The organism is Marinobacter sp. W-8 (genome assembly GCF_044342215.1).
GTDB classification, from domain to species: domain Bacteria; phylum Pseudomonadota; class Gammaproteobacteria; order Pseudomonadales; family Oleiphilaceae; genus Marinobacter; species Marinobacter nauticus.
In genome coordinates this window covers 2,695,156-2,752,826 of record NZ_CP172297.1, presented here as the reverse complement: position 1 = coordinate 2,752,826, position 57,671 = coordinate 2,695,156, and the positions used below count along the sequence as shown (strand labels likewise).

The window sequence follows — 57,671 nt, the reverse complement described above, 5'->3', positions numbered from 1 at the left end:
GGCCAGAATTCTCATGGTGTCCCGAAGAAACAACGGCCGTGCGGGGCTGGTTGGTGGTTTGTACTATGGCGATAACCGGTTTTTCCAGTACCTTGAAGGCGAGGAAGAATATGTCCGGGAAACTTTCGAGCGTATCCGCCAGGACTCTCGCCACCGCAATATCCGCATGCTGATTGAAGAGCCGCTGGACTTCCCGACGTTCTCCAACTGGTCGATGAAGTATGTACCCCTGTCATCCGACGTGCAGGCCTTTCTGGACAAGCACCAGTTACCGGACTTCAACCCGGCGGCGTTCTCCAGCCACCAGTGTGAGGAAATGATTGACCTGATACGGCGCTCCAGCGAAGACCAGAAACTGGTCAATCACGACGAAGACAGCCCATCCCGGGTTCCACATTCACACACCCTGTCTCCCGGTGTCAGGTATGGGCTTCTGGCCGCTGGCGTGATGATCATCGTCGCCGTGGTAGCGGGCGCTGTACTGTTCTGAATCCGCCGGCTTATTAGCCGGGCTTATTGCCATGAATAAGCAGCCTTGATTTGCTTCACGGGCTCTGTGGGTTTAGCTTGATCCGGATCAATTACAACATCAAATCAGACCCGCCCTGACGCCATCAGGGTAAGAGAGACAGCCCAGGAGCAACCATGAAAGCCATTCAGTGCAAAGAATATGGCCCGGCAGAGAATCTGGTCATCGAAGACATTGCCAGTCCGGATGTGAAAGGCAGCGGCGTAAAAATCCGGGTCAAGGCTGCAGGCCTTAACTTCCCGGACACCCTGATCATTCAGGGCAAATACCAGTTCCAGCCGCCCATGCCGTTTTCCCCCGGTGGCGAATTGTCCGGTGAAGTGCTTGAAGTGGGCGAAAAAGTCAGACGCTTCAAACCCGGAGACCGGGTAGCCGCTCTGACCGGCTGGGGTGCGTTCGCCGAAGAAGTGGTTGCTCCCGAATCCAACCTGTTGCCAATTCCGGATTCTATGTCCGATGAGAAAGCCGCGGCTTTCATGATGGTTTACGGCACCTCCTATTACGCGCTCAAGCAGCGTGGCAACCTGCAGCCCGGCGAAACCTTGCTGGTACTCGGCGCCAGCGGCGGCGTCGGCCTGGCGGCCGTGGAGCTGGGCAAGGCCATGGGAGCGAAAGTGATCGCGGCGGCCAGCTCTGCTGAAAAACTCGCGGTGGCGAAAGAAGCCGGCGCTGATGAACTGGTGAACTACACCGAGGAATCGCTGAAAGATGCGGTGAAGAAACTGACGAAGGGCAAAGGTGTGGATGTCATTTATGACCCGGTCGGCGGAGATTTCACCGAACAGGCCCTGCGCACCATGGGCTGGAACGGCCGCCATCTGGTGATCGGCTTTGCCGCAGGGGATATCCCCAAGATTCCCGCGAACCTGACGCTGCTCAAGGGCTGTTCCGTCGTAGGCGTGTTCTGGGGCAGCTTCACCCAGCGTGAGCCGCAGACCAGTGCCCAGAACATGATGGAGCTGTTGCAGATGTATGCCGACGGCAAGATCGATCCCAAGGTTAGTGAGGTTTTCCCGTTCGAGGAATATGCGGCGGCGCTTGGGGCACTCACGGGGCGTCGGGCCACTGGCAAGATCGTTTTGCGGGTTGAAGAATAGTTCTTGGAGCCTGAGGGGTAGCCTCCCTCCTAGCCTTTAGGTTTCGGTGTGGGCCGCGCTGGGGAACGCTTCCAAAAAACCGCTACAAGCACATCCATGTGCGCTTATTTCGGGCCATCCGTGGCCCTCAAAATTTTTTGGAAGCGTTCCCCATCACGGCCGGTCAGCTTCACAGTAATAGTCCGGGAGAAAAGCTAGGTTTTTCAGTAAACTGACTATCACTCCTTGGCTCGGAAGTGAGTGCGGGGTGCCCCTCCCAAAAATGTCGGAGGCCATGGATGGCCGGAGAGAAGCGCACATGGATGTGCTTGTAGCGGTTTTTGGGAGGGGCACCCCGTACTCACTGTCACCAAGCGTTGCAGGCTAGGTTCCGAGGCCCCTCTCCAAAAGTCAGGATCAAAACCGAACACCCCCCGAATCAATATCCGAGACCAACTCCGGAGTCAGCAACGTATAACCGGACGAACCGGGCAGCCAGGCGTACACATCGTCTTCCGACCGCTCCAGAGAATAGCCGAGCTTCTGGATATCCACCTTCCGGTACTTGAACGTCCCCGTCTTCTCGATGGCATTGGTCACCCGCACAAACACCGGCACCGCATAGGCCGGCAGATTCTCCTGCAGATAGTCAAACAGCTTGTTGATATCGAACGCCGAACCATTGGACTGAGGCACCAGCGTTACCATGCCCGCCTTGCCGTTGGTTTTGGGAATCTCGACACCGTACACAATGGCTTCTTCCACCATGCCGGAGCCATCAATGATATTTTCCACCTCCGTCGTCGATACGTTCTCCCCTTTCCAGCGGAAGGTGTCGCCCATGCGATCGACAAATTGCAGGTGACGACAGCCGATTTCTTTTAATACATCACCGGTGTTGAACCAGGCATCGCCTTTCTTGAAGCCATCGCGCAGGATGGATTTCTCAGTGGCTTCCTTCTGGGTGTAGCCCTCGAACGCCCACTTCTTGTTGATCTCACCTATTAGCAGACCAGGCTGGCCTTTTTCCACTTCCTCCAGACGGCCCTTGTCGTTGCGGATCGGGTCCCGGGTGCCTTCGTGGTACTTGACCAGCTTGTAGGGCGCGGTGGAGAAGCCCACGGTGTTGTCCATGTTGAAAAAGTTGCTGAAGCCGATATTGCCTTCTGATGAGGCATACAGTTCAGCCACCTTGTCGATGCCAAAACGTTCCTTGAATTCTTTCCAGATGGAGGGGCGCAGGCCGTTGCCGATCATTTTGGTCAGGCCGTGGTTGCGGTCCTGGCTGCCGGGAGGTTGATTCAGCAGGTAGCGGCACAGTTCGCCCACGTAGCCGAAGGTGGTGGCGTTGTAGCGTCGGACGTCGTCCCAGAAGGCGCTGGCGGAGAATTTTCGGCGCAGGGCGATGGCAGAGCCACCGGCGAGGACCGATCCCCAGCACACCAGCAGGGCGGTGCCATGATACAGCGGCAGCGTACAGTACAGGACGTCTTCCGGTTCCATGGCCAGGGAGAGCATGCCAAAGCCGCCGTAGGCTTTGATAAATTTGCGATGTGAACCGGGCGCCGCCTTGGGCAGGCCGGTGGTGCCTGAGGTGTAAAGATACACGGCGGTATCGCCCATGGTTACCGGGTTGCTCAGGACCGGTCGGGTTGAGGGCCGGCGGCTGACTTCCAGGGCCAGGTTGACGTAGCCCTCCGGCGCGTCACCAAAGGTGTTCAGAGTGTTGCCGTCGTGCAGGTAGAGCAGGGGATGTGTGTGCCGGAGCTGAACCTCTCCACGAACCGACTCGGCATTGCCGATCAGTTCGCTACCAACCACCAGCAGTCGTGGCTCGATCAGGTTGATACTGTGGGCCAGCACTTTGCCTTTCTGGGAGGTGTTCAGCATGGCGCAGGCCACGCCGACCTTGGCTGCGCCAACCACGGTCGCCAGTAGTTCCGGTCGGTTTTCCAGCAGTACCGCAATGGCATCGCCCTTTACCAGCCCCTGATCTTTCAGGTAATGGGCAATTCGATTGCTCCAGGCATCCAGTTCTGCCCAGGTAATGCTGCGATCATCGAAGAGAATGGCAGGGCGCGTGGGGTGTTTGTCAGCGTTGCGCTCTACCAGCTTGCCAAGGGTCAGCTCTTTTTTGTCGTCCTTTACCCGGTAGTAGTAAAGCCCTTTTGCCACGAAGGGAAATTTTTTCAGAACCGTGGGCAGGCTGCGCATGATGTCGCGTGCGGTTACGATGTCTTGGCTCATGGTGCGTCCGTTTCAGTCGTCATTGTCTTTGTAGGTTTTGAACCGCGGACCAACCCATTGCTCCGCGGCTAATCCAGGAACAGATCCGGCAGCAGTGGCTTGTCGCCTGCGGCATACCGGTAGTGTTCGAAGTCCTTCACGCCATCCTGACGAAGTACATCCTCGTCAATCAGCGCTTGCCCGGTCAGTTCGTCCGCACTGCGGGACAGTATGCTGACCGCAGCATCGGCCATGATTTCCGGCTTTCGTCCCTGCGCCATCAATTGAGGTCCGCCCACTTCGTGTTCTATGGCGGCAGTGGCAATCAGAGTCTTTGGCCACAGGCAGTTCACGGCAATGCCATAGCGTCGGAACTCCTCGGCCATGCCCATGCTGAGCATGGTCATTCCGTATTTTGTGGTGGTGTATGGCCCGTACTGGGAAAACCACCGGGTATTCAGGTTCAGCGGCGGCGACAGGCTGAGAATGTGGCCACCGGATTCCTTCAGCCAGGGCAGGGCCGCCTGACTGCAGGTGAATACGGCCCGGGCGTTGACCTGATGCATCAGGTCGTATCGGCTCACTTTCAGGTTTTCGACACCGGTCAGGCGTATCGCCCCGGCGTTGTTCACCAGGGCATCGATACCGCCAAAATAACCGGCGGCTTCGTCTATTCGCTGGCGGACCTGTCGTTCATCCCGCACGTCCAGTACCAGCGGTAGCGCCTGGCTTCCGGCGTTGCGAATTTCCTCAGCGACCGTGTGGATGGTGCCGGGTAGTTTCGGATGCGGGGTATCGGTTTTTGCTGCAGTGACCACGTTGGCGCCTTCCCGGGCACAGGCCAGGGCAATGGCCCGGCCGATTCCCCGGCTGCCGCCGGTTATAAACACTGTGCGCTGCTGTAGCCGGCTCATGATGCTGCCTCCTCAGTGGACTGCACGTCTGCCAGAAGTTGGCCACGCTTGACCTGGTCTCCTTTGCGGGCGAGCAACTGGCCAACGGTGCCCCTGCGATCCGCCTTAACCGGATGCTCCATTTTCATGGCTTCCAGAATCACCAGGGTCTGGCCCTGTTCCACCTGATCTCCCTCTGCCACCAGTACATCAATAATGGCACCGTCCATAGTGGCCTGGACCTTGCCGCTGCCGGTGCCCAGGGCACCTTGGGCGGGTTGGTGCGTAATATCCCGAACGCACCAGGAACGGCCGAACGCCTGCAAATATAGGGAATCTCCGCTCCGGTAGTATTGGCACCGCTGACGAACCCCGTTGTCGATAATGCACAGCAGGCCTGGTTCCTGGCTTTGCAGTTGCAATTCATAGTGTTCTTCGCCGTGGGCCACCAGCAGTTTGTGGCCACTGTGCCGAACCAGCAGTTCCACGGTTTCGTCCCGGGCCTCAAGCTTCATCGGCATGACGGTGGCGGAGGCGTTACTCCAGCCTTTCTGGGCGGATTGGCCGAGGCTCAATGCGCAGGCGCTCAGGGCCAGCTCGCGGATGGTGAGCGGCTGGGGCGCCAGTGACGGATCATCCTTGAAGGCCTGCTGCAGGAAGGCCGTGGTGGCTTCACCGGCACCAAAGGTGTCATCGGCGATGATGCGGCTGAGGAAATGGCGGTTGGTGGTCACACCAAAGACTGTGGTGTCTTCCAGCGCCCGGATCAGGCGGCGACGGGCTTCGTCCCGGTTCTGGCCCCAGGCGATGACTTTCGCAAGCATGGGATCGTAGTGGGGGCTGACCACGTCACCGGAGCGCACGCCGGTATCAAACCGCAGTCCTTCGCCTTCGGCCGGAGTGAACTGGTGCAGGGTGCCGGTTTGCGGGGTGAAACCGCTGGCCGGGTCTTCGGCGTAAAGTCGTACTTCGATGGCGTGGCCATTGAGTTGGATGTCATCCTGGGCCAGAGGTAGTGGGCGGCCTTCAGAGACCATCAACTGCCAGGCCACCAGATCCTGGCCGGTAATCAGTTCGGTGACCGGATGCTCTACCTGCAGGCGCGTGTTCATTTCCAGGAAGTAGAAACTGCGGTCTTTGTCGACCAGAAATTCCACGGTACCGGCGCCCTCGTAACCGCAGGCCAGGGCTGCTTTGACAGCAGCTTCGCCCATGGCCTTACGCAGTTCCGGGGTAACAAAAGGTGAGGGCGCTTCCTCGACCACTTTCTGGTGCCGGCGCTGGACGGAGCAGTCCCGCTCGCCCAGGTAAACGGCGTTGCCATGGCGGTCTGCAAAAACCTGGATTTCTACGTGCCGGGGTTCGATGACCGCTTTTTCGATGATCAGCTCGTCGTCACCAAAGGCTTGTTTGGCTTCTGAGCGGGCCCTTTTAATGTTGTCGGCCAGCGCGCTTTCGCTTTCCACCAGGCGCATGCCTCGGCCACCGCCACCTGCGGAGGCTTTGAGCATGAGGGGGTAGCCGATGTCCTGAGCGGCGGCGATGAGTTCATCATCACTAGCGTTGTTGCCTTCGTAGCCCGGGACTACGGGCACGCCGGCTTCCTGCATGGCGATTTTCGAGCGGCGTTTGCTGCCCATGAGTTCGATGGCGTTCTCGGGCGGGCCTACAAAGGTGAGGCCGGCCTGTTTGACGGCTTTGGCGAAGCCGGAGTTTTCAGAGAGGAAGCCGTAGCCCGGGTGGATGCAGTCGGCGCCGGTTTTCCTTGCGGCATCGAGGATGGCGTCGGCGTTGAGGTAGGAGGCGGCAACCTGTGCCGGGCCGATGCAGACGGCTTCGTCGGCTTGTTCAACGTGCAGGGCGTTGGCGTCGGCTTCGGAGTAGACGGCAACGGTTCGGTAGCCCAGCGCCTTGGCTGTACGGATGACCCTGACGGCGATTTCGCCTCGGTTAGCGATGAGTAGTTTTTTTAGCATTTGTATGTCACCTGCCTTGATGCGCGACTGCGCATTTGGGTGCTCGTGCGCACCACTGGCGGGGAGGGCCTCCGGAAAAACGCTACGAGCACATCCGTGTGCGCTTCGCTCCGGCCATCCATGGCCTCCGAGATTTTCCGGAGGCCCTCCCCGCCAGCGGCGCTCCCGCTGACTTTGTTAGTGCCTGCAGACATGCTTTGTAAACGGTCTGCTGCTTGTGGTTGTTGATTAGCTGTCGTTGCCTGCCCACTTTGGCTCACGCTTTTGCATGAACGCCATAGTGCCTTCCATACCCTCCGGCCCCCGGATGGCGGCCGCGAATTTTTCAGCGGCGTCATCGAGTAAACCGGCCATGGCTTCGTGGCCGACTCGGTGCAGCAAGGCCTTGGTTTCTGCCGTGGCATCGGGGGCGCACAGGCGTACCCGTTCCAGAGCCTGGTTCAGCATGTCGCTTAGCTGCTCTTCGGATTCCGCAACCTGGTGAACGATGCCGAGTGTGCAGGCTTCCGTTGCATCAATTCTCAAACCTAGCAGCGCCAATCGACGGGCCTGGGTCAGGCCGATACGTTCGACAACGAACGGGGCGATCTGGGCCGGGATGACGCCGAGGCTGGTTTCCGGCATGCCGAATCTGGCAGTCGGGCCGGCGATGGCCAGGTCGGAGACGCAGGCCAGGCCGAAGCCGCCGCCCATGACGGCACCTTCGGTGATGGCAATAACGACTTTGGAGGATTCGTTGACTTGCTGGATCATCTGGCCGAAGGCGCGGTTGAGTTTGTAGAACGGGTCGTCGCGGCCTTCGCCGGCTTTCTGGCTCCGGGCGCCGGCCATGTCTTTGATATCGCCGCCGGCGCAGAAGTGTCCACCTGCGCCGCGGATGACGGCGGCGCGGATGCTGGTGTCGTTTTCGATCTCGCTGAAGATGGTGGACAGTTCAGCGACCATCTGCAGACTCATAGCGTTGCGGACGTCCGGGCGGTTGATGGTGATGAACAGGGTAGGGCCCTGTTTTTCGAGAATCAGGGTTTCGCAATGTGGTAGCTGCTGTTCCATAAAAGGACTCCACGTAAAATGTTCGGGGCCATGAGGCGGGGATCCCTTTTCGGGACCGTTGAGGGCCATGGACGGCCCGAAACGAGCCCACATGGATGTGCTTGTAGGCGTGTCCCGAAAAGGGATCCCCGCCTCATGGCCCTCCACCAAGCCCTGCCTGCCCATAAGGCCTTGCACAGCGTCAGTCGCGTTTCTTTCCAGGCAAGGTGCCCATCAGCTTGCAGATGATGCCCAGCATGATTTCGTCGGCACCGCCGCCGATGGAGACCAACCGCACATCGCGGTAAGCCCGAGACAGGGGGTTGTCCCACATGTAACCGTTGCCGCCCCAGAACTGCAGGCAAGCATCGGTCACTTCGCGACCCAGACGCCCGGCCTTCAGTTTCGCCATCGACGCCAGCTTGGTGACATCTTTGCCCTCAACGTGCAGCTCACAGGCCTGATAAGTCAGCGCGCGCAGCGCTTCGATTTCGGTCTGTAACTCCGCCAGGCGGAAATGAATGTACTGGTTGTCGATCAGCGGCTGGCCAAAGGTCTTGCGCTCGCGGCAGTATTCAATGGTCTGCGTGACACAGTTTTCCAGGGCCTTGATTACGTTGGCGGCCCCCCACATGCGCTCCTCCTGGAACTGCAGCATCTGCATCATAAAGCCGGTGCCTTCTGCGCCGATGCGGTTGCGTTGGGGAATTCGCACGTCGTCCAGAAACACCTGGGCGGTTTCTGACGAACGCATGCCCAGCTTGTTCAGATGCGGGCTGAAAGTGATGCCCGGTGTGTTCATGGGCACGATCATCAGGGTTTTATTCTTGTGGGGTTTGTCGTCGCTGGTGTTGGCCAGCAGACACATGAAATCCGCTTTCGGGGAGTTGGTGATCCACATCTTGGAGCCGTTGATGACGTAGTCATCGCCGTCTTTCTTAGCCGTGGTTTTCAGGCCGGCCACATCGGAGCCTGCGCCCACTTCACTCACACCGATACAGCCCACCATATCGCCGGCAATAGCCGGGGCCAGGAAATCCCGTTTCAGTTCATCGGAACCGAAGCGCGCAATCGCAGGGGTACACATGTCGGTTTGCACGCCCACGGCCAGCGGAACACCGCCGCACTTGGCCATGCCCAGTTCTTCAGCAGCCACGAGGTTGTAGCTGTAATCCAGACCCATGCCGCCGTATTCCTCCGGCTTCTGAATGCCCAGCAGGCCCAGGTTGCCGAGTTTCTTGAACAGGTCGTGAATGGGAAACTCGCCGGCTTCCTCCCATTCATCGCAGTGCGGATTGATTTCCTTTTCGACGAAATCGCGGACGGTTTTTCTGAGGGCTTCGTGTTCGGCTGTGAATTTCATTGTTGTTCTCCCGATAAATCAGTGTGGAAATCAGAAACGGGCGACGCCGTAAACGTTGGGTCGCAGTGGTCGTTGTTCGGCTTCACGGCAAACGGAAAGCACCATGGCCAGAACACGGCGGGTATCCCGAGGATCGATCAGGCCGTCGTCCCAGAGCCTGGCAGTTCCGTAAAGGGCGGTGGAGCCGTCTTCCAGCTTTTTGGCGGTGGCCTGTTCCAGGAACGACAGAGTCTTTTCGTCCGGCTCGATACCACTTTTGCGTTGTTTTCCTTCAGCCACGATGCGCATGACTTTCCCGGCCTGCGCGGGGCCCATGACGGCGGTGCGGCTGTTGGGCCAGGCGAAGATGAACCTTGGGTCCAGCCCCCGGCCGCACATGGCGTAGTTGCCGGCGCCGTAGGAACCGCCCACCACCACGGCGAGTTTTGGTACCCGGCAGTTGGCCACGGCCTGAATCATCTTGGACCCGTGTTTGATGATGCCATTCTGTTCGGAATGGGTGCCGACCATGAATCCGGTGGTGTTATGCAAAAACAGGATAGGGGTGCCTGCCTGATCGCATAGCTGGATGAACTGCGCCGCCTTGGTGGAGCCGGCCGGCGTGATTGGGCCATTGTTGCCGATGACGCCAACGCTGTGACCTTGAATCCGGATGGTGCCGCACACCGTCTGGCTGTCGTAGTCATTCTTGAAATCCAGGAATCGGGAGCCATCGGCGATCCGGGCGAGGATTTCTCGCACGTCGTAAGGCTTTTTCGCATCGGAGGGAATCACGCCCAGCAGCTCCTCTGCCGGATAGAGAGGTTCATCCCATTGGGGTTCCTGACGCAGCGGCAGGTTTTCGTTCCAGGGCAGGGCACCGAGGATTTCCCTTGCCTGGCGGATGCCATCGGCGTCGTCTTCGGCCAGATATTCAGCAGTGCCGGCCACGGTGGCATGCATTTCTGCGCCGCCGAGTTCTTCATCGGTGGCGACTTCGCCGGTGGCGGCTTTCAGCAGCGGCGGGCCGGCCAGGAACATCTTGGCCTGCTCACGCACAGTAATCACATAATCCGACAGCCCCGGCTGATAGGCACCACCAGCGGTGGCGTTACCGTGAACGACCGTCACCTGCGGAATGCCTGCGGCGGACATGCGGGCCTGGTTGGCAAAGCCCCGGGCGCCCAGCACGAAAATATCGGTGGCATAGTTGAGGTTGGCACCACCGGATTCCGACAGCGACACCACCGGCAATTTGTTCTCCATGGCGATCTGCTGCAGGCGCAGGGTCTTGTCCAGACCGGCGGGGGTAATGGTGCCACCCTTGATGGCGCTGTTGCTGGCAACCACCAGACAACGAACACCCGCTACCCGGCCAATGCCGGCAATAATCCCGCCACCGGCCATGGAACCGTCTTTGTCATCGTGCATCTTGTAACCGGCCAGGGAGCACAGCTCCAGAAACTCACTGCCGCGGTCCAGCAACCGGTTGATGCGATCCCTCGGCAGCAGCTTGCCCCGCCTGGTAAACTTCTCCCGAGCCGATTCCGCCAGGTCCAGCACCTTCTGCTCTACATCCCGGAAGGTGGCGATGTGCGCTTCCATGGCCTCGACATTGGCCCGGAACTCGTCGGACTGGGGGCTTATTGTTGTTTCCAGTACCTGCATGGGAAATCCTCAGTCGTCACTCAATACTTTCGGCGTTACCGCCCGATGAAAACCGTTATAGGGCTCGTTATTCATCGCCTTCGGCATCGGCCACACACGCCCACCCTGGGACGCCGCGCCGTCAATCCGCAGACAATCACCACTGATAAACGCCGCGCCCGGGCTAAGCAGGAAACAGATCGCCGAACTCACCTCTGATTCTGTACCCATCCGCTTGATCGGCACCGCATCCGCCAGACTGCGAATCCACGACTTCATATGGGCCGGGTAGTTATCCATCCCACTGGACGCAATCCACCCCGGCGCCACCGCATTCACCCGAACCCCGGACGGCGCCCATTCAACTGCCGCCGTCTGGGTAAAATTCACCATCCCGGCCCGGGCTGCGCCAGAGTGCCCCATGCCGGGCATGCCACCCCACATATCTGCCACGATATTTACAATCGCACCGCCGGACTTGCTCAAGGCCTGGGTATAGGCCTCCCTGGCCATCAGGAAACCCCCGGTCAGATTCGTCCGAACCACGGTTTCCCAACCCTTCTGGTTAATGCCCGTTAACGGAGACGCAAACTGCCCGCCGGCGTTGTTCACCACCCCGTTCAGCCCACCGTGGGTCTCGATAATGGCCTTCACCGTGGCCTTGACCGACTCCTCCTCACGAATGTCACAGGCATGGGCACTCGCGATACCACCGTCTTCCTCGATCTCGGCCTTAACCGCATCCACCTTCTCCTGCTTACGCCCGACCAGCGCAACTCGAGCACCGAGCGCCGCCAGTTCATGGGCCGTGCAGCGGCCAATCCCCGAACCGCCACCGGTGACAATAAAAACCTGGCCTTCAAACAAGCCCGGGCGAAGAACAGACTGATAACTCATACAAAATTCCCTATTCCAATCCAAAGAATCCACGAAAAACGTTCGGGCGCTCCGCCGGGGTACAGCCTTCCGGGACTGTGCGCAGCAGGGAAGCTGCGCTCAAGCCTACACGGACGTATTTACGGCGTGTCCCGGAAGGCTGTACCCCGGTGGGGCGCTTGCACCCAAGCTCAGGGAAGCAATGCCCTGTCGGGGCTCTTGCCCCAGAATCGGGTTAATAAAGTCATTGAGGCACCAGATTCGAAGGCACCGGCACAGGAAACTCCAATAGCTGCTGTGCAAACGCCTTACCCTGCGGATCAATCCGAAGCGACGCCACACCGCCGCCACCTAGACTGTGCTCCAGCAAGAAATTGAACGCATGCAACCCAGGCATAGACCAGCGAGTCACCTTGCCGGACTCCGGGTTCAGCGTATGAGCCATCCACTCGGCCACCGCCTGCTCCGTTAACGCCGCCTCAATGTAAGGAACATACTCCGGATCCCGCGCAATCACCCCGATATTACTGTGATCGCCCTTATCCCCGGACCGCGCCCAAGCCAGCTTGATCAGCGGCACTGTGGTATCCGTTGCCACCTCCATCCGGGACTCCGGCTCAGCCGCGAGATCGCCCGGATTGAAACCACCTTCGGTCGCTACCTCCACCTCAGACTTCTCACCAGCCAGATCCACCGAAACCGCCACCTCCGATTTCGGTACCAGACAGGAATACAAACGAATCTTCGGCCACACGGTTGGCCGACCGCCGACAATACCGGTGATGCCAGGCGCCATACCGGTAGCGGCCTGGGCAATTTCCCTGGAAAACAGCACCAGGGCTTCTTTCTTCGGATGGGCGGTGGCAATCTTCACCACCACTTCCCGGCATTGGTCGCCCTTGCCATGGGGGCCATAGGTAGTCTCGGTGCCCAGCAATTCGATACTGGTTTCGGAATAATCCGGCAGGCCACGATCGGCAAACATCGCTGACGTCCTGGCCAGAATAGCCTGCGCCACTCGTTGTGCTTTGGCGCGGGCATCAAGGCCGGCCAGCAGGAACGTCACTGTGCACTTGAATCCATCTGGCCCGGTGCCTGACACCTTGTAGCTGTCTGTCGGCGGCAGTCCCCTGGCACCGGACACCCGGACCTGGTCCTTGCCGATTTCCTCCAGTGTCACCTGAGTGAAATCGCAGGTTACATCTGGCAGCAGGTAAGCCCGTGGGTCGCCAATCTCATACACCAGCTGCTCGCCCACAGTGCCCCGGCTGACCATGCCGCCGGTACCCTCGGGCTTGGTCAGCACAAAATCGCCAGAGGCGCTGACCTCGGCGATGGGAAAGCCCATATTGGCGTAGCCATCAGCCACCTGTTCCCAGTCGGTGAAATTACCGCCGGTAGACTGGGCGCCGCATTCCAGCAAATGCCCGGCCAGGCTGCCCTGGGCCAGTTTGTCGTAGTCGTTCCAGCGCCAGCCGAATTCATGCACCAGCGGCGCCAGCACCAGCGCACTGTCTGCGACACGGCCGGTGATAATGATGTCGGCACCCTGTTCCAGGGCCGCCACCAGGCCGGGCGCACCCAGATAGGCGTTCAGGCTCACCATCATGGCGGGGAAGGGCTGTCCGGTGGTCATTTCAGTAATGCCGGCATCGCCCAGCTTTTTCTTTTTCATCAACAGATCATCGCCGAGCACCAGCGCAATCTTCAGATCGACGCCGGCCTTTTCACACAGGGCCTGCAGAGCATCCCGGCAGGCCACAGGGTTTACTCCACCGGCATTGGCCAGAACCCGGATGCCTTTATCCTTTATCTCGCCGAGCAGAGGCGCCATCACCGTCTGCACAAAATCCCGGGCGTAGCCCTGAGTCGGGTCTTTCATCTTCTGGCCGGCCATGATCGACATGGTGATCTCGGCCAGGTAATCGGCGACCAGGTAATCAATATTGCCCTGGCGTACCAGTTGGGCAGCGGCGGTTTCGGTATCGCCCCAGAAAGCGGCGGAGCAACCGATACGGATGGTTTTGTTGGCGTCTGACATGTTCTTGGCCTTGTTCTGATACCCGCACTGGCGAGAGGTTATCCAACGATCGAAACGACAATACCAAGCAAGCGCTTGGTTTGTAAACGGGCAAATCTCGGGTAGAATAAAAAGTCCCAGCAAGACAACCGGATGGCCTTTGTGAACCAGAACCCAATCCTGCAATCCCTCATTGCCGAGCAACTTGTATCTGATCCCGCCAGCGCCCGCGGGCGCCTGTTAAACGAAGCAGCAAGACTGTTCAGGGATAAAGGCTACGAGCGCACGACGGTGCGGGATCTGGCGGCGGCTGTGGGTATTCAGTCAGGGAGCTTGTTCCACCATTTCCGCACCAAGGAGGAAATTCTCAAGGCGGTGATGGTCGAGACCATTCGGCTGAATACCGCCTTGATGCAGGCCGCTGCCGACCAGGCGGATTCAACGAGAGAAAAACTGCGGGCACTGATCAGGGCAGAACTGGAGTCGATTAACGGCCAGACCGGAGAGGCCATGGCGGTGTTGGTGTACGAGTGGCGCAGTCTTTCGGAAAGCTCCCAGGCTGAAGTGCTGGAGTTGCGGGATATCTATGAAGACCTGTGGTTGTCTACGCTCCAACAGCTGTCGAAGGAACACCAGCTTGGAGCGGACCCTTTCATTACTCGAAGAATGTTGACCGGCGCCCTGAGCTGGACGGTCACCTGGTATCGCCCGGAACGGGGTGGTCTGACCCTCGATGGACTGACCGATCAGGTGATGGCGATGCTGGGTCTTGATCAATGTTAATGTGCACAAGTCACAAAGTGGCACGCTTGTTCCGAAATGCGCTACATATTTAACCCCTTGTTATAAATCAATAAAACAAAAAATTATTTGATTCATCCCGGGCCATTGGCCTGATCGGCATGTCGGTTTCGGCAATAAAGCCATTTCTGTCTGACAATATTCCTCGCATTCTTGCTCTCGTTCGAGCTCTGGCCAGAGGTATCCGGAGCTGGTTCACGGATTGACGAGAATCAAATGTGATAAAAATCTCTCGCACTCCCTTACATACAAAAACAATGTCAGACAGGTCGAATTATGATCTCCTCAATGGTCTCTCAAGCGCGCCGGTTATCGGCTCGTGTACGCCAGGCAATGCTGGGAAGTTCGGTACTGCTGCTGGCCGGATGTTCTGCCAACCCTATCTACACCACGACCGGCATCGTGCTGTCCAATTACTCGGAATCCGAGGCAACTCCCTACGTTATGCAGATGTCCGATCCGGGCATGGCCTGTGCGCTGGGTGAGGGCACGGATCCGCTGGTTTACTCGTTTTCGAGAGTCACGGATGCACCGGATTCAACCGGTTCCCTGCTCATGCTGCTGGCGGCGAATTGCATGGAATACCGGGCCTGGGAGGCTGAACTGGCTTATCTGCGGGCGGAATACCGTGGTGATGTCCCCGCCGCCAAAGATGCCCGGGAAGTCTCCAAAAGACTCTACGCGCGCACCGCTGAACGTCGCTACGAAGCCTTCAAGCGTGCTATGGCCGCCTACGATTTTGACCCGGCTGCTGAACCCATGGAATGCCCGTTCCTTTTCAGCGATCAGGATGAACTGACGTTCCTGCTCGGGCTGCTAACCGGCATGCAGGCCATTGTGAACGACTCCAACTCCGGCGCCCTGGCCGGTGTTCCCCGCAACATTGCGCCCCAGGCCGAGCGTGCAGCCCAGTGTGTGGATAACGAAAAATGGGGCGGTTTGCCCAATGCCGTTCGCGCACTGGTCTGGCTGTTGTTGCCGGACACCCGCCCGGATCTGTCGCCAGACCCCTGGCAGGTGCTGGAAAACAGTGCGGAGCTGGGTGTTGAGTCCGGTATTCGAGCCTCGTATGCCGTTCAGGTGGTTGCTGCCGAAACCTTTGGCCGACCGCAGGTACTGTCCCAAGCTATTGCGGAATTCGCCGAGGCGGAAGAACGCATTGAGGTGTGGGAGGAGTACCAGCTGGTGGACGAAGTGGCCCGCGGGGTTGTCCAGTTCGCGTCGGACAAGCACTGGAGCGCCAACTACGGTCACCGCACACCACGAAGCTTCTTCGGCAAGATGAGCCCGGAGCGCAATACCGAGAACGTTGAAACCATGGATCTGGAAGGCCTGCTCTGAGGCTGGCCTTTCATTTATCTATGACTTAAAGATCAAAAACACAAGAATGACCCGGAGGTCGTCATGTTTCGCAAATCCCTTGCAGCCTTGTCTCTTGCAATCGCCGCCCCGCTGGCCTCTGCCCAGTCGGTTTCCATGTGTGTGTTCGATGTAATCGGCGCCAACGGCGACGTATACAACATGGTCAAGGACTACGCTCTGGAAATGAAAGCCCATGGGGTAGATTTCCAGCTCAAGCCCTACACCGATGAGGGCGTGGCCATTGGCGACTTCAACGCCGGCCAGTGCGATGCCGTCGCCGCGACCGACATCCGTATTCGCCCATTCAACCGTTTCACCGGAAGCATCAGTGCGGTCGGTGCCCTGCCAAGTTATGACGACCTGAAAACGCTGCTGGCCACCCTGGCACAGCCGAAGGCTGCGTCACTTATGAAGGACGGTGACTATGAGGTGCTGGGCATCGTACCGGCGGGTGCCGGCTATCTGTTCGTGAACGATCGCAGTATAGATACAGCGGGCGAGCTGGCCGGAAAGCGCATTGCCACCCTGGACTACCAGAAAGACGCCATCCACATGGTGAACTATGTAAAGGCGACGGTGGTTCCCTCGGATATCACCAACTTTGCCGGTAAGTTCAATAATGGGTCGGTTGATACCGCCTATGCGCCAGCGTTCGCCTACCAGGCTCTGGAGCTGTACAAGGGGATCGGTGACAAGGGCGGCATTGTCGACTACCCGCTGGCCCAGCTGACCATTCAGATCATTGCCCGGGACGGCGTGATCGAAGATGACACCGCCCAGAAAGCCCGGGAAGTGGCCTGGGGCATGTACCCGCAGGCGATGAATCTGATCGAGAGCCAGGAGAGCGGGATTCCGGAAGAGCAGTGGATACGGATTCCTGAGAAAGACATCGTTGGGTACCAGGAGATGTTCCGCCAGAACCGCCTGGAGATGCGCGATGGAGTTGACGGAGCCCCCAGCGTTTATCACCCGAAAATGCTGAGCCTGCTCAGCAAGATACGGTGCGCCAGCAACCCCGGCGCCTCCGAGTGTACCGCGGAAAACCGGGAATAAACGGAGAGCCTGACCATGAACTGGCGCGCAATGACTGCAACCGGCGTAAGAACGTTGTATCCCATGCACAGGTTGCATGGGGTGATTCTGCTACTGCTGCTTCTGGCCACCCTGCTGCTGGGTATGGGCAATTCGCTGCATTCCCGGTTGCTGTGGGTTGGCGAGCAGGTATGGCCGAACTATTACCTGCTTAATCCGGATGCAACCGAGCCCACCTGTAACCTGTTCATGGATATTGATAAAGAGGTGGAGCGCCGGGTCCAGGCCTGCAAGCCAGACCCGGACGACCTGTTCAGTTCACCGCCGGATCCCCAGGCTATCCGGCAGTCCCTGCAGAGTAACCTCGCGCTGTGTGAGCAGCGCCACCTGCAGTTTGCCGAGAACCAGAAGCACGCCACCTGGGCGCTTGGTGTCTACAAGGCGGTGGAGCAGGGCCTGGCCGACTTCCTGCTCGACAACATTGATCTGACCAAATTCCTGTTTATCGGCATGTTTGCCCTGGCTGCGGCCATTGCGGCCCTGGATGCCGACCATATTGCCTTGCGGCTGCCCCGCAACCGGGCGGAGTGGCGTTTGAGCCAGGGCGTACAGTTCACAGTAAATGGTTTGATGGTGCTCTCGCTGAATGCCTACATGGGTCGGCTGGCTCAGTCTCCGGGGTCTGAGGGCACTATTGTCCTGCAGTACGCCTGGGCTGGCGTGTTCGGGCTGTTCATGATCATCAATGCCGTCCGCTTCGTCTATGTGCCGGAGCGGATGAGGGCGGGTAGCCTGGCGTTGTCGTCCGGTCTTGTGGTGCCGCTCTATTGCACCATGGGCCTGATTGCCATGAGCTACTTCTTCTTTGTGGATGGCTACTCCTCCGGGCTGGCGATCTACTTCGGCATGATGTCGAACCTCTCGTCCATGTTCATCAACATCGGTCTGTACGTGCTGGTGGGCATGATGCTCAAACAGACTCGCGTTCCGGAGCTGCTGCTGAATCTGGTGAAGCCTTTCAACCTGCCCGCACCCTTGCTGGCTTCGGTGATTATCTTTGCCACTGCCTTCCCGACCGCATTTACCGGGGCCTCAGGTATTTTCATTCTGGCCGTGGGCGGAGTTGTCTATGATGAGCTGCGGCGGGCCGGGGCAGGGCGTCAGTTGTCGCTGGCCACCACTGCCATGTCGGGCAGCCTTGGGGTGGTGCTCAATCCCTGCCTGCTGATCGTGGTCGTTGCCGCGCTCAACAAAGAAGTGACCACCACCGAAATGTACGGCTGGGGTTTCTGGGTGTTCATCATGTCTGCCTCCCTGTTCTCCTTTGTGGTGTGCAAGACCGAAGGCAACTGGAAGCCACGGCCGGCTCCAGGCGCATTCCGCGCGGCCGTCATGGAGCTGCGCCCACTGCTGCCCTACGCACTGACGGCGGCGGTAGTGATCCTGGCCATCTGGGGGATCCTGGGGCTTAAGTTCAACGAGTACAGTGCGCCCCTGATCTTGCCGCTGGTTATGCTGGCGCTGGTTGCCCTGGACGCCGGCCGGAATAGCCGTGATGAAGGCCAGAGCCGTACCAGTGCGTTTTTCTCCCGAAGCACGGCGGCAGCCAGCGATTCTGCCGTGCATATTGGTGCACTGCTGGCGCTGATTGGTTTCTCTATCTGCCTGGGCGGTATTCTTGAGCGTTCTGATATTGTTCATGCCCTGTTCCCGGAGGATCTGACCAGCCCCTGGATTGCCATGCTGGTCATCGTGGTCATGCTGACGGTGATCGGGATGGTGATGGATCCGTTCGGTGCCGTCATACTGGTTTCCGCCACTATTGCCCAACCGGCCCTGCAGATTGGCATTGATCCACTGCATTTCTGGATCGTCTGCCTGGTGGCATTTGAACTTGGCTATCTCAGCCCGCCGGTTGCCCTGAATCACCTGCTGACCCGGCAGGTGGTGGGTGAAACCGAAGTGCTGGCAGCGGAACGTACCGGCACCTTCTGGCATCGCTATGAGAGACTGTTGCTGCCGCTGGTTGTGATGATTCCCACGCTTCTGCTGGTGGCCTTTGTGCCCATGCTTTTCTACGCTTTGTAAGGCCAGGAGAAGCGAAGTACTATGAAAGAACCCGCGATGCCAAGGCCCGCGGGTTTTTTCATTGGGCCCTTGAAGGTCTGACACCGGTCGATCAGGGATGTCTGGCCGTATACTCTGTGAACAGTTTCAACAAAGAATAAGAGAGACGCCGTGAGATTGTCGATTCTTGCTTTTGTTCTGGTGCCAGGGATGGCATTGCTCACCGGTTGTGGCGGTGGTTCGGGCGGTTCCGATGCCGTTGCACCGATAGCGCCGCCCAGTCCGCTTTCCGGGGTTATCAGTATTGAAGCCAACAGCCGGGTTGATCAGGACACGATGGACCAGTTGGGGCTGGATGGGGCGAGACCTGCGACCGTTTCACTGGGACTGCCGGACAACTTTGTGCTGGCCGGTTACCTGGCGGGCAGTGGTGGGAGCTATCCGACGCTCACGGATCAAGGCGTTATTTTTAGCTACGAGAGCGATGCTGAGGACCTCTACAACGTACCTATGGCAAAAGGCCAGTCGATTGTACTCGAGGCTTTTGGTAGTCGGGCAGGTAATCCGGCACTAAGGATTGAACTGACGGATAACGGAAGAATAGTCGATAGCGCGAAGACTGGAAGTGCCGGGTCTCGTGTTGTTGTCGAGTTGGGGGATGAAGCGGAAGGGGAATACAGCCTGACAGTGCGTACTCTCGGTAGTGGGCCTGCCCGTTACGTTATATCCAAGAACTCCGTCGGAACCGCAACACAACTGAATTTTGATTGGCCTGACTATGACTTTGTTCAGGGCGAGGCGTTGGTCTCCATGGCGGAGGGAAAGACCAGTAGTTTCGCCGTAAATGCTGGAGTCTCAGGGCGGCATTTGGGCGGTGCGGACTGGCTGGTATCAATGCCTGTAGTGGCGACTTCATCAGCGGCAAATAGTGGGATTGCTGGCCAACAGATCACGCTTGAATGGATCAGAGAGCTGAGAAAGCGGCCGGAATACAAGTCGGTGGTTCCTAATTATTTCTTTCGCACCCTGGCTACGCCGATTGATGAACCAGATTATTCCCTGAACTGGCACTACGACCTCGTTAATGCGCCGATCGCCTGGCAGATCGGTAACGCTGGCTTGACGCCCGTTCACGTTGCTGTGTTGGATAGCGGCCTTCTGCAAGACAGTGAAGGTCATTGGCATCCGGATCTTCAGCAGAATGTCGCCCCGGAAGGTCGAGATTTTATCGATGGTGGTGAGCCGGTTGATCCCGGAAGTAGCGTTGGCGGAGATGTTTATCATGGCACCCACGTAGCAGGCACTATCGGGGCCGCCCTCAACAATGAGGGGATTGGCGGAATTGCTTTTGAAAGCAAGATTGTTCCGGTGCGTGTGCTTGGTGAGGGTGGCGTTGGTACGTCGGATCAGCTCATAGCCGGGATTCGCTGGGTAACAGGTGAAACCAGCGGTGGATCGCCAAAAGCTCAGGTCGTTAATATGAGTCTGGGTGGGCTGCCCCAGATTAAAGCGCTGGAAAGCGCGCTGCGATATGGAGTGGGTGAAGGTCTGCTATTTGTGGCAGCCGCCGGAAATTCGGCTACGTCAGTACCGTCGTATCCGGCGGCATCCAGTCATGTGCTTTCAGTCAGTGCCGTTGACGCTGGAGGCCGCCCCGCCTCTTATTCCAATTTCGGTAGCTGGATTGACCTTGCGGCTCCTGGGGGCGATGCGAGCCGGGATGGCAATCTTGATGGCCTGGCCGACGTGGTCTGGTCGACCAGCGGAGAGCGTCGTGGAAGTGTTTCTGTGCCAGGTTATCGTGGGCTGCAGGGCACCTCCATGGCATCGCCGCATGTAGCTGGTGTTTTGGCCTTGATGAAGTCGGAAATGCCGAACTTGAACACAGTAACCGTTAGGGGGTGGTTAGAATCGGGACTGCTAACACAGCCTCAGGATGGCAGAACTGATCGCCTAGGGTGGGGGATTATCGATGCAGGCAAAGCTGTGGCCAAGGCTATCGACGGTGAACCTGTCACTGTCCTTTCTGCTTCACCCGCCGTGGTTAGCCTTAGCAATGAAGGTATATCAACACAGTTGGTTGAGATTCAGAAATTCGGAGACGCCTCGGTTTCCGCCGAAATGGTCGCGAGTCAGCCGGAATGGCTGGGCGCTGAACTATCCGGGAGTGCAGAAAGTGGTGATCTGGAATTAATGCTGACACTCAAACCAGATCTCCTGGACCCCGATGAGCCAGCCAGAGGGGTCGTTGATATTGCATACGAGGTCGATCTATCCCCGAACACATTGAGCATCCCCGTCATCGGGCAGCTGCTCAGCGATGAGCGTGCTCGAGATGCCGGGCGACATTTCGTCTTGCTTGTAAGCAAAGAGCCGACTGATGGCGGCTTTTATCTTGCGCAGTCTCAGGTCGTTGCAGATGTCGAGAACGGTCAGTATCGCTTCAGGTTTGAGCCGGACGATGGAGAAGAACCGAGACGGCTTTCTGAAGTTACCCCTGGTGAGTACTTTCTGGTTGCTGGAACAGATCTAGATGGAGATGGATTGATTTGTCAGGCGGGTGAAGCCTGTGCGGAGTATCCTGTTTCAGGCTTGCGAGAAGTGATCACCATAGAAGACGGCCAAAGCCTGTCTGATATCCGCATGACCACCAGTTTCTCGCGTCCAACCATTTCTACCTCCAACCCTGATATCCTTCCCAGGCCCGGGTTTAAAGGTTACAGATTACTGGAGCCTGACCAGGCGCCCTCGACCAACGATGGAGCAAAAGCAGTTCAATGAAAAGGACTCTGGTTCGATCATTTATCACCTCCGCTGCGATGCTGCTTCTGGCGGCGTGCAGCGCCACGGGCGGTCCCGGCGAGGGTGAGGGCGTCATGGTGCGGCAGATTACCCAGTCTGCGTATTGCGGCCTGACGGGGCCGGGGGTGGCGTTTGTGCGTTCGGAGGCCGATCGCGAAGCACTCCTGGATGTGAGTGGCCAGAATATGGCCACGGATGTGGTGCGCAAGGTTGATCTGAGCCGGGAGGCACTGGTGATGGTCACGCTCGGCCAGAAACCAACCGCCGGTTACAGCGTCGGGCTCCAGTCTGCGCTGGCGCAAGGTGAGAGTCTGGTGCTCGACATGCGGGTGAATGAACCGGCGCCGGACATGATGGTGGCCCAGGTGATCACCTCGCCCTGTGCGGTACTTGCGGTTGAGTCTCGGGGCTGGCAGCAGATTCGTGTGCAGGGCCTGACAGAGCAGCCACTGGTTCGGACGCTGGAAAACTGAAACCACTTGGCGCCGCCACAAAACAACCGTTGATCTTTCAGCCTGAATCCCTAAGCTATGGCGCAACGATCATTTGCGGAGCCATGCCATTCCTATGAGCGAGCAACAGTACAACGCCGATGCCATTGAAGTCCTGAGCGGTCTTGATCCGGTGCGCAAGCGCCCGGGGATGTATACCGACACGTCGCGGCCCAACCACCTGGCCCAGGAAGTCATTGATAACAGCGTTGACGAGGCCCTCGCCGGCCACGCCCGGCGGATTGATGTGGTGCTGCACAGCGACAATTCCCTGAGTGTGGAGGACGACGGCCGAGGCATGCCGGTCGATCTGCACAAGGAAGAAGGACTGCCCGGGGTGGAGCTTATCCTTTCCCGGTTGCACGCCGGTGGTAAATTCTCCCAGGGCAACTACAACTTCTCCGGTGGTCTGCACGGTGTGGGTGTTTCCGTGGTCAATGCCCTGTCCACGCATCTGGAAGTGACCATCAAGCGGGATGGTCAGGTGCATCGGATGACGTTCGCCAACGGTGACAAAGCCTCCGAGCTGGAAGTGGTTGATACCGTAGGCAAGCGCAACACCGGTACCCGCCTGAAGTTCACGCCCGACCCCAAGTATTTTGACAGTCCCAATTTTTCGGTCAGCCGCTTGCGCCACAACCTTCGTGCCAAGGCGGTTCTTTGCCCGGGACTGACGGTGACCTTCCTGCAGGAGAAGACCGGCGAGAAAGACGAGTGGTTCTACGAGGACGGTCTTCGGGATTATCTGCGAACGGCCCTGGCTGATATTGAAGCGGTGCCGCTGGAACCCTTCACCGGCAGTTTCTCCGGCAACAAGGAAGCCGTGGATTGGGCTATCCAGTGGCTGCCGGAGGGCGGTGATGCGGTGCTGGAAAGTTATGTCAACCTGATTCCCACTGCCCAGGGTGGTACCCACGTCAATGGTTTGCGCACCGGCCTGCTGGAAGCCATGCGGGAGTTTTGTGAATTCAGAAACCTGCTGCCCCGGGGGGTAAAGTTGTCGCCCGAGGATATCTGGGAACGGGTGGCCTATGTGCTGTCGTTCAAGATGCAGGAGCCCCAGTTTTCCGGCCAGACCAAGGAGAGGCTGTCTTCAAGGGAAGCCGCTGCCTTCGTCTCCGGGGTGGTGAAAGATGCTTTCAGTCTGTGGCTGAACCAGCACACCGACATTGCCGAAGCTCTGGCGGAACTGTTTATCAGTAATGCCCAGCGCCGGTTGAGGGCGAGCAAAAAAGTAGCCAGAAAGAAGGTGACCTCTGGCCCGGCGTTGCCCGGCAAGCTGGCGGACTGTTCCGGCGGTGATACCGCGAGATCGGAGTTGTTCCTGGTGGAAGGTGATTCCGCCGGAGGTTCCGCCAAGCAGGCCAGGGATCGGGAATTCCAGGCAGTCATGCCGTTGCGGGGTAAAATTCTGAACACCTGGGAAGTGGACTCGGGTGAAATCCTGGCGTCCCAGGAAGTACACGATATTGCTGTTGCTATTGGTGTGGATCCGAGCTCTGACGACCTTGCCGGCCTGCGCTATAACAAGATCTGTATCCTGGCCGATGCGGATTCGGACGGCCTGCACATCGCCACGCTGCTGTGCGCTTTGTTTGTGAAACACTTCCGGCCGCTGGTGGCGGCCGGGCACGTGTTCGTGGCGATGCCCCCGCTGTACCGCGTGGATCTCGGCAAGGAAACCTTCTATGCCCTCGACGAACACGAGAAACAGGGCATCATCGACCGCCTGGCCGCGGAAAATCGCAAAGGCAAGATTCAGGTAACGCGCTTCAAGGGACTGGGCGAGATGAACCCGTTGCAGTTGAGAGAAACCACCATGGCACCGGACACCCGCCGCCTGGTTATGCTCACTCTGGAAGAAGGGGATGACACCGACGAGCGGATGGACATGCTGCTGGGCAAGAAGCGCGCGTCGGATCGCCGGGCCTGGCTGGAAGCTTACGGAAACATGGCCGACGTGGCGGTTTGATATTCCATAATCAGCTATAAAAATCGATAGTTATTCTTTCTCAGAATTGCTCTGCCTCGCTATCCTGCCAGTTTTCAAACCGGAAAAGACCGAGTTATGGACTGGCAAGGATGGTTTTCCCTGGGGTTGGCGTTCACCGCCCTGTTATTGATGAGCTCAGGCCGCTTTGCGCCGCATCTGGTGATGATGGCGGTGCTTGTGGTGCTCAGTGCCGGTGGCATTATCTCCGCCGACCAGGCACTGGCCGGGTTCAGTAACAGCGGTCTGATCACCGTGGTGGCCATGTTTGTGGTGGCCGCCGGTATTCATCATTCCGGCGGTGTAGATCTGCTGGTCAACCACCTGCTTCGCAACCCGAAATCGGTCCGTTCCGCGCAGGCCCGCATTGCCCTTCCGGTTTCCCTGCTGAGTGGCTTCCTCAACAATACGCCGGTGGTTGCCACCATGATTCCCGCCGTCCATGCCTGGTCCCGGAAGATCGGTATTTCACCCTCCAAGTTGATGATTCCGCTGAGTTACTCAGCGATTCTGGGCGGCACACTGACACTGATTGGCACCAGCACCAATCTGGTTGTTAATGGTCAGTATCAGCAACTGACCGGTGAGGCCGGGTTCTCGATCTTTTCCATTACGGCGGTTGGTTTACCGGTGGCCATTATCGGGCTGGCGGTCATGCTTCTGGTTATGCCTCGGGTGTTGCCCGACCGTAAAGACCAGCAGAAGTTTGGCTCCATGAGGGAGTTCACGCTGGAAGTGGCGGTGTCCTTTGAAGGTCCGCTGGTGGGCCGGACCGTGGGTGAAGCCGGCTTACGGGAACTGGAGCGATTGTATCTGGTGGAAATCGAGCGGGATGGCAGTGTGGTCACTGCCGTCCCCTCGGAAGAACGGCTGCGTGGCGGTGATCGGCTGGTGTTTGCGGGCGATACCCAGGCGATCTCAGACCTGTTGCGCATCAATGGCATCGTGCCGTCGGTTCACGACGATGAGCCCAGTCTCAGTCAGGATCGTGCCGAGCGGCGGTTGGTGGAAGCCGCTTTGTCTCCGCAATCGGATGTGCTGGGCCTGACCATCCGGGACGCGAGGTTCCGGGACCGATACGGCGCCGTGGTGCTGGCGGTGGCCCGGGGTGGTGAGCGGGTGTCGGGCAACCTCGGCAACATTCGCCTGAAGCCTGGCGACGTCTTGCTGCTTGAGGCGCGTCCGGCCTTCGTCAGCCGTCAGCGCTACAACAAGGATTTTCTACTCATCAACGACCTGGAAACGGAAACGCCCCGACATGACCGGGCCTGGCTTTCCTGGGTTATCCTGCTTGTGTTGGTGAGCCTGGCGGCCTGCGGGGTGATGAGTATGCTCAACGCTGCCTTGCTGGGAGCCGCTCTGATGATCCTGTCCGGCTGCTGCTCGGTGGGGCAGGCTCAGAAATCGGTGGATGTGCCAGTCATCCTCACCATCGCAGCGTCCTTTGCGCTGGGAGCGGCATTGGAAGAAACCGGAGCAGCGGCGTTTATGGCTGAGGCTATTCTGGCTTTCAGTGCAGGCCAGGTGCTGCTAACACTGTTTCTCGTATACTGCGCTGTGTCGTTTCTGACCGAGGTCATCACGAACAATGCCGCAGCTGTACTGGTGATTCCCGTTGTGCTGTCGATGACCGGCAGCATGGGGGTGCCTGCAGAACCCTTTGTTATTGCCGTGATGATGGCAGCCTCCGCCAGCTTCGCCACGCCATTGGGGTATCAGACCAATATGATGGTGTTTGGTCCTGGTGGCTACCGGTTTTCCGATTTCGTGAAAGTGGGGTTGCCCATGAATGTGCTGGTGGGGTTGGTAACGGTCGCGGTGATTGCCGTGGTTTACGGGTTGTGATCCGCGTTGGCAAGAATATCGCAGCAGAGTACCCGGAGGTTGCCGTCCTGACGGAAGGCCAGTGACAGGGTTACGCACATGTAGGCGCCAGTGACGCACAGGTAGGGAGTGGTCACATGAATGTTCTCTGGCTGGGCCAGCGCCTGGCGGAGATACTGCTGGCGAAACCAGTCTGCACTGCTGGTATTTTCCAGTGGTCGGAATCTTGGATCCTGCTTTTTAACGGCGGACTCGGAAACCAGAGTGTCTTCCAACTGAACGCCCTGGTCGTCCACCAGATAGCAGCGGGAAACCGTGTGGTGGCTGAGCAGCTCAAAGCAAGCCTGATCCATGGACAGGCCCTGCTGCAGGCGCTCGATCACCCGTCGGAAAGGCCCGCTGAAATGGTTGACGACCAGCTGGGTCGGATCATGACTAATCTGCTTGCTGCTTTTGTACTCTTCGAGCAAATCCGCGAAATTCATTGTGCTTTGGGGCAGTTCGTCCAGTTCCAGGCAGGGTCGGCGAAAGTAGAAGCCCTGTACAAAGTCGACACCGGCATCAATGGCAATCATGGCCTGATCCCGGGTTTCCACCCCTTCCAGCAACACCAGGCAGCCAGATTGATGCAGCAGGGATACCATGCCGTTCAGTATCTGCCTGGCGCGGCGATCTTCGGTTGCCCGGGTCAGCAGGGTACGGTCCAGCTTGACGATGTCCGGTGACAGATTCCAGATGCGCTCGAAATTGGAGTGCCCGGCACCAAAATCGTCAATGGCGGTCAGACACCCCAGTTTGCGGTAGTAGGCAACGGTATCCCGCAGCCGCTCGGCATCGTCGGTTGGCTGTTCAACGATCTCCATCACGATTCGGTGTGGCGGCAGCCCGGTTTTCTCAAGCAGTTGTCCGAAAAAGGAATCGGATTGGGAGCCGGAGGTGACCACCCTGGGGGAGACGTTCAGGAACAGCCAGTTGACCTGATCCTTGATCTCGCTGTAATTGCGAATGTGCAGGTATCGGCAGAGTCTGTCCAGCAACAGATTTTCGGCTTCGGAAGCGGGCAGCTCGAACAGGTGCAACGGCAGGACAGCTGAATTGTCGTTGTCGAAGGCCCGGATCAGGGCTTCGTAACCGACAGTACGTTTGTGGGAAATGCTGTAAATCGGCTGAAGGGCAGTGCGTAATTTGAGCCCGCGAAAATCCGCTGTCCACACCTGACCCTGCTGATTAAGCATGGGGGAAAGCAGGTCTACTTCCGGCGCGGGTAGCGAATCGGGAAGATTGTGGGACATAGGCAGGTCTGTACCCTTCAACGAATACATTGGCGCAGTACTGAAGTACACGCCAATCTGTTAGCCACTGTGCCTGTGTCCCTGGCACGGACGCCTGAAATTCAGGCGTTACCTCATCAATTCGTCGAAGGTTGCCAAAAAACAAGAACCATTACCACTACTTAATGCATAAAAGACGAAACAGTTTGTATCTTTCAGGCATTAAAACGGTGGTAAAGAAAACCCGGCAGTAGCCGGGTCTGTATCAAATCAGTTGTTGCTGGGTACTACCACAGACTCGTCAAATTCAAGTTCCATGTCGTTTCCTCTCGGTCACTGAGGCCCCGGACGGGGCGGATTAAAAGTATGGTTAAAGTTTATCGCTGTCATAATTTTCAACAATCCGTAAAACCGCATACGACCAAAGTGGTTGCTGTCAAGTGTTTGCGGATCGTGGATGCTATGGTCAGAAAATCTGATGCAGGCCAGCAAAACATTTTGATTTTGGTCAGCTCTCTGTCCTTCTAGACTATGCTGATCTTATCTGGAGGACGTGGAAAAGCCGTTTGGGTCCACATCAGCAACGGAGGCGATTGTTTTTATGCAGGCAAAGAATTCAGAAGACGCATACGGGTGGGTGGCAATCCTGCTGCATTGGCTGGTGGCCGCCACCATTATCGGGCTGTTTGCCCTGGGCTTCTGGATGGTCGATCTCTCTTATTATGATCCCTGGTACCGACAGGGGCCGGACATCCACCGCAGCGTGGGTATTCTCCTGTTCATGGCGATGGTGCTCAGACTGGTCTGGCGGCTGTTAAGCCCGCCGCCCAGGCCTTTGCCCAATCACCAGCGCTGGGAGGTGGTTTCTGCTCACCTGGCGCATGTGGCGCTGTATCTGTTGATCTTTGTCGCCATGATCAGTGGCTATCTGATTTCAACGGCTGACGGCTCTGCGATCCATGTGTTCGGCTGGTTTCAGGTGCCATCAGTGACAGGCCAGGTGAAAGGCCTCGAAGATACGGCGGGAGTCATCCATTACTGGAGCACCTGGGCGATTGCCGTGCTGGCCGGCGTTCATGCGCTGGGGGCGTTGAAGCATCACTTGATCGACCGGGACAGTACGCTTCGCAGAATGCTTGGGTTGGCCTGACAGTTCCGGGACAGCTAACTCTCTTAACGCAACGCAAAACAGACTCAAAAGGAGTGAATAATGAAAAAGATTCTTCTGGCTTCAGCCATTTCAGCCGCGATGGTTGCCTCTGTGCAGGCAAACGAGCACAGCGGTACTTACGCCTTCGATACCCAGGGCACGCACCAGTTCGTAACCTTCAAGATTTCTCATCTGGGCTACAGCTGGCTGTACGGTCGATTCAACGATTTTGATGGTGAGTTCACCTACGATGCGGACAATCCCGAAAACAGCTCTGTATCAGTAACGATCGATACCTCCAGCGTCGACAGCAACCATGCCGAGCGCGACAAGCATTTGCGCAGCGAAGACTTCCTGTATGTGAGTGAGTTCCCGGAAGCGACGTTCAAAAGCAAGCGTGTGGTGGTTGACGAGGCCGGTGAGGCGGACATCATTGGTGATCTGACTCTGCGTGGCGTTACCCGGGAAATCACCCTGGACGCCGAGCTGGTTGGCCACGGTGAAGACCCCTGGGGAGGCTATCGCATGGGTTTTGAGGCTGAAACCGAGTTGCGCCTGAAGGATTTTGCCATTCCCATGGATCTTGGCAAAGCCTCCGAAACCGTGGAAATCGAAATCTCGGTAGAAGGCATCCGGCAGTAATCGGATCCTTCCGGCGATGACGCGGCGGTCCGGTTAAACCCGGAACCGCCCTGTCTGTTGTTCCAGCTCCCTGACATAGCTCTCGACGAGTTGCGGATGATCTGGGCGCTGTTGTTTCCCTTGGTTTCCGCTTCGCGAGTGATCTCTGCGGCGCGGGAGGCGTTCCCGGCTACTTCTTCAATCGCACTCTGCATTTCGTTGATAGCGGTGGCCACCATGGAAATGGAGTCGGTCTGGCGGGTCACACCATCGTTGTTGTCCCGGGCGGCAGTGGCCAGCTCGGTGGCACCCGCACCGAGATCGCGACTCAGATTCTGAATGGACCCGATCATGCCCTGCAGGTTTTCCAGTTCCCGGTTGAAACTTCTGGCCAGTTTGCCGAGATCATCCTCGACCGTTACCGGAACCCGCTGAGTCAGGTCGCCTTCGCCCTGGGCAATGTTGTCGAGCTGATCCCGGAGAGCACTGATCGAGGAGATGATCAGTTTCATGAACACCGTGAACAGTGCGATGGCGATAATGATGGCAATCACGGTGATAGCGAGGACGGTGGCTGAGCTGGAGGTGCCTTCTGAGGAAGCCTCGGCCGAGCGTTGCTGGGCCTGATCGTCAGCGTGGGAACCGGCGCTGTCGTAATAATTCCGGAGTTGATCGAACAGTGGCGCTGTTTCTCGTGCGGCGAGATCCCGGGCCTGTTGTGGGTTGCCGTTGGCCTCCAGTTCCATGACCGGGCGAGCGGATTGTTGCCAGCGATCAAAGGCGGTATTGAAACCCTGGGTGACATCGGAGATGCCAGTTCCTGCCAGACGTTGCGCGCTGTCCTGGAAGCGTTGCCTGGCCTTTTCGGCATTTTCATTGAAATCCGCAAGAGCTCCGGAGGTGTCCTCGTTGTTGAAGGCCTGGTCCAGCAGAGTCATCTAACCCCCCAGACTTCGACGTTAATGTCTTATCCAAAGCGTAGCAGGGGGGGCGATTTGTCACATTTGAGGTGCCAGGCCCTTGATATGGGTCAGGATTTGCCGACGGTCTCGGCGGATGAAGGTTCTTCGGTCTGTTCACAGGCACGGCAAAGATGCCGTTGACGGAGGAACTGGGCGGCGAAAATAACGGCCCATATCAGTACCCCCGCCCATATATAGGGCTCGGGAACCTGGAAGGTACCACTGATGGCAAACTCCACCAGGAGCATCAGGGCAACGGCCAGAACCGCATTGACCATGGCTGTAACCATGGCTTGCCCGCAGGCTTTGAGATTGGGTTTCATAGGTTTCCGCTTGTTCAGAGAGTAAACGGCTTTCTAATCACTGTGGCGAGAATACGGCTCACCTTACAGAGTCTCCATGCGGGAATTCCGCTATTGGAAATTGGTGTATCGGGGCTGGCGTCCATATAATGTGCGCCACAACATTGATAGGCATCCAAGGCAAAGAGGCGTCCATGCCAGAGTTTCAGACAACGGATGAAGGTTTCGAGCGGGTATCACTCCGGGACTACACCGAGAAGGCGTACCTGGACTATTCCATGTATGTCATTCTGGACCGGGCTCTGCCCAACGTAGGGGACGGGCTCAAGCCCGTACAGCGGCGGATTGTATACGCCATGTCGGAGCTGGGGCTGAAGTCCACCTCCAAATACAAGAAATCGGCTCGTACCGTGGGTGATGTGCTTGGTAAGTTCCACCCGCACGGCGACAGTGCCTGTTACGAGGCCATGGTGCTCATGGCCCAGCCGTTTTCCTACCGCTACCCGCTGGTAGACGGGCAGGGTAACTGGGGTTCTCCGGATGATCCCAAATCCTTTGCCGCAATGCGATATACCGAATCGCGGCTGGCTCCGTTCGCGGAAGTCCTGCTCAGTGAGCTGGGGCAGGGAACCGTGGACTGGGTGCCCAATTTTGACGGTACCATGGAAGAACCCTCGGTACTTCCGGCCCGGTTGCCGCACGTGCTGCTCAACGGCACCACGGGTATTGCTGTTGGTATGGCAACCGATATTCCGCCCCACAACGTGCGGGAGGTGACGGCAGCCTGTATTCGTCTGCTGGATCAGCCTGATGCGTCCGTGGATGAGCTGTGCGAACACATCAAGGGGCCGGATTTCCCAACCAGGGCTGAAATCATCACCCCTCGCAAAGACCTGCGCCAGATGTACGAGACCGGTCGGGGGTCGCTGCGGATGCGCGCACGCTGGATTCGCGAGAATGGCGAAGTGGTGATCACTGATCTGCCCCACCAGGTCTCCGGAAACCGGGTGCTGGAGCAGATTGCCCAGCAGATGCAGACCAAGAAGCTGCCCATGGTGGCAGACCTGCGCGATGAATCGGATCATGAAAATCCGACCCGTCTGGTGATTGTGCCCCGCTCCAATCGGGTTGATCTGGACGGGCTGATGGCTCACTTGTTTGCCAGTACCGATCTGGAGAAGACCTATCGGGTCAACATCAACGTGATTGGCAACGATGGCCGGCCAGGCGTAAAAGGCTTGTACACCATTCTGACCGAGTGGCTGGCATTCCGGAAGACAACGGTAACACGCCGTTTGCAGCATCGCCTGGACAAGGTGCTGGCGCGGTTGCATCTTCTGGAAGGCCTGTTGATTGCCTACCTCAACATTGATGAGGTGATCGAGATTATCCGCACCGAAGACAAGCCGAAGGCGGAGCTGATGGCGCGCTTTGGTCTGTCGGCGGAGCAGGCAGAGGCCATTCTGGAGCTGAAATTGCGGCACCTGGCCAAGCTGGAGGAAATGAAGATCCGCGGCGAGCAGGATGAGCTCTCCGCCGAGCGCGATGAGCTGCAGGCCATTCTGGGCTCTGAAGACCGGCTTCGCGAACTGATCAAGACCGAACTCCAGCAGGATGCCGAGACCTTTGGTGATGAGCGCCGTTCGCCGATTGTCGAGCGGGAAGAAGCCCGCGCCTTCAGCGAAACCGATCTGGTATCCAACGATCCGGTGACGGTGGTTCTGTCGGACAAAGGGTGGGTCCGTGCCGCCAAAGGGCACGACATCGACCCCGCTGGTCTCAGCTACAAGTCTGGCGACCGTTTTGCCCTGGCGGCGAAGGGGCGCAACAACCAGCAGGCGATTTTCCTGGATTCCACCGGCCGGGCCTATTCATTAATGGCCCACAGTCTGCCCTCTGCCAGGGGGCAGGGCGAGCCCCTGACCGGGCGGATCAATCCCCCCTCCGGAGCTACCTTCTCCGGTTTGTTGATGGGCAATCCCGAGCGCAAGACTCTGCTGGTCACAGACGGTGGCTATGGTTTCGTTACGTCGCTGAACGACATGATCAGCAAGAATCGCGCGGGCAAGGCCGTGGTCAGCGTGCCTAAAGGCGCCAGAATCATGCCGCCGGTGATGATTCCGGAAACGGCATCGACTCTGTACCTGGCGGCCATATCCAATGAGGGCCGCATGCTGGTGTTCCCGCTCAGCGAGCTGCCGGAGCTAGCCAAGGGTAAAGGTAACAAGATCATCAGCATTCCCTCCGCACGGGTGCAGAATCGCGAAGAATACGTGGTTGCGGTCGCCGTGTTCGGTGAAGAGGATCAGCTGGAAGTGAAAGCGGGTAAGCGCAAGCTGGGCCTGCGGTTTGGCGATCTTGAGCACTACCTGGGTGAACGGGGCCGTCGTGGTCATAAGCTGCCCCGGGGCCTGCAGCGTGTGGATGGTATTGATGTGATTCCGTCGGCGGCGCGAGCCGAGGAAGAAGCCCAGAGCGGGGAGAATACAGAGAGTGAGTGAGCTGGTACTGGTAAACGTATCGGGCCGGGACAAACCCGGCCTGACCTCGGAAATCACCGGAATCATGGGGCGCTACGATGTCCGCATTCTGGATATTGGCCAGGCGGTTATTCATGACCATCTGACCTGGGGCATTCTGATCGAAATCCCGGATGAATCGAAATCCTCTCCGGTGATCCGGGACTTGCTGTTCCGGCTGCACGCGCTGGATCTGCAGGTGCATTTTGCGCCGATCACCGAGCAGGAATATCAGGCCTGGGCCGAGGGCCGCAACCGGGCCTGCTACATCGTGACCCTGCTGTCCCGGGACATCAAGGCTGAGCAGATTGCCAGGGTGTCGGCGATTACGGCTCGCCATGGCCTGAACATTGACAATATTACCCGCTTGTCGGCCCGGCCATCACTGAATACCTCGGAAAACCGCATTGCCTGCGTCGAATTCTCGGTACGGGGAACACCCTCGGATCTTGAACAGCTGCGTGCCGATTTTCTGCACATTGCCGGCGAGATGAATGTGGATATCGCCTTTCAGGAAGATTCAATCTTCCGGCGCAACCGCCGGCTGGTGGTGTTCGACATGGACTCCACGCTGATCGAAGCGGAAGTGATCGACGAGCTGGCCCATGAAGCCGGGGTCGGCGAGCAGGTGGCTGAGATCACCGAACGCGCCATGCAGGGTGAACTGGATTTCAGCCAGAGCTTTGCTGAGCGCCTGGCCCTGCTAAAGGGGCTGGACGAGTCTGTGCTTGAAGGGATCGCCAACCGGTTGCGGATGACCGAGGGGGCTGAGCACCTGATTCGCAGCCTGAAAGCACTGGGGTATCGGACCGCCATCCTGTCTGGTGGTTTTACCTATTTTGCCCGTCATCTGCAGAGTAAACTGGGCATTGACTATATCTACGCCAACGAGCTGGAGATTGTCGATGGCAAAGTGACCGGTGAGGTGAAAGGTCAGATTGTAGATGGTAAGCGAAAGGCGGAGTTGTTGCTGGAAATAGCTGAGAAAGAGCATATTTCCCGGGAACAGGTGATTGCCGTTGGCGACGGCGCCAATGATCTGCCAATGCTCAGTCAGGCGGGCCTGGGAGTTGCTTTCCGGGCCAAGCCACTGGTCAAGGAGTCGGCACGCCACTCCATCTCCACCTTAGGGCTGGATGCGATCCTGTACCTGATCGGGTTCCGGGAAAGCGAGACCAATCAAACGCTTCAGAATACCCACCTCTGAAACCAAAAAGGGCGAGAATGATCTCGCCCTTTTTGGTTAAGCGGCCGTTGATCAGTTGTCGCCGAAGTCGTAGTTCATCTCCGGTACCGGCGCCTGCAGGTAGTAGCCCTGAATGTAGTTCACGCCTGCCTGCCAGAGCGTCGCAAGAACGCCGGCGTTTTCCACCAGCGGGATGATGGTCAGCTTGCCGGCATTCTGCAGGCTCTTGACCATTTCCTTGACCTGCTCTTTGGCCTCGTCACTCTTCTGGATTTCTTCCGTGAACGAACCATCAATCTTCACGTAATCCGCCTCAATGTGCTTGAGGGTGTTGAACGGATTGAGTGCGCAGCCGAACTGGGAAATGGATACCTTGCTGTGCAGTTCGTGCACCGCCTTGGTGAAGTCCTTGGCCTGCTTCATGTAGTTGTTGGCATCGCCTTCGCGGATCTGGAAGATCAGCGAATCTCCCGGCAAGCGGGCAGCTTTGAGGGCAACGCTGAGCCAGGGCGTGAAGGTCTTGTCCTGCAGCGTCTCGGCTGTGATGTTCAGGAACAGGCGAGTGTCGTGGCCCCTTGAGCGGTGGCTCGATAGCTGCTTGATGGTTTGCAGGATAACCCAGCGGTCGATCTTGATGGCGGTATCGCTGGGTCCCATCGGCGGCAGGAAGTCATAGGGCGAGACTTCTTCGTTGTCTTTGTTGAGCATCCGGACAAAGGCCTCGTAATGCTCCTCACCCTCACCGCGCAGGTTGATGATGGGCTGGAACAGCAGCCGGAAACGGTTATCGTCCAGAGCCTTGAGAATGGCCTCTACCGAATTGGTTTCATCGAGGCTCTCGTATTCAGCCGGGTTATAGACCAGGATGCCGTTGCCACGCTCGTGGCCTTCCTGTTTTTTCACATCGGCCGAGGCAGTATGGGCCCGGCCCATGAGTTCTTCGGCCTTTGGTGAGTTTTCCGTGATCGCGGCGATACCGATGGACACGGTCAGCGGAACTGTCCGGCCGTTGATGTCGAACAAGTGGTCCTCGACCGCTTTGCGGATGCGCTCGCACAGACTTTCCATGCTGGCTTCATCACAGGGCAGACACATGACGCAGAAGGCATCGTCGCTCAGGCGGGCCAGGGTGACCTCGTCGCCGGCCTGTTCCCGAAGCAGGGTGGCGAGATCGCCCAACAACAGATCCGCGCCGGAGATGCCGACCTGGCTCTTCATGCTCAGGAAATTATCCAGGGCAATGTAGGCAAGGGCGCCGGTCTTGTTGTCCTTGCCAGCCGTGGCGATAGCCTGGGCCAGGGCATCCATCAGGTACTGACGGTTGTACAGGCCGGTCAGCAAATCCTGGCTGCTGATCTGTTTCAGCTTTTCCTCCAGCTCGGCATCGCTGTGTTCCGGTTGCAGAACGATCTGGGTGCAGGCCTCTCCGTCGTATGTGGCTGCGGACACCGACATGGTGACATTCAATTCGTGGTCGTCACTGCGGCGCGCGGTGCAGTTCAGAGTCATGCCATCTTTGCGCTCTTCGGCGAACGCTTTCATGAACTCCTTGTATTTCTCCTGGCTTTCCGGCGTAAGGGTATCGAGCACCGGAATACAAATCAGCTCGTCGATGTCGTCGTAGCCCAGGAATTCCATGTAGGACTGGTTGGCATAGATGTGCATGCCATCGTTGATGTAGGCAATGGCATCCTTGGAACTTTCCAGCAGCAACTGGCATCGCTGCTCGGCCTCACGCAGATGAGATTCCAGTACCCGGCGTTTGCGACGTTCCTCAAGAGCTGCCAGCTCCCGCTTGACCACCAGAACGAGCTGGTCGGTGTACTGAAAGGGCACGGCATCCTGGGCACCGGCACGGATGATGTTGACGGTACGCTCGCGGCTGTATTCCTCGGTCAGCAGAACGAAGGGGATGTCCTTGTCCATGCGCTTGACCATGGCCAGGGCATCGTCCGCCCCGAACTCCTGTTCCAGGTCACGTGCCAGCAGCAAGTCCCAGTTGGAGGTCTTGAGCGCTTCTTCCAGATCTTCTTCCGAGGTAATCCGGTGAGCGCGGGTTGCCTTGCCGGAGTTGCGGAGCAAGCTGACCATGGATTCCGCATCGTTTTGTGATGGGTCAAGAATCAGCAGGTGTACGGTCGTGTTTTTCTTCTGCATTCGTCAGACGTCTCGTGGTGCCGGATATTCACGGATGAATGATGCAGGGGTTGGCCAGCAATAACAACCCTGGCCATGCCGGCAGTTGACGGGCCGCACTATTTAAAGCGACGGCCACAGTGAGTCAAATTCGTCTTCCGTAGTGCCTGGCGTTGATGGGGGAGCACCACGGCCGGCAGTTGGGGTGATGGGATTCTGGAGTTTCAGCTCGAACTGGCTGATGCTGCCAGTGGCCGAGACCTTTTTCAGTAGCTGTCCCTGGTCTTCCCGGCCATCGTGCAGCAGCGAGATCCGGCTGCCGGTCTGGAACGGCAGTCGCGGGGTAATCAGTGTCGCGGCCTGATTGACCACGCTGATTTCGGGCAGCAGTAGGCCCCTGAGGTACTCGCTGCTGTTGCCGACTTTCTGGATAAGTCGCACGGCACAGGGCGCGGCGCTCGGCGCCAGTAGCTCAATGCCCACCTGAGTGCCCTGGTTGCGGATCTGGCGCAGCCAGCGCACAACGGCAATGCTCCAGGGGTGCGAGCTCTGTTCTCGTACACCCAGAATTTCACCGGCCTGCAACGACGCCGGTACATTGCTCTCCCAGGCCACACAGTAGCCACCGGGGCTGGTGTTGATCAGCAGGGCGTGGTGGGATCTTGGTCGGTTTTTATCCTGAACAGCTGATGGTTGTTGACTGCCGCCACTGGTACGGAAGTTGATCGGGGCATCGGCAGAATGCAGGCGGTCTTCATTGGGGCCGGCATCGTGCGCGCCGGACCAGGCGTCTGCCTTGCGATTGGCATTGCGGATAAACAGGTTGTCGGATTCGTGATGACTGCTTTCGTTGCCATCAAGAAATTCTGAGAAGACTTTCTGGCCGGCCACGAAGTAATGCGCAGCGGTGAGGCCCACGCACACTTCCAGCGTGCCCTGGCTGGCAATGCGGTTGAAATTGCGCTTGGCTAGAATACCGAGTGCCTGGCTCAGGTGCGTGAGCAAGGTGTCGCTCACCTTGGAGGAAATTTTCAGTGCCTCGCCTCCGTGGCTGTCATGGCGCCGGGCGTGCAGGGTCTCTGCCAGCAGGGTGGAGAGGTCGCGGGTGTCGAAACTGAAGCTTTCATTGCCTGGTGTATTTTCGAGCAGGCTGCGGTAGACCGGCGGATTGTCTTTTTCCATGTTGATGACAAACAGGCTGTCGGGGCCAAGATCCGGAGCACACTGACAATGCTCGGTCCAGGACTCAAACAATTCATATACCTGTGTCAGTTCCGCCTGACGCAGTTGGTTCGGCCGCGCACAGCCAAGCAGAAGAATGCGTTTGTAACTGTCGCCAACGGTACTGGCCCGCCGGTGGGTGAGGGTGTCGTCATCCACCTCCATGTTGGCCAGTTTGTTCCGGTGCGCAAAGCGGAACATCCGATGGCATTCCAGCCAGCTGTTGGCCGGGCTCGGACAATACAGTTGATGGGAGCGGAGTATGGTGGCAGCCAGCTCCGACATTGCCCGATGAATGGCCGTGGCAATCTGGCGCCGGTGTTTGTCCACTCCGCCATTGTCTACGTATTCCAGCAGGCAAAGCTTGTATCCGGCCGCCAAGTGCAGCTGCAGTGCCTGGGTCAGATTGGCAATCTTCCGCTGCTTTTCAGGCAGCGCGATGGCCAGCCCGAGAAAGTGCCTGGACAGTTCATTGCAGACAAAATGAATCTTGTCACGCACGATTTCCAGAAACTGCATGCGCTGGAGTGGCGACAGGAACAAGTGATTCAGCTCAATAATCGCGTGATACAGCTGACGCGAAGCTTCACCAGTGTTGGCCATCGGCAACTGATCCGCCCAAACGCGAAAGGCCTTGGGGGTGGTGTCGCAAAACGACAGGCTCGCTGTTTTCTGCTCAGGAACCTTAAGCTCGGGTTTCAGGATCTTACCATCCATGTTCTCACGCCAATGTCGGGACTGCGTTAGTTGTAACTCAGCGAAAACGCCGAAAATACAGGTCGTTATTGTTTATGGATATTGAACTTTAAGATAGCAAAGCAACGACAAAAAGCGAGAAAATCATGAGTTGACAATGTTTGACAAGTGAAAGTGGGCCAGCTTTTGCGACAGGTCTCACGAACCCAGGTCCAGCGGGGTCTTGCTGGCGCGGCCGGGAAGCTCCCGAACCAGCTTTGGAACCAGGAAACCGGGCAGATTTTCCAGCATTTCGTTAACAATCCGGATGGCCTCGGTGTCACTCACGGAAAAGTGCCGGGCACCGGAGACCGGATCAAAGGCGTGCAGGTAATAGGGCATAACGCCCGCCTCGAACAACGTCTCGCTCAAGGCCGAGAGTGTGGCGCTGCTGTCGTTAACGCCTTTGAGGATCACGCTCTGGTTCAGTAGCGTAACTCCGGCCTCGCTCAGGCGCCGGAACGCCTGGCGGGTGGCCTGATCGATTTCCGCCGGGTGATTCACGTGCACCACCAGGACCTTTTGCAGCCGGGTGCGGGACAGCCAGTCAATCAGGCTGTCGCATACGCGCTGTGGTATCACTGCGGGCAGACGGGAATGAATGCGCAACCGGCGAAGATGGGGGATGTCACCAAGTAGTTCCGCCCATTGCGAGAGCAGGCGGTCATTCACTGCCAGTGGGTCACCACCACTGAAAATCACTTCGTTGATTTCCGGGCTGGCGGACAGGCTGTCGATGACCTGGCGCCGGTCTTCCGGCCCAAGACGGTGATCGCCATAGGGAAAATGCCGACGAAAACAGTAGCGGCAATTGATAGCGCATTGTCCCGTGATCATGAGCAAGGCACGGCTGGTGTATTTGCGAATCAGGCCGGTGGTCTGGATGGCCGACGCCTCTTCCAGCGGGTCCGATACGAAATCCGGGTGAACTTCCGCCTCTTGGGTGACAGGAAGTACTTGCCGCAGCAAGGGGTCATCCGGGTTGCCTGGCTCAATCCGTGCCAGGTAGGGCTCGGGCACCCGGATCGGAAACTGTCTGTGGCCGCAGGCGGCGCCTCTTAACCAGTCCTCTGGAGCGAGCCCCAGCCGTTCCAGCAGTTGTTCCGGCGTAGTGACCGATTGACTCAGTATCTGTTGCCAGTCCGGTGTGTTGCCTGGTTCAACCCGAACCTCGGGTGCATGGCTGGCATCGCGGGCTTCTATACGGGCGGGGGTTCGCTGTATCATAGCGACCTTTGAAATTTTAACGACAGTCTGTCAGGTGGACATTTCATGGCTTCATATTCTACCAACGAATTTCGCAGCGGTCTCAAGGTTTTGCTGGATGGCGACCCTTGTATCATGCTCGAGAACGAATTCGTCAAGCCGGGCAAGGGCCAGGCATTCAACCGGGTTAAGCTGCGCAATCTCATGACCAACAGGGTCTGGGAGCGTACCTTCAAGTCCGGCGAATCCCTGGAAGCAGCCGACGTTGTCGAACAGGACATGGAATACCTGTATACCGATGGCGAGTTCTGGCACTTCATGTTGACCGATGGCTCATTCGAACAGTATGCGGCCGATGCCAAGGCGGTTGGCGATACCGTCAAGTGGCTGAAAGAGCAGGACGTTTACACCGTGACTTTGTACAACGGCGCGCCGCTGACGGTGACCCCGCCGAACTTTGTCGAGCTGGAAGTGGTTGATACCGATCCCGGCATGAAAGGCGATACGGCCCAGGGCGGCTCCAAGCCCGCGACCCTGTCTACCGGTGCCGTTGTGAACGTGCCCCTGTTTATCACCATTGGTGAAGTGCTGAAGGTTGATACCCGCTCCGGTGAATACGTCAACCGTGTCAAAAGCAGCTGATCATCGATCATGACTGAGTGCCCTGTCTGGCAGCCTGCTGCCGCCCGGGCCGTTCTGGAAAGCCGCGCACAGCTTCTGGCCCACGTGCGCGGCTTTTTTTCTGAGCGGCAGGTGCTGGAGGTGGAAACACCGGTGCTGGGACGCCACGGTGTAACCGACCTCAATCTCGACGGCATTCCCGCTGCGGTTGACGCCGGCGGCGTTCAGGGGGGGTGGTTGCAGACCTCCCCTGAGTATCACATGAAGCGGCTGCTGGCCGCAGGTTCAGGATCAATATTCCAGATTGCCCGGGTGTTTCGTAACGGTGAGCGCGGCAAACGTCACAATCCGGAATTCTCCATGCTGGAGTGGTACCGCGTTGGCTTTGACGATCAACAACTGATGCGGGAAGTCGCAGATCTGGTCTGTGGCTGGCTGGAGTGCTCGCCGCCGGTAACCGTAAGCTACCGTGAGGCGATGCAGTCCATTGCGGGTATCGACCCGATGACCATCACCGACCGGGACCTTGAACGCTACTGTGAACAGTGGCTGGAGCCGGAACAGCTGGCCGGCCTCGGCCGGGATGGCTGCCTGGATCTGGTGATGAGTTTCGTGGTGGAACCGGAATTGGGCCGAGAGCAACCGGTTTTCATTAACCGCTATCCCGCCTCTCAGGCCGCTCTGGCACGCATCTCTGAGCATCAGGGCTATAAAGTGGCGCACCGGTTTGAGCTCTACATCAATGGTCTCGAGCTGTGTAACGGTTACTGGGAGTTGACGGATCCGGCCGATCAGCGAGCCCGTTTTGCCGCGGATAACCGGCTCCGGCGTGCCAGTGGCAAGCCGGAGATGGCAATAGACGATGCTTTTCTGGCGGCGCTGGATAACGGCTTGCCGGACTGCGCGGGTGTGGCTCTGGGCCTGGACCGGCTGCTGATGCTCAAGCTTGGCAGTACCGATATCCGGGACGTTCTCGCGTTTCCGATTGAGCGGGCCTGAGCCTTGCTATTCGACGTGTAGTTTGCCGAAGGCTTCGCCCAACTGAACGGTCTTTTCGGCCACCTGGTTCGGTTGCCATTTAACTGCACCCTTGGGCATCACCAGCACGACGGTTGAGCCCAGGCGGAAACGGCCCATTTCCTGACCTTTTTCAAACTGAACGGCATCGTCTCCGCGGTACTGCCATTGTGTGACTTTGCCGGAATTGGGCGCTACCACGCCGGCCCAGGTGGTTTCCACGCTGCCTACAATCATCGCGCCGACCAATACCATAGCCATGGGGCCCGCCTCGGTGTCGAACAGGCAAGCCACCCGTTCGTTTCGGGCGAACAGGTTCGGCACATTTTCGGCGGTTACCGGATTGACTGAGAACAGCTTCCCGGGTACGTAGACCATTTCTTTCAGGGTGCCAGCCATGGGCATGTGAATACGGTGGTAATCCTTGGGCGACAGGTAAATAGTGGCGAACTCGCCTTCCCGGAAGGGCTCGGCCCGTTCGTCATCGCCGCCGAGCAGTTCAGTGAGGCTGAATGACTGTCCCTTGGCCTGGAATACACGGTCTGTGCTGATCTGGCCAATCTGGCTGATGGCGCCGTCCACCGGACTGACGAGGGTGCTCGGATCAGGATCAATGGTACGCGCGCCGGACTTGAGTGCACGGGTAAAAAACGCGTTGAATGTGGGGTAGGCGGTAAAATCCGGCTCGGCGGCCTCGCTCATGTTCACGCCATAGCGGCCGATAAACCATTTGATCACACGGTTTTTCAGGGCGGGAGTGCTCTCGCTGTCGGCCAGACGGCCGGCCAGACGGGAAACCGCCAGCTGGGGTGTGACGTATTGGCTAAGAACAAACAGTTTATCAAGCATTCCGGGAGACTCTTGCGATCATAAAGCGCGGTAGTTTACCAAACCCGGCGCAGTGTATAGAAATTGTTTCACATCTTCGCTGTTACGGTTGATGCTTGCTATTATCAGATCACATTTTGGGTGTTCCCGGCTGAGCCAGCTTCGGGTAGTAACCGGCCCCGGCCGTTAACCAGACAAAAGGCGTGCATAGTCACCATGTTATTGATTATTGGAGCTGTGGTCGTTGTTGCGAGCGTTCTGGGAGGATACGTTCTGCACGGCGGCAATCTGGCAGTCTTGTGGCAGCCGACCGAGATTCTGATCATTGGTGGAGCGGCTGTCGGCTCGTTTGTAATTGCCAATCCGATGCATACGGTCAAAGAGGTGTTTCAGGGCTGTCTTCGTTTGCTCACCGGTTCCCCTTTCAATAAATCCTATTACATGGACCTGCTCAGCCTGCTCTACGAGATCTTCGACAAATCGCGCAAGCAGGGTGTTATGGCTATCGAAGAGGATATCGATAATCCGGAGTCGAGCCAGATTTTCAGCCGTTACCCCGCGATCATGAAGTCCAAACACCTGTTGGATTTCATTACCGATTACCTGCGCATTATCAGTTCCGGCAACATGGCCCCTCATGAGCTCGAAGGCATGATGGAGAACGAGATTGACAGTCGCCAGCATGAGCTGGAAGAGCCCGCCCACGCGGTAAACAAGATCGCCGATGCCTTGCCGGGCCTGGGCATCGTGGCGGCAGTACTGGGCATCGTGATCACCATGAACTTCCTGACGGAGGGGCCGGAAAAGATAGGTTTGAGTGTGGCGGCGGCTCTGGTGGGTACTTTTCTGGGTATCTGGATGGGTTACGGCTTTGTGGGCCCAACGTCGATCGCACTGGAACATTCGGCCAAGTACGAACTGAAGGCCTACGAATGCGTAAAGTCTGCCATCGTCGCCACCGTCTCTGGCCAAGCGCCGCAGATGGCAATCGAGTTCGGGCGCAAGGCGCTGCCTACCGAAAAGCGGCCAGGCTTCCAGGAACTGAATGATCACGTCCGTTCGAAATAACGGCACCCCCTGTTAACGCCCGGAGTTCGTTGTGGAAGAGCAGCCGATCATCATCAAACGCAAGAAGAAGGTTGTCGGCGGGCATCACGGCGGCTCCTGGAAAGTGGCGTTTGCCGATTTTGCGACCGCCATGATGGCGTTTTTTCTGGTGCTCTGGCTGACGGCGACGGCAACTCCAGAGCAGAAGCTGGCGGTAGAAGGCTACTTCAAGGACCCTGTGGGCTTTACCGAGGGCGGCTCGCCCAATCCGGTTGATCTTGAGGGCAGTGCTTCGGTCATTGAAGAAGCCACCCAGGATCAGGAGGCCAGTACCATCCAGATAGAAGATGAGGTGGTGGACGAGCTCGCAGACACTCTGGAACAGCGCAGAATGCAGGAGCTATTCCAGGAGTTACAGGAGCGGATTGAACAGAATGAAACCCTGCAGGAGTTCAAGGACCAGTTACTGATCGACATCACCGATGAGGGCCTGAGGATTCAGATTGTAGACCGGTCTGGTCGGCCCATGTTCGACAGTGGTCGTGCGGAGCTGAAGTACTACTCTCAGGACATTCTGTTTGAACTGGCCAAGACCCTGGGGTCAGTCAACAACAAGCTTAGTATTACCGGCCATACCGATGCCACGCCGTTCAGTGGCCGGCCGGGTTACACCAACTGGGAGTTGTCGGCTGACCGTGCCAATACCGCGCGGCGAGCACTGGTTGCCGGTGGCGTCCGGCTGGAGCAGATCGCCCGGGTGGTGGGGTTAAGTGATTCTGTGCTGTTCGACAAGGACAACCCCACGGCTCCGGTGAACCGCCGCATTTCCATTATTGTCCTGAACAAAAAGACCGCCGACAGTATTGAGACCGGGGCCGGGCGTTCTGACCAGCCGTTGATTGATCTCACTCGGCCGACGGAGGAGCAGGAACAGCAGGCTCGGGAGCAGCTGGAAGGTGGCGACTGGTTCCAACCGAAAGAAGAGCCCGCTCCGGGTGAGCTGAATTGGTAGCGTTGGTTCTGTGGGTTCAGGTGAGCTTGAGACCACGAGCCTGCTGATCGGTCATATCCTGAAGGATGCGATGAAAGCTCTTCAGGCGTTCCGCTGAAATCTCGCCAGCCTCGGCTGCTGCGTCCAGAGCGCAGCCCGGATCTCCCATGTGCCGGCAATTGCGGAACTTGCAGAGCCCGATCAGCGGCCGGATTTCCCGAAAGCCGTATTCCACTTCCTGGGGCGTCATGTGCCAGAGACCGAACTCCCGGATACCCGGAGAATCGATCAGATCGCCCCCCCCGGGCAGGTGGAACAGTTTTGCCGTGGTGGTGGTATGCACGCCTTTGCCGGTACTCTCGGAGACCGCGCCCACCCGTAGCAGTTCATCCGGTAACAGTGTCTGAATGATGGAAGACTTGCCCACGCCGGACTGGCCCACAAAGACGCTGGTCTGATTCCGCACCAGAGCTTCTACTTCCGGGGCTGGCGTGCCGGCGGTTTCTGCGGCTGAAGTGCGCGCCACCTCATAGCCCAGCGCCTGATATCTGGCCAGCAGGGCTTCGATCTGATCCCGGTTGTCGTCGTTAATCAGATCTGTCTTGTTCAGCAGGATGACCGCCGGAATGTCAGAGCTTTCAGACGCCACCAGATAACGATCGATCAGGTTATCGTGGGGCTCGGGCTCCGGGGCAATGACCAGAATGATATGGTCGATATTGGCGGCCACTGGTTTTAGCGCGCCAAAGTTGTCCGGGCGCTGCAGCAGGTTTTCCCGTTCACAGCGGGCGACAATCACGCCGGTTTTGCTTTTGCCCGGTCGCCAGACCACTCGGTCTCCGGTCACCAGGCTGTCAATGTTGGCCCGGACAAAGCAGCGGAACACCTGCCCGGATTCCGGGCCTTCAAGCGCCTCGATATCCAGTTGCTGGCCGTAGTGGGCAATCACCAGTCCATTCTGCTCAGGGCCAAGCTCACCGGCGGCGGCTTGTTCTTCCACCGCTTTTTCCTTGCGCGCAGCCCTCACCGTCCGTTCTTTCTGGATCTTTTCGATGCGCCATTGCTGGCGTTTGTTCAATCGTCGTTTTGCCATCTGCGTTCAATCGGTTAACCGGCGTTTGGGTATCACATCATACGTGAATCGTGGACAATACACAGAACTTCATCCACCCGACAAAACGGCATAGGTAACAGCGAGATGAGTAACGGCGACCGCCTGATCTGGATTGACCTGGAAATGACCGGCCTGGACCCCGAGCAAGAACGCATTATCGAGATGGCCAGCATCATCACCGACTCCCAGCTGAATATCGTGGCAGAGGGGCCGGTGATTGCCATTCACCAGCCTGACAGCCTGCTGGAGCAGATGGATGAATGGTGCACCCGCACCCATGGTGCCAGTGGTCTGACCCAACGGGTCAAAGAGAGTACCATCAGTGAGGCAGAGGCCGAGCAGCAAACCCTGGATTTTCTGGGCAAACATCTGGAACCCGGAACATCCCCGCTCTGCGGTAACAGTATCGGTCAGGACCGGCGGTTTCTGGTGAAGTACATGCCCAAACTGGAAGCCTTCTTCCACTACCGCAATCTCGATGTCTCAACGGTAAAGGAGCTGGCCCGCCGCTGGCGCCCGGACGTGCTGGAAGGAGTCAAGAAACAGGGCAGTCATCTGGCTCTGGACGATATCCGTGACTCCATCAATGAACTGCGTCACTACCGGGATCATTTCTTCAAGCTATAGTCCGTGCTGTTTCAAGGCCCAGGCCACGTGCTCGCGGACCAGTTCCGACGGGTGGTCGGCCCGGGCTTTGAGTGCCTCCACCACCGGAATGGTGCTGGGGGCGTTGCCCAGTCCCACCGCCAGATTCCTGAGCCAGTTTTCATAGCCGGTGCGCCGGATTGCTGACCCTTCCGTGCGCTTCAGAAACTCCTGCTCGGTCCACAGGAACAGCTCCGCCAGGGATGAATTGTCCAGGCCATGCCTGGGCTTGAAGTCTTCCTCGTCGGTAGGTTTGTTGAACTTGTTCCAGGGGCAGACCAACTGACAATCGTCGCAGCCGAATACCCGGTTGCCCATTTGGGAACGCAGCTCTTCCGGAATCGGCCCCTTCAGTTCAATGGTGAGATAGCTGATACAGCGCCGGGCATCCAGTAAGTGAGGGCCTACAAAGGCATTGGTCGGGCAGATGTCCAGGCAGGCAGCGCAAGAGCCGCAGTGTTGGCTGTCGAACGGTGCATCCAGGGGCAGGGGCGCACTGGTGAAGATTTCTCCCAGAAAAAAGAACGAACCGGCTTTGGGGTGAATCAGCATGTTGTTTTTGCCAATCCAACCCAGTCCGGCCCGTTGCGCCAGTCCTCGCTCAAGTACCGGCGCGCTGTCGACAAATGCCCGGTAGTCATAGCCGCTGACAGCCTCGTCAATCCATTTTGCCAGCGTGGCCAGGCGTTTGCGCATCAGTTTGTGGTAGTCGCGCCCCAGGGCGTAGCGAGTAACGTAGGCCCGTTCCCGGTCAGTAAGCACTTGTTTCGGGTTGTCTGGTGCTGGCAGGTAATCCAGTCGGACGGAAATGACGCGGGTGGTCCCGGGTACCAGGGAGTCGGGTGTGTAACGTTTGTCGCCATGGTCGGCCATGTAGGCCATCTGGCCGTGGTAACCTGCTGCCAGCCAGCGCTGAAGACGTTCTGCGTGAGGCCCCGTCTCCGCCCGGGTAATCCCGGCATCGGAAAAGCCCAGCTCCCGTGCCCACCGGCGGATCTGTTCGGGCAGGTCCGCGAGCTCTGTATGGAGCGTTTCTGAAGCTGGGTGTTCTGGAGTAACGGCCATAGTGGACTGCTGGCAGGTGCGGCCCTGCGAAGATTTAATTTGATTAAGTTATGACCTTTTTTCCTGTTTTGCTATGCTTTACAGGTATCTGGCCAATTTTCTTAAACCGGTTTCTGTATCTGGGAGTTCCCGGCAAATGCCCTCTGTTTCCGAGCACAGTCTACCAGAAGCGCTCTATTCCGCCGACTCGGTGCGGGCGATGGATCGCTATCTGATTGAACAGCAGGGGGTGGATGGCTTCGAATTGATGCAAACGGCAGCTAGATCGGCGTTCCGCGATCTGGTGGCATTCTGGCCTGGTGCGCAGCCTGTGCTTGTGTTGTGCGGAGCTGGCAATAATGGCGGTGATGGTTACCTGGTGGCCGCCAACGCTAAGCGTCATGGCATTGATGCGGCGTGTGTTGCCGTGGCGCCGACGGAAAAGCTCACGGGCGACGCCCGGTCTGCGTGCCAGAAAGCCCGGGCCGATGGTGTCGAGATTCTTGAAGGCAGTGCCCTGTCCGATGCCGATTTGCAAGCGCGGATGGATAGCGCTGCGGTGGTGGTAGATGCCATGCTCGGTACCGGAGTAACCGGCGCGCCCAGGGAGCCCTTTGCCAATGTTATTGGTCAGTTGAACCAATCCGGAAAGCCTGTATTGGCGGTGGATTTGCCGTCCGGCCTGGATGCCACAACCGGTGCCGCGACAGGGGATGTGGTGCATGCCGATGTGACGGTCACTTTTATCGGCGCCAAGACTGGCCTCTTCACCGGCGCAGGCGCGGGTGTCTGTGGTCAGGTAATGTTTGAAGCGCTGGGGGCGATTAACGCCGGTCAGCAGAGCGGGGAAATGCCCTTGGCCGAGCTTTATCCCTGGGCGCGATGCCAGTCCTGGTTGCCGGAACGCCCCGCTAACGCCCACAAGGGCATGTTCGGTCATGTCCTGGTGGTGGCGGGAGATCACGGTTTCGGCGGGGCGGGTATCATGGCTGCAGAGGCGGCCTCCAGGGCCGGCGCCGGGTTGGTGTCATTGGCCACCCGGCCGGAATACGTTACCGCTGCGCTGGCTCGTTGTCCGTCGTTGATGGTCAGGGGTGTAACCCACGGGTCTGAGTTGCCGGCTTTACTGGAGAAACCCGATGTCGTGGTCTGCGGACCCGGGATCGGCCAGTCCGCCTGGGGACAGCAAATGCTGCAGCAGGTTATTGCCAGTGGCAAGCCCAGAGTGTTGGACGCAGATGCACTCAACATCATGGCCGACCGCGCCCCGGCGCCGGCGGACAACCATGTGCTGACGCCCCACCCGGGAGAAGCGGCCAGGCTGCTGGGCTGCAGTGTTCAGGAAGTCGAGGCGGACAGGATGGGAGCGGCAGCACGCATACAGAAGCTGTGGCATGGCATTGTCCTGCTCAAAGGTGCGGGTACGGTTGTTGCCACCGGCAGCGGAGTGCCCGGCATAATACCGGGCGGTAATCCGGGGATGGCGACAGGGGGCATGGGCGATGTGCTGTCGGGCATCCTGGGGGCATTTCTCGGGCAAATTCCGTCCGCCCGTCAGGCGGTAATGGCTTCAGCGGCTTTACATCTGGCGGCCGCGGATGAGGCGGGGCAGAATAAAGGCTATATGGGGCTGCTCCCGGCTGATGTGATCGAAGCCGTGCCACAGGTGCTGGTAAGGTCGGAGCGGCCTGAATGTTTTAGTGACCGGGGGAATCGATGAGTATTTTTGGTAATGAACGCCGGTTGTTTCTGGAAGATGAGGCCGAGACGGAAAAACTTGGTGGTGAGTTGGCCCGGTTGGCCAGTCATGCCCGGGAAGGCCTCACCGTTTTTCTCGACGGCGAATTGGGGATGGGCAAGACGACCCTGAGCCGTGGTGTTATGAGAGGGCTTGGCCACGAGGGTGCCGTCAAGAGCCCGACCTATACACTGGTTGAACCCTACGAACACCTGGAACCACCGGTGTACCATTTTGATCTGTACCGGCTGGGTGACCCCGAGGAACTGGAATACATGGGAATCCGGGATTATTTTGCCAGCCAGAGCATCCGGATTATTGAGTGGCCGGAGCGTGGTCAGGGAGTCTTGCCTGATCCGGATCTGGAAATCCATCTTGAACGGGAAGGTCAGGGGCGCTCTGTGGTATTGCGCGCCCGTTCGGAGCTTGGGGCTTCCTTGCTTAATGAAATAGAACTGATAGGGCCGGATTCATGAAAATCTTGGTGATTATGGCGCTGTTACTTTCAGCCAGTACAGTTTTGGCCGGTACCCGTGTCGAGGGGGTGCGTTTGTGGCCGGCTCCGGATCATACCCGCCTGGTGCTGGACACTGCCGGTCTGGTTGAGCACAACGTATTCTCTCTGAGTGGACCGTCCCGGCTGGTTATTGATCTGAAGGATGCTGCTCTCGGCACGGATTTCAGCAAGGTCGACCTTTCCGGCAGTCCCATTCAGCGTATTCGCAGCGCGCCAAGGAATGGTAACGATTTGCGGGTGGTGCTGGATCTGAAAAGTGATATCAAGCCTCGCAGCTTTGTGCTGGAGCCGAATCAGCAGTATGGCCATCGTCTGGTGGTCGATTTGATTGACGAACAGGGCAGCCGTCTCGATCGGGCGACGAGCCCGACGGTGACCCAGGATTCTGCCGGTAAGCGTGACATTATCGTGGTTATCGACGCCGGTCATGGCGGCGAAGATCCGGGCGCAATCGGGCCCCGGGGGACCCGGGAAAAGGATGTCGTGCTGAGAATGGCAAAGCGTCTGGCCGATCTGATCAACCAGCAGAAAGGGTTCACTGCCAAGCTTACTCGGACAGGCGATTATTACGTGGGCTTGCGGAACCGCACCTTGCTGGCCCGCAAGTACAACGCGGATCTGTTCGTGTCGGTGCACGCCGATGCCTTCAGAACGCCGCAGCCACGGGGAGCATCCGTCTTCGCGCTGTCTCAGCGCGGTGCCACCAGTGAAACGGCTCGATGGCTCGCCCAGAGCGAGAACCGTTCAGATTTGATCGGTGGTGCCGGCGGTGTCTCTCTGGATGGCCGTGATGACATGCTGGCCGGGGTATTGCTGGATCTCTCCATGACCGCAAGTATCAACGCCAGTCTGGGGGTTGGAGATTCCGTGCTGGGCCGGTTGGGCCGTGTGGCCAAGCTTCACAAACAGGGGGTGGAGCAGGCGGCATTTGTGGTTTTGAAGTCGCCGGACATCCCCTCGATTCTGGTGGAGGCCGGTTTCATCTCGAATCCGACCGAAGAGAAGAATCTTGCGTCCGAGTGGTACCGCAACAAGCTGGCCAACGCCATTTTCGATGGCATCGAGCAGTATTTTCGTCGCACACCACCTCCCGGCACTTTGCTGGCCTGGGAAAAACAGCAAAACCGGGGTGGCACCGACGTCAGCCAGTACCGGATACAGCGAGGTGATACTCTCTCGGGCGTTGCCCGGGAGAATCAGACCACCGTCAGCGAGCTGATGCGCTTTAACGGGATGAACGATGATCGTGTTATGGTAGGGCAAACCATTCGCATCCCCTCATCCTGATCAAGAGGTAGTCCCCGGATATGCCCCACATCCAGTTACTGTCCCCCCGGCTTGCCAACCAGATTGCTGCCGGGGAGGTGGTAGAACGTCCTGCTTCTGTTGTTAAAGAGCTGGTTGAAAATGCCCTGGATGCCGGGGCCTCGCGCGTCGATGTGGAGATCGAGCAGGGTGGGGCAAAACTGATCCGGGTGCGTGACGACGGCTCCGGTATTGAAGAGGCGGACCTGCCTCTGGCCCTGAGCCGGCATGCCACCAGCAAAATCCTGACCCTGGATGATCTTGAGGCTGTGGCCTCTCTGGGATTCCGGGGTGAGGCATTGGCCAGTATCAGCTCCGTGTCACGCCTGACCCTCACCTCCCGTACCGAGTTGCAGGAAGCGGCGGCCCGTGTTGAGGTGGAAGGCCGCGACATGGATGCTCGCATCTCACCGGCGGCCCATCCCGTGGGTACCACGGTTGAAGTGAGGGATCTGTTCTTCAATACTCCTGCCCGCCGCAAATTCCTGCGCACGGAAAAAACCGAATTCAACCACGTTGAAGAGTGTGTTCGCCGTCAGGCTCTGAGTCGGTTCGATACCGGTTTTACCCTGCGTCATAACCAGAGAGTGGTGCAAAGCCTGCGCCCTGCTGAGACGGATCTGGACAAGGAACGTCGGATTGGTTCGCTGTGTGGCCAGCAGTTTATCGACAATGCGGTGGTTATTGATGCCGAGGCCACCGGGTTGCGCCTTTGGGGTTGGGTGGCGCTGCCGACCTTTTCCCGCAGTCAGGCAGATCTGCAGTACTTTTTTGTGAATGGCCGGGTGATCCGGGACAAACTGGTCGCCCATGCAGTTCGCCAGGCCTACCGGGACGTTCTGTACAACAACCGTCACCCTGCATTTGTGCTGTACCTGGAGGTAGATCCGGCTACGGTGGATGTCAACGTTCACCCAACCAAGCATGAGGTTCGGTTCCGCGACGGCCGGCTGGTTCACGATTTTATTTTCCGGACTCTGCATCGAGCCCTGGCGGATGTACGCCCGGACGATCATCTCCGTGGGGCGGCGGCCCAATCCTTTGGTCGTGAGTCTGCGGTTGTTGAACCCGAGCATTCGGCTGGCGGTTTCAGTGCCCCGGGTACATCGGGACCCTGGCCCACACAGTCACGCACTGAGGCTTATCCGTCGTCGCCCGGGCAGTCACCCCAGCAGGAGTGGCGGGCCAGTGATCAGATGGCGTTTTACCAGTCGTTGAATGAGGGTGGCGGTGTTTCAACACCCGTTGCCCGGGCAGAAATGCCAGCGGCGTCAGCTTCGGTTACGCCGCCCAGGGATGATGCGGAAGAGCCGCCACTGGGTTATGCGATTGCCCAGCTGCACGGAATCTACATTCTGGCCCAGAGCCGTGCCGGCCTGATCGTGGTGGATATGCATGCCGCCCATGAGCGTATTACTTATGAGCGCATGAAGCGGGCCCTGGTCGAACAGGATCTTAAGAGCCAGCCTTTGCTGGTGCCCCTGTCACTGGCAGTGAGCCAGAAAGAGGCGGCGCTTGCGGAGAGCCATGGTGAAGAGCTGCAGCACCTTGGTCTGCAGATTGAGCGTATCGGGCCAGAGACGTTGGCAGTGCGGCAGATCCCGGCATTGCTCCGAGGGGCAGACACTGAGCAGCTGGTGCGCGATGTGCTGGCGGATTTGATTGAGCACGGCCAGAGTGATCGGGTTGAAGCGGTCACCCATGAATTGCTTGGCACCATGGCTTGCCATGGTTCGGTACGGGCAAACCGGCAACTCACCATTCCGGAAATGAATTCGTTGCTTCGCGATATGGAAGCAACAGAGCGCAGCGGGCAGTGCAACCACGGCCGCCCGACCTGGACACTGGTCACCCTGTCTGAGCTGGACAAGCTGTTTTTGCGGGGGCGCTGACCGGTGATTCCTGATAACGGCCCCGAACAACCTCCACTGCCTCCAGCGATCTTTCTGATGGGGCCGACCGCGTCTGGCAAGACCGATCTTGCCATTGAGCTCTGCCGTCTACTGCCCTGCGAGATCATCAGTGTGGACTCCGCCATGATCTATCGGGGCATGGATATCGGCACCGCCAAGCCTTCGGCTGAGGAGCTTGCCCTGGCGCCACACCGGCTGATTGATATCTGTGATCCGGCGGACACCTATTCCGCGGCTGATTTTCGCCGCGATGGGTTGGCGGCCATGAGCGAGATATCTGGCCGTGGCCGGATCCCGTTGCTGGTGGGCGGCACCATGATGTACTTCAAGGCATTACTGCATGGCATGTCTAATCTGCCGTCGGCAAGTCCGGAGCTGCGGGCAGAGATCGAGCGGGAAGCCGAATGCGATGGCTGGGACACGCTGCATCAGGAATTGGCAGACAAAGATCCGGAGGCCGCTCGCCTGATTCATCCCAATAATCGTCAGCGCCTGATGCGGGCCATTGAAGTGATTCGGCTCACAAATAAGCCGATCTCCTCGTTCTGGAAGTCAGAATCGGGAACTTCCGGGCAACAGCGGCAGTCTGGTATTGAGGATTACACGTATTTTACCAGCTGGCAGGCAGACGAAAGCGCTGGCCTGCCGTATACTGTTTTTCAGTTTGCCCTGGCGCCTGCCGAGCGCTCTGTGCTGCATTCGCGGATACAGAAACGGTTTCTGGCAATGCTGGAAGCAGGCTTCCTTGATGAAGTCCGTGCCTTGATGGCGCGAGGTGATCTCAGCCCCGATCTTCCCTCGATGCGTTGCGTGGGTTATCGACAGGCCTGGGATTACCTGTCAGGCAACGAGGATTACGACAGCTTTGTTGCCAAGGGCGTTGCCGCCACCCGTCAGTTGGCGAAACGGCAGCTTACCTGGTTGCGAAAATGGCGAGATGTGCACTGGCTGGACTCCGCCGACCCGCAAGTGGTGCTGGATACCTTGAAAAAATCCGGGCTTCACACCACATTTAACGTTGAATAATGACGATCTGCATTTACTTATAAACAGGAGAAAACACATGTCAAAAGGGCACTCTTTACAAGACCCTTACCTCAATGCCTTGCGCAAGGAACGCATTCCGGTTTCCATCTTTCTGGTCAATGGTATCAAGCTTCAGGGCCAGATTGAGTCTTTTGACCAGTTCGTGATTCTTCTCAAGAACACGGTGAGCCAGATGGTTTACAAGCACGCTATTTCCACTGTGGTTCCTGCTCGTAACGTCCGGCTACCGCAGCAGAACCCGGCAGGTGAAGGTGAGTCTGAAGACTGATAACGCCTGCTTTTCCCGCTTTCACACCCGCGCTCCAGGACAGCCTATGTGCTTGAATGGTCGCGGGTGTTTGTGTTTATGGAGTTGATGAAACTTGTTTGAGCGTCCAGATGTCGGAGAACGGGCGGTTCTCGTTCACATTGATTTTACCGCCCACGACGATACCGAAGATCCGGAAGAGTTCCGGGAACTGGTGACATCCGCCGGCGTAGAGCCGGTTGCTACTGTAACTGGCACCCGGAAGCAGCCCAGCCCGCGTTTTTTTGTGGGAGAGGGCAAGCTTGAGGAAATCCGGGATGCGGTGGCCGCCTCCGAAGCGGATGTGGTGCTGTTCAATCATGCCCTGAGCCCGAGCCAGGAACGTAATATTGAGCGCGAGCTCAAGTGCCGGGTGCTTGATCGCACCGGCGTGATCCTGGATATCTTTGCGCAGCGGGCCCGCACCCACGAGGGCAAGCTGCAGGTGGAACTGGCGCAGCTGGAGCATATGTCTACCCGGCTGGTACGGGGCTGGACTCACCTCGAACGCCAGAAGGGTGGTATCGGTTTGCGGGGGCCGGGTGAAACCCAGCTCGAAACCGACCGCCGGCTGTTGCGCGAACGCATCAAATCCATTCACCGGCGTCTGGAAAAGGTCCGCAAGCAACGGGATCAGGGCCGTCGCGCCCGCAAGCGTGCCGACATACCTACGTTGTCACTGGTGGGTTATACCAACGCCGGCAAGTCCACGCTGTTCAACCGAATTACCACGTCCAGCGTATATGCAGCAGACCAGTTGTTTGCGACCCTGGATCCGACCCTGCGCCGGCTGGAACTTCCCGACATCGGGCCGGTCGTAATGGCCGACACAGTGGGCTTCATCCGCCATTTGCCGCACAAGCTGGTGGAGGCATTCCGGGCGACGCTGGAAGAAACCACCCAGGCCACGTTGCTGTTGCACGTGATCGACTGTCACGACAGCCGTCGGGATGAAAACATCGAACAGGTGGAAAACGTTCTGGCAGAAATCGGAGCCGATGAGATTCCGATGCTGCAGGTGTTCAACAAGATCGATCTGCTTGATGGTTTCGAGCCCCGGATTGATCGCAACGAAGAAGGTTTGCCGGTGCGAGCCTGGGTTTCAGCCGTAACGGGAGAGGGGCTGCCGCTGCTGTTCGACGCGATTGTTGAGCGTCTTGCAGAGGATGTGGTGCACCACTTTGTGCGTCTTGGCCCTGCCGATGGCAAGCTTAGAGCGCTTCTGCACGAAGCGGGTTCGGTACTGAGTGAAGAGCATTGCGACAACGGCGATCAGGTGCTGGAAGTCCGGCTGCAGAACCGGGACTGGCTGCAGCTTTTGAGCCGTGCCGGTGTACGTGAGGACGTGATCCGGTTGGAAAGCCGGCCGGTCTGAATGGCCCCTGCTATTGCCGGGGCCTTGATAAATCCCTAGTATTTGCAGCCATTCGATTAAACACGAACGGAGAGAACTATGGCCTGGAATGAACCGGGTGGAAACCGTAACGACAACGATCCCTGGGGAACCGGTGGTGGTCGTCGCGGCAATGATCAGGGGCCACCAGACCTCGATGAAGCGCTGAAGAAAGGGCTCGACAAGCTGAATCGCATGCTTGGCGGCAAAGGCGGCAACTCTGGCGGTGGCAGCAGCTCCGGCGGCAGCGCAGGTGGATTTGGTGCCATTCTGGCCATTGCGGCCATTCTGGTGGTGGGTTATGTCATCTATCAGTCGTTCTATACCGTGGACGAACAGGAGCGGGCGGTGGTGCTGCGCTTCGGTGAGTATAACCGTACCGAAAACCCGGGCCTGCGGTTCAAGGTGCCCTTGATTGATACCGTCAACAAGGTTCGCGTTACCAGCATCCGTACTGCCGAGTCTTCCGGCCAGATGCTGACCCAGGATGAAAACCTGGTGACCGTCGATCTTCAGGTCCAGTATCGCGTGGGTGATGCCCAGGCGTATGTGCTCAATGTCCGTGACTCCAACCAGGCCCTTGCATTTGCCACCGACAGCGCCCTGCGCCATGAAGTCGGTAGCTCGTCCCTGGATGACGTGCTGACCGAAGGTCGTGCGGAACTTGCGGTGCGGGTTGAGCAGCGCCTGCAGAGCTTCCTGAGAGAGTATGGCACCGGCCTTGAAATTGTCCGGGTCAACGTTGAAAGCACTCAGCCGCCGGCTCCGGTGCAGGATGCGTTCCGCGAGGTTCAGCGTGCTCGCGAGGATGAGCAGCGCCTGAAGGAAGAGGCCGAAACCTACCGTAACAAGATTGTTCCCGAGGCCCGAGGTCAGGCACAGCGCATGATCGAGGAAGCCAACGCGTACAAGCAGGAAGTGATCGAGCGGGCGCGCGGTGAAACTGCACGCTTCAATCAGTTGCTGGCCGTGTACGAGCAGGCCCCGGTGGTTACCCGTGAGCGCATGTACATCCAGGCTCTGGAGCAGGTGCTGGGTAACAGCAGCAAAATCTTTGTCGATACCGAGAGCAGCGGCAACATGATGTATCTGCCCCTGGATCGTCTGACACAGGGTTCCCTGTCGTCATCTGGCAGCCGGATGTCCGGTAGCAGTGGCCAGCAGGTGGATATCCAGACCCTGACCGACCAGGTGCTGCAGGAGCTGCGCACCCGCCAGGATACCAATACCCGGAGGAGCAGATAAGTTATGGGACCTAAAGGTGTAGTGGGCCTTGCAGGCGCCCTCATTGTTGTCCTGCTCGTGCTGTCCAGTGTGTACATCATCCCGGAGACCCATCGGGGCGTGAAACTTCGCTTCGGGGAGCTGGTAGAGACCAATATCCAGGCTGGCCTGCATTTCAAGGTGCCGGTCATCGATCAGATCCGGGAATTCGATATCCGGGTGCTGACCATGGATCTGCCATCCCGTCAGTACCTGACGGTTGAGAAGAAGCCGCTGGATGTGGATTCCTATGTGGCCTGGAAAATCCGTGATGTGGACCAGTTCTATCGTTCCACCGGCGGTGACGAATTCCGTGCCCAGACGCTGATCCTGTCCCGCGTGGACAACGGTCTTCGTGATGAGTTCGGTGTACGCACCATGCACGAAGTGGTGTCCGGTCAGCGTGATGAGCTGATGCACACTCTGCGTGATCGTGTGAACGAGACGTCCGTCAAGGAGTTCGGTATCGAGGTGCTTGATATTCGTGTCAAGGCGATCGAGTTGCCGGGTCAGGTGAGCGAGAACGTCTACCGTCGGATGGCGACTGAACGCCAGAAGCTGGCCCAGGAATTCCGTTCCCGCGGTCAGGAGTTGGCCGAGGGTATCCGTGCTGATGCCGATCGTCAGCAAACGGTGATTCTGGCGAACGCCTTTGCCGAAGCCGAGACCACCCGTGGTGAAGGTGATGGTGAAGCCGCCACCATTTACGCCGAGGCTTATGGTGCCAACGAAGAGTTCTACAGCTTCTACCGCAGCCTGCAGGCGTACCAGAACACCTTCTCCAGCAAGGATGACATCATGGTGATTGATTCCGACAGTGACTTCATGAAGTTCCTGAAGAATCCGGCCGGCGCTAACTGAGCCGGCTGACACCAGCTAAACCGGAATCTGCGGGGAAATTTTGCTGAACCCCGGGATTCCGGTTTTTTTGTGTCTGCCAACCGTGTAAAATTCTGGCGGTTTTGTGTCGGGTTTTCCGAGCCCGAGCGCCTAAATCCTGAGTTACCCCCTGGCTCCATGGCCAGCGAGGGAAAAACGGACAACAGAATCTCATGACTGTATCTGATCGCTGGTTACTGCCTGACGGGGTAGAGGACATTCTGCCGCCGCTGGCCGGGCGGATCGAGTCCCTGCGCCGGGATGTTATGGATACCTGCCAGCGCTGGGGCTACCAGCTGGTTATTCCTCCGCTGATTGAATATCTCGAATCCCTCTTTACCGGTACAGGCCACGACCTGGAACTGCAGACGTTCAAACTGACCGATCAGCTGACTGGTCGGATGATGGGCGTTCGCGCCGACATGACGCCCCAGGCTGCCCGCATAGACGCGCATACCCTGGGCCAGGATGGCATTACCCGGTTGTGTTATGCCGGCCATGTGCTGCATACCCGGCCGCGCCATATGCTGACCGGGCGCACACCGATTCAGGCCGGTTGCGAGCTGTTTGGTAGTGGCTCCGAAGCGGCCGATATGGAAGTGATCAGCCTGATGCTGGAAACCTTGCGGGTGGCCGGTTTGCCCAGGCTGCATCTGGACCTGGCTCACGTTTCAATCTATGAAAGCCTGGTCTCCGACGCCGGATTTGATCGTGATACCGAAGCGGCG

The 57,671-nt window shown here is 58.2% G+C and carries 45 protein-coding genes and 1 pseudogene (2 of these 46 only partly in view); 29 read left to right on the top strand and 17 right to left on the bottom strand.

Translation table 11 applies throughout. The features are described 5' to 3' along the window. Both ACF8YQ_RS12695 and ACF8YQ_RS12690 read left to right on the top strand, forming a co-directional pair. A protein-coding gene (locus tag ACF8YQ_RS12695; protein ID WP_396621600.1) for a BLUF domain-containing protein crosses the window boundary here: on the top strand, positions 1-490 show its 3' portion. Its footprint begins 80 nt before the window's first position; 490 of the gene's 570 nt are visible here — the last part of the coding sequence; its start codon lies beyond the left edge, outside the window; its stop codon occupies positions 488-490. Between the two features lie 155 nt (positions 491-645). Next, positions 646-1,626 (top strand): NADPH:quinone oxidoreductase family protein, encoded by a 981-nt coding sequence (locus ACF8YQ_RS12690; RefSeq protein WP_396621599.1) that lies wholly within the window; start codon positions 646-648, stop codon positions 1,624-1,626. A 396-nt stretch (positions 1,627-2,022) separates the two neighbouring features. Here ACF8YQ_RS12690 and ACF8YQ_RS12685 read toward each other — a convergent pair whose 3' ends face one another. The 8 genes from ACF8YQ_RS12685 to ACF8YQ_RS12650 all read right to left on the bottom strand — a co-directional run bounded on the left by ACF8YQ_RS12685 (position 2,023) and on the right by ACF8YQ_RS12650 (position 13,638). Continuing rightward, positions 2,023-3,852, bottom strand: coding sequence for a long-chain-acyl-CoA synthetase (locus ACF8YQ_RS12685; RefSeq protein ID WP_396621598.1), 1,830 nt, complete (start codon positions 3,850-3,852; stop codon positions 2,023-2,025). Positions 3,853-3,920: 68 nt separating this feature from the next. Beyond that, positions 3,921-4,745, bottom strand: a complete 825-nt coding sequence (locus tag ACF8YQ_RS12680) for an SDR family oxidoreductase (protein WP_396621597.1) — start codon at positions 4,743-4,745, stop codon at positions 3,921-3,923. Next, positions 4,742-6,700, bottom strand: a complete 1,959-nt coding sequence (locus ACF8YQ_RS12675) for an acetyl/propionyl/methylcrotonyl-CoA carboxylase subunit alpha (protein ID WP_396621596.1) — start codon at positions 6,698-6,700, stop codon at positions 4,742-4,744. The genes ACF8YQ_RS12680 and ACF8YQ_RS12675 overlap by 4 nt, the downstream gene beginning before the upstream one ends. A 228-nt stretch (positions 6,701-6,928) precedes the next feature. Then, complete coding sequence (locus tag ACF8YQ_RS12670) at positions 6,929-7,753, bottom strand: enoyl-CoA hydratase/isomerase family protein (RefSeq protein ID WP_396621595.1); 825 nt, start codon at positions 7,751-7,753, stop codon at positions 6,929-6,931. A 181-nt stretch (positions 7,754-7,934) separates the two neighbouring features. Then, positions 7,935-9,095 (bottom strand): citronellyl-CoA dehydrogenase, encoded by a 1,161-nt coding sequence (gene atuD / locus ACF8YQ_RS12665; RefSeq protein WP_014422173.1) that lies wholly within the window; start codon positions 9,093-9,095, stop codon positions 7,935-7,937. A 30-nt stretch (positions 9,096-9,125) separates the two neighbouring features. Next, on the bottom strand, positions 9,126-10,742 hold the full coding sequence (locus ACF8YQ_RS12660; RefSeq protein WP_396621594.1) for an acyl-CoA carboxylase subunit beta: 1,617 nt from the start codon (positions 10,740-10,742) through the stop codon (positions 9,126-9,128). Positions 10,743-10,751: 9 nt separating this feature from the next. Beyond that, a complete protein-coding gene (locus ACF8YQ_RS12655) occupies positions 10,752-11,618 on the bottom strand; it encodes an SDR family oxidoreductase (RefSeq protein WP_396621593.1) in 867 nt (288 codons plus the stop codon). A 223-nt stretch (positions 11,619-11,841) separates the two neighbouring features. Next, positions 11,842-13,638: an acyclic terpene utilization AtuA family protein gene (locus ACF8YQ_RS12650; RefSeq protein WP_396621592.1), complete on the bottom strand. Its 1,797-nt coding sequence runs from the start codon at positions 13,636-13,638 to the stop codon at positions 11,842-11,844. A gap of 132 nt (positions 13,639-13,770) precedes the next feature. Here ACF8YQ_RS12650 and ACF8YQ_RS12645 point away from each other — a divergent pair, with 132 nt between their 5' ends. The 8 genes from ACF8YQ_RS12645 (at position 13,771) to ACF8YQ_RS12610 (ending at position 26,007) form a co-directional block, all read left to right on the top strand. Further along, positions 13,771-14,400 carry a TetR/AcrR family transcriptional regulator gene (locus ACF8YQ_RS12645; protein WP_226595621.1) on the top strand — a complete coding sequence of 210 codons (630 nt, stop codon included), beginning with the start codon at positions 13,771-13,773 and terminating at the stop codon, positions 14,398-14,400. A 294-nt stretch (positions 14,401-14,694) separates the two neighbouring features. Further along, positions 14,695-15,759 carry a hypothetical protein gene (locus ACF8YQ_RS12640; protein WP_396621591.1) on the top strand — a complete coding sequence of 355 codons (1,065 nt, stop codon included), beginning with the start codon at positions 14,695-14,697 and terminating at the stop codon, positions 15,757-15,759. A gap of 63 nt (positions 15,760-15,822) precedes the next feature. Further along, on the top strand, positions 15,823-16,833 hold the full coding sequence (locus tag ACF8YQ_RS12635) for a putative solute-binding protein (protein WP_396621590.1): 1,011 nt from the start codon (positions 15,823-15,825) through the stop codon (positions 16,831-16,833). 15 nt (positions 16,834-16,848) lie between these two features. After that, entirely contained in the window at positions 16,849-18,900 is a 2,052-nt protein-coding gene (locus ACF8YQ_RS12630) for a TRAP transporter large permease subunit (RefSeq protein ID WP_396621589.1), read from the top strand. 150 nt (positions 18,901-19,050) lie between these two features. Continuing rightward, a complete protein-coding gene (locus tag ACF8YQ_RS12625) occupies positions 19,051-21,660 on the top strand; it encodes a S8 family serine peptidase (protein ID WP_396621588.1) in 2,610 nt (869 codons plus the stop codon). Continuing rightward, complete coding sequence (locus tag ACF8YQ_RS12620; protein ID WP_396621587.1) at positions 21,657-22,154, top strand: protease complex subunit PrcB family protein; 498 nt, start codon at positions 21,657-21,659, stop codon at positions 22,152-22,154. Before ACF8YQ_RS12625 ends, ACF8YQ_RS12620 begins: the two co-directional genes overlap by 4 nt. Before the next feature lie 94 nt (positions 22,155-22,248). After that, a complete protein-coding gene (parE, locus tag ACF8YQ_RS12615; protein ID WP_114434159.1) occupies positions 22,249-24,144 on the top strand; it encodes a DNA topoisomerase IV subunit B in 1,896 nt (631 codons plus the stop codon). A 96-nt stretch (positions 24,145-24,240) separates the two neighbouring features. After that, positions 24,241-26,007 carry an SLC13 family permease gene (locus tag ACF8YQ_RS12610; protein WP_396621586.1) on the top strand — a complete coding sequence of 589 codons (1,767 nt, stop codon included), beginning with the start codon at positions 24,241-24,243 and terminating at the stop codon, positions 26,005-26,007. On the opposite strand, the gene ACF8YQ_RS12605 is transcribed toward ACF8YQ_RS12610, so the two are convergent. Next, on the bottom strand, positions 25,995-27,278 hold the full coding sequence (locus ACF8YQ_RS12605) for an EAL domain-containing protein (protein WP_396621585.1): 1,284 nt from the start codon (positions 27,276-27,278) through the stop codon (positions 25,995-25,997). The two genes, ACF8YQ_RS12610 and ACF8YQ_RS12605, sit on opposite strands and share 13 nt — an antisense overlap. 580 nt (positions 27,279-27,858) lie before the next feature. Between ACF8YQ_RS12605 and ACF8YQ_RS12600 the strand changes: the two genes are divergently transcribed. Both ACF8YQ_RS12600 and ACF8YQ_RS12595 read left to right on the top strand, forming a co-directional pair. Continuing rightward, on the top strand, positions 27,859-28,407 hold the full coding sequence (locus tag ACF8YQ_RS12600) for a cytochrome b (protein WP_396621584.1): 549 nt from the start codon (positions 27,859-27,861) through the stop codon (positions 28,405-28,407). Positions 28,408-28,467: 60 nt separating this feature from the next. After that, on the top strand, positions 28,468-29,049 hold the full coding sequence (locus tag ACF8YQ_RS12595) for a YceI family protein (RefSeq protein ID WP_396621583.1): 582 nt from the start codon (positions 28,468-28,470) through the stop codon (positions 29,047-29,049). 347 nt (positions 29,050-29,396) lie between these two features. On the opposite strand, the pseudogene ACF8YQ_RS12590 reads toward ACF8YQ_RS12595, so the two are convergent. Next, a pseudogene (locus ACF8YQ_RS12590) lies at positions 29,397-29,540 on the bottom strand (HAMP domain-containing protein); the annotation flags it as partial. Positions 29,541-30,058: 518 nt separating this feature from the next. Beyond that, complete coding sequence (locus tag ACF8YQ_RS12585) at positions 30,059-30,313, bottom strand: hypothetical protein (protein ID WP_206852630.1); 255 nt, start codon at positions 30,311-30,313, stop codon at positions 30,059-30,061. A gap of 173 nt (positions 30,314-30,486) precedes the next feature. On the opposite strand from ACF8YQ_RS12585, the gene parC reads away from it, so the two are divergent. Together parC and serB are read left to right on the top strand one after the other, a co-directional pair. Next, on the top strand, positions 30,487-32,793 hold the full coding sequence (gene parC / locus ACF8YQ_RS12580) for a DNA topoisomerase IV subunit A (RefSeq protein ID WP_396621582.1): 2,307 nt from the start codon (positions 30,487-30,489) through the stop codon (positions 32,791-32,793). Next, positions 32,786-34,018 (top strand): phosphoserine phosphatase SerB, encoded by a 1,233-nt coding sequence (serB, locus tag ACF8YQ_RS12575; protein WP_396621581.1) that lies wholly within the window; start codon positions 32,786-32,788, stop codon positions 34,016-34,018. The genes parC and serB overlap by 8 nt, the downstream gene beginning before the upstream one ends. Positions 34,019-34,069: 51 nt before the next feature. On the opposite strand, the gene ACF8YQ_RS12570 is transcribed toward serB, so the two are convergent. From ACF8YQ_RS12570 to epmB, 3 genes are all read right to left on the bottom strand, one after another. Next, the gene (locus ACF8YQ_RS12570) at positions 34,070-36,154 is read right to left on the bottom strand and encodes an EAL domain-containing protein (RefSeq protein WP_022991419.1); all 2,085 of its coding nucleotides are present in this window, start codon (positions 36,152-36,154) and stop codon (positions 34,070-34,072) included. Between the two features lie 102 nt (positions 36,155-36,256). Next, entirely contained in the window at positions 36,257-38,071 is a 1,815-nt protein-coding gene (locus ACF8YQ_RS12565; RefSeq protein ID WP_396621580.1) for a GTPase, read from the bottom strand. A gap of 177 nt (positions 38,072-38,248) precedes the next feature. Beyond that, complete coding sequence (gene epmB / locus ACF8YQ_RS12560) at positions 38,249-39,316, bottom strand: EF-P beta-lysylation protein EpmB (RefSeq protein ID WP_396621579.1); 1,068 nt, start codon at positions 39,314-39,316, stop codon at positions 38,249-38,251. A 45-nt stretch (positions 39,317-39,361) separates the two neighbouring features. Between epmB and efp the strand changes: the two genes are divergently transcribed. Continuing rightward, a complete protein-coding gene (gene efp, locus ACF8YQ_RS12555) occupies positions 39,362-39,937 on the top strand; it encodes an elongation factor P (RefSeq protein ID WP_011786227.1) in 576 nt (191 codons plus the stop codon). A gap of 9 nt (positions 39,938-39,946) precedes the next feature. Continuing rightward, positions 39,947-40,915: an EF-P lysine aminoacylase EpmA gene (epmA, locus tag ACF8YQ_RS12550; RefSeq protein WP_396621578.1), complete on the top strand. Its 969-nt coding sequence runs from the start codon at positions 39,947-39,949 to the stop codon at positions 40,913-40,915. Positions 40,916-40,921: 6 nt separating this feature from the next. Here epmA and asd read toward each other — a convergent pair whose 3' ends face one another. Beyond that, positions 40,922-41,782 carry an archaetidylserine decarboxylase gene (asd, locus tag ACF8YQ_RS12545; protein WP_396621577.1) on the bottom strand — a complete coding sequence of 287 codons (861 nt, stop codon included), beginning with the start codon at positions 41,780-41,782 and terminating at the stop codon, positions 40,922-40,924. 195 nt (positions 41,783-41,977) lie between these two features. Between asd and motA the strand changes: the two genes are divergently transcribed. Together motA and motB are read left to right on the top strand one after the other, a co-directional pair. Beyond that, on the top strand, positions 41,978-42,829 hold the full coding sequence (motA, locus tag ACF8YQ_RS12540) for a flagellar motor stator protein MotA (RefSeq protein ID WP_396621576.1): 852 nt from the start codon (positions 41,978-41,980) through the stop codon (positions 42,827-42,829). 31 nt (positions 42,830-42,860) lie between these two features. Beyond that, positions 42,861-43,820, top strand: a complete 960-nt coding sequence (gene motB / locus ACF8YQ_RS12535) for a flagellar motor protein MotB (RefSeq protein WP_396621575.1) — start codon at positions 42,861-42,863, stop codon at positions 43,818-43,820. Between the two features lie 16 nt (positions 43,821-43,836). On the opposite strand, the gene rsgA is transcribed toward motB, so the two are convergent. Beyond that, a complete protein-coding gene (gene rsgA / locus ACF8YQ_RS12530) occupies positions 43,837-44,892 on the bottom strand; it encodes a small ribosomal subunit biogenesis GTPase RsgA (RefSeq protein WP_183576505.1) in 1,056 nt (351 codons plus the stop codon). A gap of 105 nt (positions 44,893-44,997) precedes the next feature. Between rsgA and orn the strand changes: the two genes are divergently transcribed. Next, the gene (orn, locus tag ACF8YQ_RS12525) at positions 44,998-45,540 is read left to right on the top strand and encodes an oligoribonuclease (RefSeq protein ID WP_273030385.1); all 543 of its coding nucleotides are present in this window, start codon (positions 44,998-45,000) and stop codon (positions 45,538-45,540) included. Here the strand turns inward: orn and queG are convergent. After that, entirely contained in the window at positions 45,535-46,623 is a 1,089-nt protein-coding gene (gene queG, locus ACF8YQ_RS12520; protein WP_226595641.1) for a tRNA epoxyqueuosine(34) reductase QueG, read from the bottom strand. The genes orn and queG overlap by 6 nt on opposite strands. A gap of 136 nt (positions 46,624-46,759) precedes the next feature. Here queG and ACF8YQ_RS12515 point away from each other — a divergent pair, with 136 nt between their 5' ends. The 10 genes from ACF8YQ_RS12515 to ACF8YQ_RS12470 all read left to right on the top strand — a co-directional run. Then, positions 46,760-48,322: an NAD(P)H-hydrate dehydratase gene (locus ACF8YQ_RS12515; RefSeq protein WP_396621574.1), complete on the top strand. Its 1,563-nt coding sequence runs from the start codon at positions 46,760-46,762 to the stop codon at positions 48,320-48,322. Beyond that, entirely contained in the window at positions 48,319-48,816 is a 498-nt protein-coding gene (gene tsaE, locus ACF8YQ_RS12510) for a tRNA (adenosine(37)-N6)-threonylcarbamoyltransferase complex ATPase subunit type 1 TsaE (protein ID WP_011786218.1), read from the top strand. The genes ACF8YQ_RS12515 and tsaE overlap by 4 nt, the downstream gene beginning before the upstream one ends. Further along, entirely contained in the window at positions 48,813-50,144 is a 1,332-nt protein-coding gene (locus ACF8YQ_RS12505; RefSeq protein WP_014422153.1) for an N-acetylmuramoyl-L-alanine amidase, read from the top strand. Before tsaE ends, ACF8YQ_RS12505 begins: the two co-directional genes overlap by 4 nt. 20 nt (positions 50,145-50,164) lie before the next feature. Next, on the top strand, positions 50,165-52,054 hold the full coding sequence (gene mutL, locus ACF8YQ_RS12500; protein WP_014422152.1) for a DNA mismatch repair endonuclease MutL: 1,890 nt from the start codon (positions 50,165-50,167) through the stop codon (positions 52,052-52,054). Positions 52,055-52,111: 57 nt separating this feature from the next. Next, positions 52,112-53,101 (top strand): tRNA (adenosine(37)-N6)-dimethylallyltransferase MiaA, encoded by a 990-nt coding sequence (gene miaA, locus ACF8YQ_RS12495; protein ID WP_396621573.1) that lies wholly within the window; start codon positions 52,112-52,114, stop codon positions 53,099-53,101. Positions 53,102-53,138: 37 nt separating this feature from the next. Then, on the top strand, positions 53,139-53,390 hold the full coding sequence (gene hfq, locus ACF8YQ_RS12490) for an RNA chaperone Hfq (RefSeq protein WP_011786214.1): 252 nt from the start codon (positions 53,139-53,141) through the stop codon (positions 53,388-53,390). 94 nt (positions 53,391-53,484) lie between these two features. Next, on the top strand, positions 53,485-54,783 hold the full coding sequence (gene hflX, locus ACF8YQ_RS12485; protein ID WP_114434172.1) for a ribosome rescue GTPase HflX: 1,299 nt from the start codon (positions 53,485-53,487) through the stop codon (positions 54,781-54,783). Between the two features lie 78 nt (positions 54,784-54,861). Further along, on the top strand, positions 54,862-56,046 hold the full coding sequence (gene hflK, locus ACF8YQ_RS12480) for an FtsH protease activity modulator HflK (RefSeq protein ID WP_114434173.1): 1,185 nt from the start codon (positions 54,862-54,864) through the stop codon (positions 56,044-56,046). A 3-nt stretch (positions 56,047-56,049) separates the two neighbouring features. Next, on the top strand, positions 56,050-56,925 hold the full coding sequence (gene hflC / locus ACF8YQ_RS12475) for a protease modulator HflC (RefSeq protein ID WP_023011131.1): 876 nt from the start codon (positions 56,050-56,052) through the stop codon (positions 56,923-56,925). Positions 56,926-57,116: 191 nt separating this feature from the next. After that, a protein-coding gene (locus ACF8YQ_RS12470) for an ATP phosphoribosyltransferase regulatory subunit (RefSeq protein WP_023011130.1) crosses the window boundary here: on the top strand, positions 57,117-57,671 show its 5' portion. Its footprint extends 627 nt past the window's final position; the window shows 555 of its 1,182 coding nt (coding positions 1-555); it begins with the start codon at positions 57,117-57,119; its stop codon lies off the right edge, out of view.

Coding starts and splice junctions, on each gene's coding strand:
- epmA (WP_396621578.1), top strand. CDS start 39,947: ATGACTGAGTGCCCTGTCTGGCAGCCTGCTGCCGCCCGGGCCGTTCTG.
- ACF8YQ_RS12610 (WP_396621586.1), top strand. CDS start 24,241: ATGGACTGGCAAGGATGGTTTTCCCTGGGGTTGGCGTTCACCGCCCTG.
- tsaE (WP_011786218.1), top strand. CDS start 48,319: ATGAGTATTTTTGGTAATGAACGCCGGTTGTTTCTGGAAGATGAGGCC.
- ACF8YQ_RS12670 (WP_396621595.1), bottom strand. CDS start 7,753: ATGGAACAGCAGCTACCACATTGCGAAACCCTGATTCTCGAAAAACAG.
- ACF8YQ_RS12605 (WP_396621585.1), bottom strand. CDS start 27,278: ATGTCCCACAATCTTCCCGATTCGCTACCCGCGCCGGAAGTAGACCTG.
- ACF8YQ_RS12645 (WP_226595621.1), top strand. CDS start 13,771: ATGGCCTTTGTGAACCAGAACCCAATCCTGCAATCCCTCATTGCCGAG.
- ACF8YQ_RS12650 (WP_396621592.1), bottom strand. CDS start 13,638: ATGTCAGACGCCAACAAAACCATCCGTATCGGTTGCTCCGCCGCTTTC.
- asd (WP_396621577.1), bottom strand. CDS start 41,782: ATGCTTGATAAACTGTTTGTTCTTAGCCAATACGTCACACCCCAGCTG.
- parE (WP_114434159.1), top strand. CDS start 22,249: ATGAGCGAGCAACAGTACAACGCCGATGCCATTGAAGTCCTGAGCGGT.
- ACF8YQ_RS12655 (WP_396621593.1), bottom strand. CDS start 11,618: ATGAGTTATCAGTCTGTTCTTCGCCCGGGCTTGTTTGAAGGCCAGGTT.
- orn (WP_273030385.1), top strand. CDS start 44,998: ATGAGTAACGGCGACCGCCTGATCTGGATTGACCTGGAAATGACCGGC.
- ACF8YQ_RS12570 (WP_022991419.1), bottom strand. CDS start 36,154: ATGCAGAAGAAAAACACGACCGTACACCTGCTGATTCTTGACCCATCA.
- miaA (WP_396621573.1), top strand. CDS start 52,112: ATGGGGCCGACCGCGTCTGGCAAGACCGATCTTGCCATTGAGCTCTGC.
- queG (WP_226595641.1), bottom strand. CDS start 46,623: ATGGCCGTTACTCCAGAACACCCAGCTTCAGAAACGCTCCATACAGAG.
- efp (WP_011786227.1), top strand. CDS start 39,362: ATGGCTTCATATTCTACCAACGAATTTCGCAGCGGTCTCAAGGTTTTG.
- ACF8YQ_RS12515 (WP_396621574.1), top strand. CDS start 46,760: ATGCCCTCTGTTTCCGAGCACAGTCTACCAGAAGCGCTCTATTCCGCC.
- ACF8YQ_RS12690 (WP_396621599.1), top strand. CDS start 646: ATGAAAGCCATTCAGTGCAAAGAATATGGCCCGGCAGAGAATCTGGTC.
- ACF8YQ_RS12595 (WP_396621583.1), top strand. CDS start 28,468: ATGAAAAAGATTCTTCTGGCTTCAGCCATTTCAGCCGCGATGGTTGCC.
- ACF8YQ_RS12640 (WP_396621591.1), top strand. CDS start 14,695: ATGATCTCCTCAATGGTCTCTCAAGCGCGCCGGTTATCGGCTCGTGTA.
- ACF8YQ_RS12585 (WP_206852630.1), bottom strand. CDS start 30,313: ATGAAACCCAATCTCAAAGCCTGCGGGCAAGCCATGGTTACAGCCATG.
- parC (WP_396621582.1), top strand. CDS start 30,487: ATGCCAGAGTTTCAGACAACGGATGAAGGTTTCGAGCGGGTATCACTC.
- hflK (WP_114434173.1), top strand. CDS start 54,862: ATGGCCTGGAATGAACCGGGTGGAAACCGTAACGACAACGATCCCTGG.
- ACF8YQ_RS12675 (WP_396621596.1), bottom strand. CDS start 6,700: ATGCTAAAAAAACTACTCATCGCTAACCGAGGCGAAATCGCCGTCAGG.
- rsgA (WP_183576505.1), bottom strand. CDS start 44,892: ATGGCAAAACGACGATTGAACAAACGCCAGCAATGGCGCATCGAAAAG.
- ACF8YQ_RS12505 (WP_014422153.1), top strand. CDS start 48,813: ATGAAAATCTTGGTGATTATGGCGCTGTTACTTTCAGCCAGTACAGTT.
- hfq (WP_011786214.1), top strand. CDS start 53,139: ATGTCAAAAGGGCACTCTTTACAAGACCCTTACCTCAATGCCTTGCGC.
- ACF8YQ_RS12685 (WP_396621598.1), bottom strand. CDS start 3,852: ATGAGCCAAGACATCGTAACCGCACGCGACATCATGCGCAGCCTGCCC.
- mutL (WP_014422152.1), top strand. CDS start 50,165: ATGCCCCACATCCAGTTACTGTCCCCCCGGCTTGCCAACCAGATTGCT.
- hflC (WP_023011131.1), top strand. CDS start 56,050: ATGGGACCTAAAGGTGTAGTGGGCCTTGCAGGCGCCCTCATTGTTGTC.
- atuD (WP_014422173.1), bottom strand. CDS start 9,095: ATGAAATTCACAGCCGAACACGAAGCCCTCAGAAAAACCGTCCGCGAT.
- motA (WP_396621576.1), top strand. CDS start 41,978: ATGTTATTGATTATTGGAGCTGTGGTCGTTGTTGCGAGCGTTCTGGGA.
- ACF8YQ_RS12600 (WP_396621584.1), top strand. CDS start 27,859: ATGCAGGCAAAGAATTCAGAAGACGCATACGGGTGGGTGGCAATCCTG.
- ACF8YQ_RS12620 (WP_396621587.1), top strand. CDS start 21,657: ATGAAAAGGACTCTGGTTCGATCATTTATCACCTCCGCTGCGATGCTG.
- ACF8YQ_RS12635 (WP_396621590.1), top strand. CDS start 15,823: ATGTTTCGCAAATCCCTTGCAGCCTTGTCTCTTGCAATCGCCGCCCCG.
- ACF8YQ_RS12630 (WP_396621589.1), top strand. CDS start 16,849: ATGAACTGGCGCGCAATGACTGCAACCGGCGTAAGAACGTTGTATCCC.
- epmB (WP_396621579.1), bottom strand. CDS start 39,316: ATGATACAGCGAACCCCCGCCCGTATAGAAGCCCGCGATGCCAGCCAT.
- ACF8YQ_RS12565 (WP_396621580.1), bottom strand. CDS start 38,071: ATGGATGGTAAGATCCTGAAACCCGAGCTTAAGGTTCCTGAGCAGAAA.
- ACF8YQ_RS12680 (WP_396621597.1), bottom strand. CDS start 4,745: ATGAGCCGGCTACAGCAGCGCACAGTGTTTATAACCGGCGGCAGCCGG.
- ACF8YQ_RS12660 (WP_396621594.1), bottom strand. CDS start 10,742: ATGCAGGTACTGGAAACAACAATAAGCCCCCAGTCCGACGAGTTCCGG.